This window comes from Nostoc sp. PCC 9305 (assembly GCF_963920915.1).
Taxonomy (GTDB): domain Bacteria; phylum Cyanobacteriota; class Cyanobacteriia; order Cyanobacteriales; family Nostocaceae; genus Nostoc.
In genome coordinates this window covers 115,344-169,009 of record NZ_CAWUDN010000002.1, presented here as the reverse complement: position 1 = coordinate 169,009, position 53,666 = coordinate 115,344, and the positions used below count along the sequence as shown (strand labels likewise).

47 protein-coding genes and 1 pseudogene (1 of these 48 only partly in view) are annotated in these 53,666 nt (G+C 41.1%); 33 read left to right on the top strand and 15 right to left on the bottom strand.

The genetic code is table 11. The features are described 5' to 3' along the window. The first annotated feature begins 64 nt into the window (after positions 1–64). The 3 genes from ACM0OX_RS01525 (at position 65) to ACM0OX_RS01515 (ending at position 2,812) form a co-directional block, all read left to right on the top strand. Complete coding sequence (locus ACM0OX_RS01525) at positions 65–475, top strand: endonuclease domain-containing protein (RefSeq protein WP_414512478.1); 411 nt, start codon at positions 65–67, stop codon at positions 473–475. Positions 476–618: 143 nt separating this feature from the next. Beyond that, positions 619–1,119, top strand: coding sequence for a Uma2 family endonuclease (locus tag ACM0OX_RS01520; protein WP_414512476.1), 501 nt, complete (start codon positions 619–621; stop codon positions 1,117–1,119). Positions 1,120–1,270: 151 nt separating this feature from the next. Then, the gene (locus ACM0OX_RS01515; RefSeq protein ID WP_414512475.1) at positions 1,271–2,812 is read left to right on the top strand and encodes an ArnT family glycosyltransferase; all 1,542 of its coding nucleotides are present in this window, start codon (positions 1,271–1,273) and stop codon (positions 2,810–2,812) included. Between the two features lie 80 nt (positions 2,813–2,892). On the opposite strand, the pseudogene ACM0OX_RS01510 reads toward ACM0OX_RS01515, so the two are convergent. The 4 genes and pseudogenes from ACM0OX_RS01510 to ACM0OX_RS01495 form a co-directional block, all read right to left on the bottom strand. Continuing rightward, positions 2,893–3,291: pseudogene (locus tag ACM0OX_RS01510) on the bottom strand (ISAs1 family transposase); the annotation flags it as partial. 23 nt (positions 3,292–3,314) lie between these two features. After that, positions 3,315–3,470 (bottom strand): hypothetical protein, encoded by a 156-nt coding sequence (locus ACM0OX_RS01505; protein WP_414512473.1) that lies wholly within the window; start codon positions 3,468–3,470, stop codon positions 3,315–3,317. A gap of 40 nt (positions 3,471–3,510) precedes the next feature. Then, positions 3,511–3,783, bottom strand: coding sequence for a transposase family protein (locus ACM0OX_RS01500; RefSeq protein WP_414512471.1), 273 nt, complete (start codon positions 3,781–3,783; stop codon positions 3,511–3,513). A 627-nt stretch (positions 3,784–4,410) separates the two neighbouring features. Beyond that, the gene (locus tag ACM0OX_RS01495) at positions 4,411–4,818 is read right to left on the bottom strand and encodes a VOC family protein (protein WP_414512469.1); all 408 of its coding nucleotides are present in this window, start codon (positions 4,816–4,818) and stop codon (positions 4,411–4,413) included. Between the two features lie 586 nt (positions 4,819–5,404). On the opposite strand from ACM0OX_RS01495, the gene ACM0OX_RS01490 reads away from it, so the two are divergent. Continuing rightward, on the top strand, positions 5,405–5,545 hold the full coding sequence (locus ACM0OX_RS01490; protein ID WP_414512468.1) for a hypothetical protein: 141 nt from the start codon (positions 5,405–5,407) through the stop codon (positions 5,543–5,545). A gap of 154 nt (positions 5,546–5,699) precedes the next feature. On the opposite strand, the gene ACM0OX_RS01485 is transcribed toward ACM0OX_RS01490, so the two are convergent. The 4 genes from ACM0OX_RS01485 to ACM0OX_RS01470 form a co-directional block, all read right to left on the bottom strand. Further along, positions 5,700–6,221 carry a lecithin retinol acyltransferase family protein gene (locus ACM0OX_RS01485; protein WP_414512467.1) on the bottom strand — a complete coding sequence of 174 codons (522 nt, stop codon included), beginning with the start codon at positions 6,219–6,221 and terminating at the stop codon, positions 5,700–5,702. A gap of 341 nt (positions 6,222–6,562) precedes the next feature. Then, the gene (locus ACM0OX_RS01480; RefSeq protein ID WP_414512466.1) at positions 6,563–7,450 is read right to left on the bottom strand and encodes an SIMPL domain-containing protein; all 888 of its coding nucleotides are present in this window, start codon (positions 7,448–7,450) and stop codon (positions 6,563–6,565) included. 197 nt (positions 7,451–7,647) lie between these two features. Continuing rightward, positions 7,648–8,025, bottom strand: coding sequence for a hypothetical protein (locus tag ACM0OX_RS01475; protein ID WP_414512464.1), 378 nt, complete (start codon positions 8,023–8,025; stop codon positions 7,648–7,650). A 508-nt stretch (positions 8,026–8,533) separates the two neighbouring features. Beyond that, the gene (locus ACM0OX_RS01470) at positions 8,534–9,622 is read right to left on the bottom strand and encodes an NAD(P)/FAD-dependent oxidoreductase (RefSeq protein ID WP_414512462.1); all 1,089 of its coding nucleotides are present in this window, start codon (positions 9,620–9,622) and stop codon (positions 8,534–8,536) included. Positions 9,623–9,749: 127 nt separating this feature from the next. Here ACM0OX_RS01470 and ACM0OX_RS01465 point away from each other — a divergent pair, with 127 nt between their 5' ends. The 5 genes from ACM0OX_RS01465 to ACM0OX_RS01445 all read left to right on the top strand — a co-directional run bounded on the left by ACM0OX_RS01465 (position 9,750) and on the right by ACM0OX_RS01445 (position 16,891). Further along, positions 9,750–10,592 carry a YaaW family protein gene (locus tag ACM0OX_RS01465; protein ID WP_414512460.1) on the top strand — a complete coding sequence of 281 codons (843 nt, stop codon included), beginning with the start codon at positions 9,750–9,752 and terminating at the stop codon, positions 10,590–10,592. After that, entirely contained in the window at positions 10,574–11,962 is a 1,389-nt protein-coding gene (locus tag ACM0OX_RS01460) for an O-antigen ligase family protein (RefSeq protein ID WP_414512458.1), read from the top strand. The genes ACM0OX_RS01465 and ACM0OX_RS01460 overlap by 19 nt, the downstream gene beginning before the upstream one ends. A gap of 1,295 nt (positions 11,963–13,257) precedes the next feature. Continuing rightward, positions 13,258–13,779, top strand: a complete 522-nt coding sequence (locus ACM0OX_RS01455) for a Ycf51 family protein (RefSeq protein ID WP_414512456.1) — start codon at positions 13,258–13,260, stop codon at positions 13,777–13,779. A 692-nt stretch (positions 13,780–14,471) separates the two neighbouring features. Further along, entirely contained in the window at positions 14,472–15,662 is a 1,191-nt protein-coding gene (locus ACM0OX_RS01450) for an iron-containing alcohol dehydrogenase family protein (RefSeq protein WP_414512491.1), read from the top strand. Further along, on the top strand, positions 15,659–16,891 hold the full coding sequence (locus ACM0OX_RS01445) for an aspartate aminotransferase (RefSeq protein ID WP_094350249.1): 1,233 nt from the start codon (positions 15,659–15,661) through the stop codon (positions 16,889–16,891). The genes ACM0OX_RS01450 and ACM0OX_RS01445 overlap by 4 nt, the downstream gene beginning before the upstream one ends. Positions 16,892–17,549: 658 nt before the next feature. On the opposite strand, the gene ACM0OX_RS01440 is transcribed toward ACM0OX_RS01445, so the two are convergent. Further along, on the bottom strand, positions 17,550–17,954 hold the full coding sequence (locus tag ACM0OX_RS01440; protein ID WP_414512454.1) for a hypothetical protein: 405 nt from the start codon (positions 17,952–17,954) through the stop codon (positions 17,550–17,552). A gap of 196 nt (positions 17,955–18,150) precedes the next feature. Here ACM0OX_RS01440 and ppsA point away from each other — a divergent pair, with 196 nt between their 5' ends. The 15 genes from ppsA to ACM0OX_RS01365 all read left to right on the top strand — a co-directional run bounded on the left by ppsA (position 18,151) and on the right by ACM0OX_RS01365 (position 40,681). Beyond that, entirely contained in the window at positions 18,151–20,649 is a 2,499-nt protein-coding gene (gene ppsA / locus ACM0OX_RS01435; RefSeq protein WP_414512452.1) for a phosphoenolpyruvate synthase, read from the top strand. A gap of 414 nt (positions 20,650–21,063) precedes the next feature. Continuing rightward, positions 21,064–22,632 carry a dolichyl-phosphate-mannose--protein mannosyltransferase gene (locus tag ACM0OX_RS01430; protein WP_414512450.1) on the top strand — a complete coding sequence of 523 codons (1,569 nt, stop codon included), beginning with the start codon at positions 21,064–21,066 and terminating at the stop codon, positions 22,630–22,632. Between the two features lie 467 nt (positions 22,633–23,099). Continuing rightward, positions 23,100–25,406 carry an ATP-binding protein gene (locus tag ACM0OX_RS01425; protein ID WP_414512448.1) on the top strand — a complete coding sequence of 769 codons (2,307 nt, stop codon included), beginning with the start codon at positions 23,100–23,102 and terminating at the stop codon, positions 25,404–25,406. Beyond that, complete coding sequence (locus ACM0OX_RS01420) at positions 25,351–25,797, top strand: response regulator (RefSeq protein ID WP_114080291.1); 447 nt, start codon at positions 25,351–25,353, stop codon at positions 25,795–25,797. Before ACM0OX_RS01425 ends, ACM0OX_RS01420 begins: the two co-directional genes overlap by 56 nt. Before the next feature lie 108 nt (positions 25,798–25,905). Beyond that, the gene (locus ACM0OX_RS01415) at positions 25,906–27,069 is read left to right on the top strand and encodes an ATP-binding protein (protein ID WP_414512446.1); all 1,164 of its coding nucleotides are present in this window, start codon (positions 25,906–25,908) and stop codon (positions 27,067–27,069) included. 1,249 nt (positions 27,070–28,318) lie between these two features. After that, a complete protein-coding gene (locus tag ACM0OX_RS01410) occupies positions 28,319–29,044 on the top strand; it encodes a helix-turn-helix domain-containing protein (RefSeq protein WP_414512444.1) in 726 nt (241 codons plus the stop codon). Then, complete coding sequence (locus tag ACM0OX_RS01405; RefSeq protein WP_414512442.1) at positions 28,938–31,649, top strand: peptidase domain-containing ABC transporter; 2,712 nt, start codon at positions 28,938–28,940, stop codon at positions 31,647–31,649. The genes ACM0OX_RS01410 and ACM0OX_RS01405 overlap by 107 nt, the downstream gene beginning before the upstream one ends. A 79-nt stretch (positions 31,650–31,728) precedes the next feature. After that, on the top strand, positions 31,729–33,252 hold the full coding sequence (locus ACM0OX_RS01400; protein ID WP_414512440.1) for an HlyD family efflux transporter periplasmic adaptor subunit: 1,524 nt from the start codon (positions 31,729–31,731) through the stop codon (positions 33,250–33,252). A 170-nt stretch (positions 33,253–33,422) separates the two neighbouring features. Further along, positions 33,423–34,169 carry a peptidylprolyl isomerase gene (locus ACM0OX_RS01395; RefSeq protein WP_414512438.1) on the top strand — a complete coding sequence of 249 codons (747 nt, stop codon included), beginning with the start codon at positions 33,423–33,425 and terminating at the stop codon, positions 34,167–34,169. A gap of 426 nt (positions 34,170–34,595) precedes the next feature. Continuing rightward, on the top strand, positions 34,596–34,784 hold the full coding sequence (locus tag ACM0OX_RS01390; protein ID WP_414512437.1) for a hypothetical protein: 189 nt from the start codon (positions 34,596–34,598) through the stop codon (positions 34,782–34,784). Between the two features lie 579 nt (positions 34,785–35,363). After that, positions 35,364–35,588 (top strand): hypothetical protein, encoded by a 225-nt coding sequence (locus ACM0OX_RS01385; protein WP_414512435.1) that lies wholly within the window; start codon positions 35,364–35,366, stop codon positions 35,586–35,588. A gap of 743 nt (positions 35,589–36,331) precedes the next feature. After that, positions 36,332–37,495 carry a phosphotransferase gene (locus ACM0OX_RS01380; RefSeq protein WP_414512433.1) on the top strand — a complete coding sequence of 388 codons (1,164 nt, stop codon included), beginning with the start codon at positions 36,332–36,334 and terminating at the stop codon, positions 37,493–37,495. Positions 37,496–37,731: 236 nt separating this feature from the next. After that, on the top strand, positions 37,732–38,832 hold the full coding sequence (locus ACM0OX_RS01375; protein ID WP_414512431.1) for a T3SS effector HopA1 family protein: 1,101 nt from the start codon (positions 37,732–37,734) through the stop codon (positions 38,830–38,832). After that, positions 38,829–39,869 (top strand): aldo/keto reductase, encoded by a 1,041-nt coding sequence (locus tag ACM0OX_RS01370; protein WP_414512429.1) that lies wholly within the window; start codon positions 38,829–38,831, stop codon positions 39,867–39,869. The genes ACM0OX_RS01375 and ACM0OX_RS01370 overlap by 4 nt, the downstream gene beginning before the upstream one ends. A gap of 35 nt (positions 39,870–39,904) precedes the next feature. Continuing rightward, on the top strand, positions 39,905–40,681 hold the full coding sequence (locus tag ACM0OX_RS01365) for a peptidylprolyl isomerase (RefSeq protein WP_414512428.1): 777 nt from the start codon (positions 39,905–39,907) through the stop codon (positions 40,679–40,681). A gap of 275 nt (positions 40,682–40,956) precedes the next feature. Here the strand turns inward: ACM0OX_RS01365 and ACM0OX_RS01360 are convergent, their stop codons facing one another. The 3 genes from ACM0OX_RS01360 to trmB all read right to left on the bottom strand — a co-directional run bounded on the left by ACM0OX_RS01360 (position 40,957) and on the right by trmB (position 43,019). After that, complete coding sequence (locus tag ACM0OX_RS01360; protein ID WP_414512426.1) at positions 40,957–41,394, bottom strand: nitrogen fixation protein; 438 nt, start codon at positions 41,392–41,394, stop codon at positions 40,957–40,959. A 127-nt stretch (positions 41,395–41,521) separates the two neighbouring features. After that, on the bottom strand, positions 41,522–41,809 hold the full coding sequence (locus ACM0OX_RS01355; RefSeq protein ID WP_414512425.1) for a hypothetical protein: 288 nt from the start codon (positions 41,807–41,809) through the stop codon (positions 41,522–41,524). A 562-nt stretch (positions 41,810–42,371) separates the two neighbouring features. Beyond that, complete coding sequence (trmB, locus tag ACM0OX_RS01350) at positions 42,372–43,019, bottom strand: tRNA (guanosine(46)-N7)-methyltransferase TrmB (protein ID WP_414512423.1); 648 nt, start codon at positions 43,017–43,019, stop codon at positions 42,372–42,374. Positions 43,020–43,396: 377 nt separating this feature from the next. Here trmB and ACM0OX_RS01345 point away from each other — a divergent pair, with 377 nt between their 5' ends. The 3 genes from ACM0OX_RS01345 to ACM0OX_RS01335 all read left to right on the top strand — a co-directional run bounded on the left by ACM0OX_RS01345 (position 43,397) and on the right by ACM0OX_RS01335 (position 45,603). Continuing rightward, a complete protein-coding gene (locus ACM0OX_RS01345; protein ID WP_414512421.1) occupies positions 43,397–44,125 on the top strand; it encodes a MotA/TolQ/ExbB proton channel family protein in 729 nt (242 codons plus the stop codon). Positions 44,126–44,166: 41 nt separating this feature from the next. Continuing rightward, on the top strand, positions 44,167–44,859 hold the full coding sequence (locus tag ACM0OX_RS01340; protein WP_414512420.1) for a biopolymer transporter ExbD: 693 nt from the start codon (positions 44,167–44,169) through the stop codon (positions 44,857–44,859). A gap of 381 nt (positions 44,860–45,240) precedes the next feature. Beyond that, the gene (locus ACM0OX_RS01335) at positions 45,241–45,603 is read left to right on the top strand and encodes a phage holin family protein (protein ID WP_334720518.1); all 363 of its coding nucleotides are present in this window, start codon (positions 45,241–45,243) and stop codon (positions 45,601–45,603) included. A 75-nt stretch (positions 45,604–45,678) separates the two neighbouring features. Here ACM0OX_RS01335 and psb29 read toward each other — a convergent pair whose 3' ends face one another. Further along, positions 45,679–46,386 carry a photosystem II biogenesis protein Psp29 gene (psb29, locus tag ACM0OX_RS01330; protein ID WP_414512419.1) on the bottom strand — a complete coding sequence of 236 codons (708 nt, stop codon included), beginning with the start codon at positions 46,384–46,386 and terminating at the stop codon, positions 45,679–45,681. A gap of 209 nt (positions 46,387–46,595) precedes the next feature. Between psb29 and ACM0OX_RS01325 the strand changes: the two genes are divergently transcribed. After that, entirely contained in the window at positions 46,596–47,201 is a 606-nt protein-coding gene (locus ACM0OX_RS01325; RefSeq protein ID WP_414512417.1) for a chromophore lyase CpcT/CpeT, read from the top strand. Between the two features lie 76 nt (positions 47,202–47,277). On the opposite strand, the gene ACM0OX_RS01320 is transcribed toward ACM0OX_RS01325, so the two are convergent. After that, positions 47,278–47,646, bottom strand: a complete 369-nt coding sequence (locus ACM0OX_RS01320; protein ID WP_094351701.1) for an STAS domain-containing protein — start codon at positions 47,644–47,646, stop codon at positions 47,278–47,280. A gap of 268 nt (positions 47,647–47,914) precedes the next feature. After that, entirely contained in the window at positions 47,915–48,955 is a 1,041-nt protein-coding gene (gene hemF, locus ACM0OX_RS01315; RefSeq protein ID WP_414512415.1) for an oxygen-dependent coproporphyrinogen oxidase, read from the bottom strand. A gap of 450 nt (positions 48,956–49,405) precedes the next feature. Here hemF and ACM0OX_RS01310 point away from each other — a divergent pair, with 450 nt between their 5' ends. The 5 genes from ACM0OX_RS01310 to ACM0OX_RS01290 all read left to right on the top strand — a co-directional run. Next, positions 49,406–49,930 (top strand): SRPBCC family protein, encoded by a 525-nt coding sequence (locus ACM0OX_RS01310; RefSeq protein WP_414512413.1) that lies wholly within the window; start codon positions 49,406–49,408, stop codon positions 49,928–49,930. A 346-nt stretch (positions 49,931–50,276) separates the two neighbouring features. Further along, positions 50,277–51,347 carry an Mrp/NBP35 family ATP-binding protein gene (locus tag ACM0OX_RS01305; RefSeq protein WP_414512412.1) on the top strand — a complete coding sequence of 357 codons (1,071 nt, stop codon included), beginning with the start codon at positions 50,277–50,279 and terminating at the stop codon, positions 51,345–51,347. A 160-nt stretch (positions 51,348–51,507) separates the two neighbouring features. Beyond that, positions 51,508–52,821 (top strand): rod shape-determining protein RodA, encoded by a 1,314-nt coding sequence (gene rodA / locus ACM0OX_RS01300; protein WP_414512410.1) that lies wholly within the window; start codon positions 51,508–51,510, stop codon positions 52,819–52,821. A 95-nt stretch (positions 52,822–52,916) separates the two neighbouring features. Further along, a complete protein-coding gene (locus ACM0OX_RS01295; RefSeq protein ID WP_099099801.1) occupies positions 52,917–53,114 on the top strand; it encodes an NAD(P)H dehydrogenase subunit NdhS in 198 nt (65 codons plus the stop codon). A gap of 120 nt (positions 53,115–53,234) precedes the next feature. Next, on the top strand, positions 53,235–53,666 hold the 5' portion of the coding sequence (locus ACM0OX_RS01290) for an HAS-barrel domain-containing protein (protein WP_292735362.1). 225 nt of this gene lie beyond the right edge of the window; the window shows 432 of its 657 coding nt (coding positions 1–432); its start codon is at positions 53,235–53,237; its stop codon lies off the right edge, out of view.

Here is a 53,666-nt window from a genome sequence, read left to right as displayed (position 1 = left end):
GGGACTTTGAGAGCTTTTTGCCCCCCAATTTATCGGGGGGTTGGGGGGATCAAAACTAGAAACTATGACCAAAAAGCTCAATAATAGCGATTTCCATCTACCCTACAATCCAAAGCTTGTGGAAAGAGCAAAAGAACTTTGCAAAAACATGAATCCAGCAGAAAAGAAGCTTTGGTATGGATATCTGAGAACTTTTCAATTTCGTGTTTTAAAACAACGGACGATTAATCATTTCATCGTTTATTTTTACTGTCCCATTTTAAAAGTAGTGATAGAAATTGATGGGGGTAGTCATTTTACAGATCAAGGTCAAGATTATGACATGGAGAGAACTCATATTCTGGAGGGCTATGGTTTAAAGGTTCTCAGGTTTACAAATAGCCAAGTTTTAAATCAGTTTGATAGTGTGTGTGAGCAGATACAGGGTTTGATCCCCCCTAACCCCCCGATAAATTGGGGGGAAATTGTAGTTTAGTTTTTTTACAGCAGCGATCGCCTTCTAACCCCCATTATCTAACCTCAGAACTCGAAGGTTGCACTTCAGAGGTTAAAGAATCGAGGTAGGAGTTTAGAATTTAAGTTACAAGAGATATAGATTACTGGCACAAGGGTTAGGCAATGAGTGAAACTCAGACCCAGTTACCGACAGATATGGGGATTCTAGCGACAGGTTTAGACACAACCACCTTTCGTAAAACTGGTGTTCAGGATTGTCAGCCCGATATAGCGTATTACCTTAGAGAACGCGCCCAAACTATCCCAGCAGATACAGGAATTGTCAACCTCGATCGCTATTCTGCACCAGATTTAGTGATTGAGATTGCGAAAACATCTCTGTTGGATGACTTAGGTACAAAGCGATGTCTGGCGACAAGCCGCTTCGCGTCTACGCTCTATGAAGAATTAGGTATTGCTGAATACTGGGTAGTGGATGTGACGAATGCTCAAATCATCGCTTATGCGATCGCAGATCGAGGCAGTAAACGTATTCAAGAATCACAGGTATTGCCTAGATTGATAATTGCAATTTTAGAAGAAGCCTTACGCCGAAGTCGTGAAATAAGTCAGTCTGAAGTTTGCGCTTGGTTACTAAGCCAGTTTCAGCAAAATGAGGGTTGAACTTTGGCAGTTTGGAGCATTGTTAATTACTCACAACTTTCATCAGATTTACGATTGGATTCCGAGTATTATCAGCCTGAGTATCTATTTCAGGAGAAGAAAATCTTAAATCTTCATCCAAGATACTTACAAAATTTAGCAATTTTTAGATATGCGTCTATTCCGAGAAAAAGAATGGTTATTTAGCCTACTGGTAATATCTCTATTTCTATGGCTGATATTTTTAGGAAACTCCCCTTTGCGAGATTGGGATGAAGGTACTGTGGCACAGGTTGCCCGTGAAATTTGGCGTGCCCCATTTGGTTCAATGCATTGGCTTTACCCCACTTTGGGAGGAGAACCCTATCATAATAAGCCACCCCTGATGCACTTATTAATTGCTTGGACTTACTCGATCGCAGGCGTGAATGAATGGACAACACGTCTACCGGGTGCAGTGTTAACTGCTTTGGGAGTGCCTTTGCTTTACTTGGTGGGATGTTTGCTTTTTAACCAAAGTTTACCAGCTCTGTTTAGCGCTTTAGTTTACCTGACAATGTTGCCTGTGCTACGTCATGGAAGGCTCGCAATGCTAGATGGTACAACTATTACCTTTTTCTTGCTGCTGTTATTTTGTTTGCTAAAAGCACGTCAGAATCGTCGGTATGCTTTAGGTGTGGGATTTTGTCTAGGGTTAATCACTCTCACGAAAGGGATGATAGTTTTACCGCTAGGAGCGATCGCTTTTTTATTCCTGATTGCAGATCGGCATTTTGCTTTGTTAACAAGCCCCTATTTATTAATGGGAATGTTTATAGGAAATGCACCTGCGATCGCTTGGTTTGTCGCTCAATGGCAACATTATGGCGAAACTTTCTTCCAAGTGAACTTTCAAACACAAACCTTTGATCGCCTGACACAATCTGTTGAAGGTCATAGTGGCCCACCCTGGTACTATTTAATTGAGTTAATTAAGTATAGTTTTCCCTGGCTATTATTTTTACCAGGAGGTTTTTATCTAGCTTGGAAAAAACGTCATACTTCCTGGGGTAGTGTAGTTATTATTGGCACAATTATTTACTTAGTAACTATCTCTTTAATGAGAACTAAGCTCCCGTGGTATGTTATGCCTGTATATCCATTTTTAGCTTTGGCGATTGGTGCTAAACTTAGCGACATTTGGCAGTATGGTCATTTTAAGGTGCGAAGTTTGACAATATTTTTGGCTATTATCGCCATTGCTGGTTTAGGAGGTTGTGTTTACTTTATTCTTGCCAAGAAAGAACCTAGTCTCATAGTCATGAGCCTTGTTTTGGCAATAAGTATGAGCATCGCAGTATGGTTAATTAGACAACGCGATCGCAACTTTATTCCAGTGTTATTTTCTGGGATGTACTTAGTTTTAGCACTGTTAATGAGTTCGCAATCATGGATTTGGGAATTAAAGGAAGCTTTTCCAGTTAAACCAGTAGCAGAATTAATTCGAGCAAATGTTTCAACAGGAACACAAATTTATACTTCTTTTGCTTATGGGCGTCCTAGTTTAAACTTTTACTGTGATTGCAAGGTAACTCCTGCACCTGTGCCCACTTTACAACAAGTGTTATCTAATAAATCTTATTTACTGTTAGACAATGGGACTTTACAGCAAATCAATTTAACTGGTAGTAAAATTATCGGTTCGGCTCAAGGATTTACACTGATTTCACCATAAGTTAAATATGTAATACCAATTCTTTATGAAGCTGCATATAATTCGATCCCCCCTAGCCCCCCTTAATAAGCAGGGTGGTTTCATACAAAGAAAGAAAAAACCTTTTGAATTTGATTGGCTAAAGCACGTTGAGCTTGAGGGATAGTGCGAAAACCAAGAAATCTGGCAAGAGTGATGAAAAAATTATGTAAGATTGCCCAGTTAACTGGAGCATTACCACCTCTTCGCAGTGGAAAGTCTTCTGAAAAAGTCACATCGCGAACCCAATGGAGTCGGTTTTCAATTCCCCAATGTTTCTGGGTGTCGGTTAAAGCATCTTTAGCCGACATGATCTGACTACAAATATAGAACTGACGCTCTTGAAATGATTGACCATCACGGATGCCAGAACGTTCAACTTGGACAAAAGTTTTAAGTCCAGCCCACTGACTTTGTAATTTTTCTGGAGCCGCGAATACCTTACAACAACGCAAAACTTTGCGATGCCTGCGGCGGGCTACGCCTACGCCACTTCACTAATTTTTTTGTTGGACATTGGTTGCATCTTGAGTACAATGCCCCGTTCATGACTATAAACTGATACTGTACTGATAAAGTTTTGGTAGGACTGACTGTAATCTGTGACTGTGCAACGAATGCCTTTACCATCTATTGCCAAACGTTCTCCTGGTATTGGTGGAACAAAAACCGATGCCCAATTAAAAAATCAAGTCGGTAAATGGTTGAAAATCTACTGTTTTCAGTACTCGTCGAAATGTTGAATAGGATGGAAAGTTGATTGTCACATCTAGGTTTAACAGTTCAATCAAGCTCTGCCTGTGTATACGGGTAAAATCTTCGAGTGGTCGGTAGCCCCAATATCCTGTCATTGCTCCCAGCAATATTAGTAACAATACTAACCATAATTCATGTCTTCGTCCCCGGATGTGCCTATAGTCTGGGACTTGCTGCAATTGTTCGACGAGATTCATACTTGTTAGTTATCCATTTTTATTCACCCTCTACAAACCATTATTATTTTTCTCTCGTTGTATGAAACCACCCTGCCCAACCTCCCTTAATAAGGGGGGGCAAAAAGCTCTCAAAGTCCCCCTTTTTAAGGGGGACTTAGGGGGATCTACGACGATTTTGGTTTTCTAGAAAGATGTGTGTACACCGTAGCTTGTGAAGGGGGGAAACAATAAAATCTAGTTCCCTCCCCAATACATACGGGGAGGGTTAGGGTGGGGTAAAACCCTGGTTAATCTAGCTATTTCAGACTTGTGTGTACACCGTAGCCGCTTGCGGGGAGGGGTTGGGGGTGGGGTTTTAGCGACTTTTGCAAGAGGTCTATTTATTATTAAGAGTGAAGCAAACATTATATAAAAGTCAAAAGCATTGCTAGGGCTGGCTACAACTAAGGGACAATTATAAAGAAATGTAAATATTTTCCAGAGGCAGCATAAATTACGCATTTTATCCCGATAAATCTATGGAAGAAAAGGTATATTCCTATCGATAATGTTCATACAGAATTAGTCGGTATCATGTACCCCAGTAAATCAAAAAGTTCTAGCCTGTAAAAATCCTGCCCTGTACATTAAACGTCTAGACATAACTTATTTGGTTATGTCTTTTTTGTTGTCGTTAGTCTCAAAACGTTGAATTTCAATCAAATAACCATCAAGATCGCGGAAAAAACAATGGTAAATATTGTACTTTTCATTTAGTGTCGGTGGCTTTTCAAATTCGACGCCACGTTCTTTGAGATATTCAAACCATTCATCCACCTGCTGTGTTACGAGGGTAAAAATAACACTTGAGTGTTTATCGGTTGGAGGACTTAATTTTTCGCTTGCTTGACACAATCCTAAGTATCCAGAACCACTAATAGTATAAATTCGGCAGGTTCCTTGGTCAAGCCATAACTCTAAACCTAGCTTTTGCTCGTAGAATTCTGTAGATGCATTGAGATTATGGGTAGACAAGAAGGTAATTTGCTGGTCTATTTGCGGATGAGTAGACATAAAACACATTTGAGTATATACCCTAACGACATCGGGCGATCGCAGATGTAAAAATTGATTGATGTTAGAAACCTGTTACTGCTCCAGAATGCCTTAAGTGCATCTGGAGTTTCTTTTTGGAAAAAGCCATAAAAATTTTCCCAATCATCCTGATATGGCAATACATGGCTGAATAAGGATGCATACTGAATTATCTATATTTAACACGGGCATCACTTATTGATGTACCCTTCCTACCAAACAACTCTCGCAAAACAGCTTCAGATTATCTGGGGCTGTTTTGCGTTACTTCTCACAGAGAAGGAATGTAAACAAGAATCCTCAAACACTTTTATCTACATTTGAGTGTATACCCGGATGACGTAGGATTCTCTCAGGGTGAAAATTTGGTATAGGTAAATGCGTATCTTTCCTGACTCCAGATTTGTCACAAACATTTCTGGAGTTTTTTCATTACTGGAGTTTGAAATCAGCAATTTAGTCTAAATTCAAGTGAATATTTGATTTTGATTATGAACACGCATATTATAGCTGTGCAGTAAAATAAATATAAATTAGGAATTTTTATAAAAATTACTAAGAAAGTATGGAAATCTCAAATTCTACTCCTCAGAGAGACATACCACAGGTACAAGCTTCGCAAACACTTGTACAAGCTAAGAGTATCAGCCGTCGGGAGTTTATGAAATTGTCATTAGAAGAACGGCGATGCGGAAGCACAGGCTGAGTTAATGTTATTACATTACGAGCAAGATAAAGAATGGCAGGAATTACACACAGGAGAATTGATTGATTATTTATTTTACTTATAAGCAAGGTTATCTGGCTTACTGCTTTTGAGCCGACATCGGGAGCATAAATAACAAAAGTCTGCCCTATTTTTAAAGTAATTTTAAAAAACTATTATCATCGTCATCATCGTCTTTATCTTTCCAAAAATTAAACGTATCCTCTATACTTTTATGTATAGAGTTTTTACTTGATTCTACCGATTTAATGACATTTATTAGGTTCTTAGACAAACCATCAGCGACAGCAACACCATTATCTCCTATGATTTCTTTAGCCTTATCCACTTGAGGACTAATTGGTTTACCTGTCTTACAATAATGTGCAAAATGCTCACAGTTATTATAAAAAATATTGTAGTCTTTCTCTCCTAATCTTCGTTTTGCTCTCATGAATACAACTAGTGGAGAATCAGATTTATCATATTTCTTAATATAGATTTTTCTATTTTTAGCAAACTCATTCATGGAAACCCAGAGAATTATTCCGTCCTTCCCGTGTTTATAATTATTTTGATAATGAATAACAGTGTCATTACCACAATCAATTCCATGATGATAGGGAGATTTACTATTATTATAAATACTACAGTATATGTGATCTCCTTGTGCCATTATTGATCTCCAGATATAACTATACATTTTAAAATATTTAGGCACATTTTATTAAACGTGTTATTTATTTGTCAGTAGTAAAAACCCTAAAAATTTTGTATAAAGTCAGAACCAAATCTTTAAGTAGAAATTTTTTAAACACTAGAATTTTATCTAAGTAAATACTGAGCAATTTCAAGAAATAAACATGATAATTTATATAAATAAATTTACAAAGTATGAAATAAATAAAAAGTGCGATCGCACCTATCCTTATTGATTAGACTCAGAAAAAAAATAGTTAAGCGATCGCACTTCCAATTTTGACTAAATCAAAGTGCGATCGCAGTAAATATAAATGTTTATTTCGTTGTATACGTCACAAAAATATCCTTTTTCATTTCAACTTCTGCTGGGGCATCTGGATTATAAGCTGGTGATAATAAAAAACTAGCAAATGACGGTAAAGGAACTCCAGTTTTAGAACTACATGAGGGATAAAATAATGTATAAAATGGCTCGGCGACAGAGGGTGTACCAAGTTTAACTTCCATCGCAGTTGCTAAAGCCTGAGCGCGGCTTTGAGCATCTTTCATCGCTGATTGATAAACTGAACTCTGCAAAGCCTGACAGTCATTTACTGCGTACTCAACACCCACACTCTTGACAGAAAGGTTTTCAATTTGGCTTGTGGACTTGTTCGCTGTAGCAACAATTTCCTGGACGCGATCGCGTGTTGGTTTTTCCAGTCTCACCAATATCTTGGCGTTATTTTCACTGGCATTAGGGTTAATTTGCACTTGAATTTTATCAGCCTTAATACCTTTAGCAACTAAGCTATCTACTACAGGCTGAAGAGTTGCTTTAGTTGGGGATTTTTTGTTTGGTAAAGGTTCTGCTACTGTTTTGTAATTCAAAAGTAGAGTTGGTGAGGCAGCCCGGTCTTGTTGTTCCAACAAAGAGGGACTGCCGTTCGCCCTTGGCGTGCCGGAGGCATACCCGGAGGGTGAGGATATGCGACGGGTTTCGGGTAGAGATGATGGTTGCGTTTGTAACTCATCATTGCTACTTCCACTACTTCCACTACTGAATACCAACTCAATATCCGCTGTATCTGCTGGCACTCTCACTACTCCTTGACCGATTACCATTAATGAATGGCGATCGCTTGCTGGTGGGTAAAACAATTGGGCATTAGTGACTTTAGGTGTTAATCCTCCTACCCCGACAGTTACGGAAATACTTAGCATTAGAGCAGTTATTTTTCTCATATCCTAGGAATATCTTTTGAACTTAGTGATTGTCAAAGTTTACACCTCAATAGGAATATACTTAAAAAAATCTTGAGCTAATCCCACAGCCTTTAGTCGTGGGATTAGCTCAAAAATTCAAAATTCACTGCGGGCGTTATGATATCTCAGCAGAGAGCCAAATCTAGTTAGAACTATTAGCCAAACCAGTGAGAGGGTTCACAAGCTGGCTGAGCTGTTTCACAAACACGATGGCTAATCCAATCTGACTTTTCTTGAACGATTAAACAAATGCCTTGGTGAATCAAATTCTGTAAATGTAGTTGCTGCTCTAAGGGTTTACGAGGCAATTTGTAATAAGCCAAGCTTCCTTGTTCAGCCTCCGCTAGCGGAATCTGTTCGTCAGACATGACGCTGTAAAAGGAGGGAATGCGGTTGAGGACGAAAGTAATTAGCTCTTGGCGTAAGTCAGGAATCGCAAAGGCTTGTTGATATGGATGGGATGGATATGTATTCAAAATACTTTCAATTTCTCCCACTATTGATTGTTGTGTGAAATTGACTACCGTTTTCATGGTTTTTAAACTCCTTTTTTAATCAAGTCAATGCTTGGTGGAGAGAATAACTTTTTTAGATGGCAACGTCGTGATGACAATCAGTTAAAAATAACTCAACTTACAGATGCAATCAACCCCGAAACTAGCCTCTTATCTTGGTACAATCTCAGACATTTGGCTTTGCTTATTTTAGTTAAAGTTTATACTGTCTCACAGCATGACTTATTAAAACAGCGTCCAATAAGCTGGTAATTTACCGACATTTTATATTTATAATCCTAATTATTTCAAATTTCTGCCTTTTTGGTAGAAATCTACATAAAATGCAGCATAAAGACTAGGGGATCAAGATTAACAGCAATAAAACTACTTGAATTAGGAACAAGTTTTTCATGAAGTTAAGCTTTTTGGGTAATTGGCATCACTTTTTAGGTTCGCAGCAAAATTTGCTATTTCATCTAAAAAAATTATTTGTTGCACTTTGATTTAGTCAGTCGAAAAAATAGCGACTCACGATAGTGCAGGATCAGTCTAGCGACAGATGAAATGATCGGGCAAAAACGTTTAAAAAGTTCACATTATCAAAAGATAGATGAAGTAACTGATTGTTAATTTCATCAGCCGCAGCTAATGCAGAAAGCATCGCACCTTCGACAAGATTCCCGCCACACCAATCACCACAGCAAACTAAAGGTAAGGAAGTTCCAGCAGACAAAAAAGCTTCGTGCCAAAAACGGCTAGGAAAGGCATAACGCCAACGATGTACTTGCATCCATTCGGGAGTATTCAGCCAAGGAAGGGACAGAGATTCAGCTGCTCGTTGTAACATATACTGTCCGGCAGGTTGTAAATCCTGTGATTCTAAATGACGTTGGGCAAAATCAGCGCTACTTTGCACCACAAAATGTGGTTGTTGAGTGTTAGGACGCTTGCTACTGTCCAAACCAATCCATGCTAAATCAGCATCATCCACAAAAGTTAGGGCTTTCCACTGAGGGAGGGGTTGGGATGTAGAAGGATATCCCGCGATCGCACTAATCGAAGGATAAAATTCTACAGAACGCAAGTTATCAAGAAAGGCTGCATCCAATACACTCTCACCCAAAGATTCTAATAACATCACAGCTTGGGGTGCAGGAATAGCGACGACTATAGCTTTTGCAGTTAATTCCTCGTTACTAGATTCGAGAGTCAGACGCCAGCTATCTTCGGGAGTTGGTGTAATAGCAATGACACGCTGATTCAGTAATATTTCTAAACCTGGGGCGAGGGATTTAGCGATCGCACTCATTCCCCCAGGTGCAACATAACGCGGACTGCGGTTTTTTGGTTCAGATAAAGGAGCATCTGCTGTGAGTTCGTAAACCTCCTCTGTCCAAACTTCGAGGATATGGCGATCGCGCAATATCTCCACAAAACGTCTAAATAATTCACCCTTTGGCTTCAGGTAACAAGCCCCATGATCTGCCAAAGTTCCATGCAAGCGGCGTGTAGCTAGTCTTCCTCCCAAACCGCGCGACTTTTCTACCACTACCACCGAATATCCAGCTTGACTTAACTGCTGGGCACAGACTAAACCTGCAATTCCGGCACCAATCACTGCAATATCAGTCATGAGTCAATAGTCCTTAGTTAGTTATTGGTCATTAGTTATTATCAAAGGACTAAATTACTACTAATGACTGCTGAAAGCTAATAGTAGAATAAGGTACAGAAAGCTGCACGGAAGGGAGGAAGGGAAATTGGATGAAATGAGGGCGGCGCTAGAGTTAGCGACCGAAGAAGAATTGCAAGACTTAACGGCAATTCTATTTAGTCGTAAGTTCAATCCCTTAGACTATGTACACACACCCGAACCCATCGAAGTTCAAAGCCAAGACCGCAAAGCTTGGTTAGATGCACTAGAGGGACGCTTTCGTTTTTTGGCGGCAGATGGGGTGACAGTATTACGGGGACGTACAGGGCAAGTAACTTACCGACAAGCGTTAGTTCAAGTATGTAAGTATCTAAAAATTCCCTATTCTCATCAGCTAGCAACTATTGATTTAGAAGCAGAAGTATTTTTGCATCTACTAGGACAGGTGTGGAAAAAATTACCGGAACAAGAAAAGCAAAAATTAACTGTACAGGTGCAGCGTCAGCTGCTCAAATCAGAACTAAAACAACCCTTACCACTTTTATTGCAACGTGACCCCTTGGGTTTACTTTTCAAAGGTGGTAGTGCGATCGCAGTTACTTCTCTTCTCCAGCCACTTGTACTGAAGCAAATTGCCCGTCAATTTGCCATCCACTTTGCTACTTATGAAGTAGCCAAACAAGCGGCGATTACAGGCACAGAAGCAGCTGCAACCCAATTTCAAAGCTATGTAACGATGCAAATGGCGCAACGAGGTATGACAGTAAGTGCAGCTCGTTATGGGGCAGCCCGCACGATGTTTGCCGTAATTGGCCCGATGATGTGGACTTGGTTTATTGCGGATTTAGGCTGGAGAGCGATCGCTACTAACTATGGTCGAATCATCCCCACTATCTTCGCCTTAGCTCAAATTCGCCTCACTCGTGAGGAATGTTGGGAGCCAGCTTGAACAAAGTTTTTGACTATTTCAAGTCTCGTTGGCAATCTTCTTGGAACTACTCTCTATGGGCACTGTTAATCTTCCCATTGAGTCCTTTAGTGGGGGCTGTGACTGTAGGTTTTGTCTCATTAATAACTTGGCTGAAACAATCCCGCAAAATTAATCGCCGCCCCCTTAACTGGGGATTTGCCCTGTTGAGTATTTTACTGATCGTGAGTGCTGGCTTTGCCCAAGACAAAACAGCAGCTTTCCTCGGCTTATTTAATTTATTACCATTCTTTTTACTTTTCGCTGCCCATAGCGCTCTGATTCAAACATTTGCCCAATTGCGGCAAATGGCTTGGGCTTTGGTAATTGGTTCCATGCCAGTAGCAATTATGGGCTTGGGACAATTATTTTTAGGCTGGAGTTTCAAGTTCCAGTTTGTGTGGGTTGTGTTTAGTTGGACAATCAGACCAGGCGGAAACCCACCAGGTCGTATCGCTTCACTTTTCTTGCACGCTAACACCTTCGCAGCTTATCTAGTAATAGTTTTCATCCTTAGTCTAGGGTTGTGGATCGAACAATGGCGATTAGGGATGAGGTATTGGGGATTGGGCATAAGAGGCAGAGGGGCAGAGGGGCAGAGGAGCAGAGGGGAAAGACTTACTGCGTCCCCTTCTCCAGTTCCCTTTCTCTTCCTAACCGTGGCGGTGATTACGAATTTTATTACCTTAATTTTCACCAACTCGCGTAATGGGTGGACGATCGCTATTTTTGCCTGTTTAGCTTATGCTCTCTACCAAGGTTGGCGCATTCTTGTAGGTAGCGTTGCTGCGATCGTTTCTAGTATTCTTTTAGCGGCTTTTGCTCCCTCAGCAGTCGCTCACATTTTTCGCTTCGTAGTTCCTGCCTTCTTTTGGGCAAGGTTAAATGACGATATGTATCCAGATAGACCAGTCGCTTTAATGCGAAAAACTCAGTGGGAGTTTGCCTGGTCTTTAGCTCAACAACATCCTTGGACTGGTTGGGGGTTACGTAGTTTTAGTACTCTTTACAGAGCAAAGATGCAGATTCCCTTGGGTCATCCCCATAACTTGTTTTTAATGTTATCTGCTGAAACTGGTTTTCCCAGTGCTTTTTTATTTTGTGGCTTACTAGCTTGGATTTTGATTATAAGTGTCCAACTACTGCAAAAGTCAAAATATATAAATGCAGGAGACAAGTTGATATTTTTCAGTTATCTTCTGTCCTTTGTTGGGTGGATTTTATTGAATACAGTAGATGTAACCCTCTTCGATTTCCGTTTGAATGCGCTTTCATGGCTAATTTTGGCTGCCATTTCTGGAGTAGTACATCGTTATCGCGAAAAAGACAGGGTTGCATCTCATCAAAATTAGCTATTAGTTTTTTCAGTGTATGCACTGGGGACATTGATAGTTTTAAGTTAATAATATTGTTATATTCACGTCTGTGAGTGTGACTAATACCTAATTAGTCACTGTTGCTGATTGTTGGGAAGGTGTAGGGACATCCCTTTTGGGGTTTTCCTGCATGACGGGCATCTCTTGTAGATGCCCTTTTGTATATTTATTATTTTTATTTAGTTAAACACGATTCAAAAACAGGATTTATCGGTTATATATCAATACAGTTCAGTTAAGCGTTTCTTTCTTCTCTCAGTGTTCTCTGCGCCTCTGTGGTAGCCTGCGGCAAGCCGTACCACTTCGTGGAAGCAAGCTACGCGTAGCGTCTCGTAGAGAAGCGTCTACGTTAAAAAAATTAACTATGACAAAGAGTTTTAGCCTTAACCCAAGCGTATTGGGTTATATATCAGAACTTAATTTAACAACAAAATAATTTAGATAAAAAGAGAATATTAAATTAGAAATTGTTGTTAAAGTTGATAAATTTATATTATTAAAACTGAGTGATAACGAAATTTGCTAAAAGTTTTATTTTGGCTACATCACTAGTTTAGGACTTTTTCCATACCCTAATTCTCGCTGCAATTGCTGCCAAAGAAAATGTGGTTTTTTGCCGAATTGACGACGCGGCGGCTAAAATTAGGATTCGCTCTAAATGAAACAAAGATGCTGATTGAACGGCAATTATTGATAGTGTTCAAACTAAGTTGCAAATACCTCAAAATTCCTATACAGCACTTCCAGCTATTATGCAATACAGACCGCCAGGGAATAGAATTCCCTGTCTAATGGTGTAAGTCCTCTAGAAGAGGACTAGAAAAACTTGGGTTAAAGCACTGACAGCTATTATGCAATACAGTACAGTTTTTCTTCTTGCCCTTTTCTATCACAGCTTTTAGCTTTGAGGATGTACCTCATAGCTGCCGGAAGTGCTGTATCGTCTCTGCTGAGGCAATACTGTTCTGAATAACTGAGGAATTTGGAAAAGTAATACCAGTTTTAGCTATGGTAAACCAGAGGGTTGAAGACCGAAAATCTTTAATTATGATAGGATCGCGCCCAATAGACCTCTTGCAAAAATATATTTTTGCAAGAGAGCGTAAAGGTTAAAGGGAAAGGATTTTGAGTTTCTTTACCCTTTACCCCGACTTTTGCAAGAAGTCTAATATTCTGATTGGCATTAAAGACTACGATAACCTTTATGGTGTAAGCTCTCGGTAAAATGGGTGTGTCGGTAACGAAAAAAAGACGCTTCCATAACCAACCTTATGCTCACAACAGCTAACTTTCTTCAGTACACCCAATGGTCAGGTATAGCTACCTTGGTATTTGCTGCCTTGACATTTTTGGCTTTTATTCTCAAATGGGGCATCCGCTTTCGGTTGGTGGGTACGACTGGCTTTATGCTGGTGGTGACTGCTGGTTTATTTGGACTCTCAATAGTCCCCTTGAGTCGGACTGTGATTCCTGGAGCAACCCGGTACACTCTAGTTTATGACAATGGCTCAACACAAGCGGTGATTGCTACATCACCCCAAATTACACCCACACAATTAGAAGCAACTTTACGTCAAGCAGCTAGCAATCTCTTTTCTTATGGTCGCTCAGGTTCACGGGAAGACGGAAATTTGACAGTTCGCGCCCGTACCATTATCCACCCGGAAACAGGGATTTCTGTCCCAGTTTACTTGGGTGAGGTGAAGCGATCGCTCGTTTCTCATCAAAATTCCCCGGTAACAGTCAAAATTTACACAGACAATTTCGCCAAATTGCCAAAACCTACTGCTTAAGAGGCAGGGAGCAGGGGAGCAGGGGAGAAAGTCTTTTCCTTGTGCCCCATGCCTAATGCCCCATGCCTAATGCCCCATGCCCAATGCTCAGAGAACAAAAGTAAATTACCTGTTATCAGGATGACAAAAATTATTTTGTATTTACTGATACAATAATGGTTATTTTTAGATTAAGATATTCACACTTTAGTGGTTATACTGTGGGAAAAAGTTAATCAGCGTGGGGTAATGGGTACTGACAGTTGTGATTTGTCAGTTGTTGTTCTAATTGCCCCTGTTGTTATTTTCAAAATTCTTTGAGAAGAATCAAGGGGTTGTAGGGACATATATTTGCATACCTTTACATATATATCTGTAGCTAAAAATTGCATCAAATAACACGACCGCCTACACATTATCAATTCTCGATTGCTTTTCTTGAGAATCTGACAGTGGTAATGTTAATTAATTATACGGTTATTCAAAACTTTGATAGTTCGGAATTTCAGGTCAATGGATATTTATAGATTCAAGGAATGTCGTCAAACTACTCAATCAGTCGGCAACAGGACTTGTCTATTTAATTGCTTGGCTCAAATCCAGATCGGCCGCGTGTCAGGTTGGAGCCATCCAAGAACCAGTTTGGCAACAAGTGTCCTCGATCGCTAGTCTATATTATTAAGAAATATCAAGGTTTTGGTAAACGAGATTATATGCCCAATAATTTTTCTACTCAACCTTCTTTGTCTACTCAAACCTCTAGTTCATTCTTTACGCTCACAGTTTCCCCTGCAAAAGTAATCCGTGGTTCTGGGGTGTTGCAAACAGCCGCAGCAGAGATTGCCTGTTTGGGAAGTCGTCCCTTAATTGTGACAGGTAAGTCTACTCTCGCTATCAGCCAACAAAGTTTACAACCAGTTTTAGAAGCGCAGCAGTTACATAGTGTCCAAGCTTCTTATGGTGCAGATTGCTGCGAAGCTAGCCTGAAATCTTTACAGAAAAAGGCAAAAGAACATAAAGCTGATGTCATTATCGGTGTTGGTGGTGGCAAAGCCCTAGATACAGCGAAATTAGTCGCGCAGCAGTTACATCTACCAGTGGTGACAATTCCTACTTCCGGCGCTACTTGTGCAGCTTGGAGTGCCTTATCGAATGTTTATTCAGAAGATGGGGCTTTTCTGTATGATGTGGGGCTATCTCGTTGTCCCGATTTATTGATACTCGATTATGACTTGGTTAAAACTGCACCACAACGTACCTTGGTAGCTGGAATTGGTGATGCGATCGCTAAATGGTACGAAGCCTCAGTTAGCAGTGGACACCTGCAAGACACTTTAATTATTGCTGCGGTGCAACAAGCACGAGTTTTGCGAGACATCTTGTTGCAAAAGTCAGCCGCCGCCCTCGAAGAACCAGGTAGTGAGGTTTGGCGAGAAGTGGTAGATGCTACTGTGTTACTCGCTGGGGTAGTTGGGGGACTTGGAGGGGCGCAGTGTCGCACTGTTGCCGCCCATGCCGTGCATAACGGTTTAACTCATATTTCAGGACATGGCAGTATTCATGGCGAAAAAGTTGCTTTTGGGATTTTGGTGCAACTGCGTTTAGAAGAAATGCTACAAGGCAATCAACTAGCAGCATCGGCACGGCAACAGTTGTTAAAGTTCTACACAGAAATTGGACTACCCCAGAAATTAAGTGATTTGGGATTGGGCAATATTACATTAGGTGAATTGCAAACAGCCGTCGAAATGGCTCTAGTTCCTAATTCTGATATCCATCGACTACCGTTTAAAGTCGCGCCAGAACAGTTGATGGCGGCAATGGTTTCCACCACTGCACCTATAGATAGTAGAGATACTACAAATCGAGTTTCGCCCAAGGGAATGAGTGACGAGGTTTTATGAGTTTAAATTGGATTGTCCCAGCAGAACGCATACAAAAACTACCACCTTATGTATTTGCCCGTTTAGATGAACTGAAAGCTAAAGCACGGGAACAAGGGTTAGATTTAATTGACTTGGGTATGGGAAACCCCGATGGTGCAACGCCAGCGCCAGTAGTAGAAGCGGCGATCGCAGCTTTAAAAGATCCCGCCAATCACGGTTATCCACCTTTTGAGGGCACAGCTAGTTTCCGCCGCGCCATCACTAACTGGTATCGTCGCCGTTATGATGTGGTTCTCGATCCTGATAGCGAAGCCTTGCCATTGCTGGGTTCTAAAGAAGGATTAACTCATTTAGCACTTGCCTACGTTAACCCTGGTGATTTAGTTCTGGTTCCTTCCCCAGCTTATCCGGCACATTTTCGCGGCCCGGCGATCGCTGGTGGGAAAATCCATAGTTTAATTCTTAAACCCGAAAATGACTGGTTAATTGATTTAGCTGCCATTCCTGACGAAGTTGCAAGACAAGCTAAAATGCTCTATTTCAACTATCCCAGCAATCCCACCGCCGCCACCGCCCCCCGCGAATTTTTTGAAGAAATCGTCGCTTTCGCCCGCAAATATGAAATTTTGCTGGTGCATGATTTGTGTTACGCCGAGTTAGCTTTTGATGGTTATCAACCCACTAGCTTGTTAGAAATTCCCGGCGCGAAAGATATTGGTGTGGAATTTCATACCTTATCTAAAACCTACAATATGGCTGGTTGGCGCGTCGGGTTTGTCGTGGGGAACCGCCATGTAATTCAAGGTTTGCGGACGCTGAAAACTAACTTGGATTACGGCATTTTTGCAGCATTACAAACAGCAGCCGAAACAGCTTTGCAACTGCCAGATGTGTATTTACACGAGGTACAACAACGCTACCGTACCCGCCGCGATTTCCTGATTCATGGTTTAGGAGAGTTGGGTTGGGATATCCCCAAAACCAAGGCGACAATGTATCTTTGGGTGAAGTGTCCCGTTGGTGTTGGTTCCACAGATTTTGCGCTGAACGTGTTGCAACAAACAGGCGTTGTAGTTACTCCAGGTAATGCCTTTGGGGTTGCAGGTGAGGGTTATGTCAGGATCAGTTTGATTGCAGACTGCGATCGCTTGGGTGAAGCTTTACATCGCTTCAAGCAAGCTGGCATCCGCTATCAGCCTGAAGCTGTAGTCCCTGCTTCAGAAGCGATCGCCGATCTGGTTAGTTGATTAGCGAAAAGACAACCAATATTACATGACTAAAATTTTTGCTGACGATCTTTGAGATCGTGTAAAAAATACGATTATACGAAGCGACAGCTATTGCAAGTGAACTCTCTAACGTGGACTTCCAGGTTGAGACAACCCGTAGCTATATTCAATAGACCTCTTGCAAAAATATATTTTTGCACTCTTAGGGAAAAGGGAAAAGGTTAAAGGGAAAGGATTTTGAGTTTTTTTCCCCTTTTCCCCTTCCCCTTTACCCCGACTTTTGCAAGAAGTCTAATAGACTTCTTGCAGAAGTGGGGGGAAGGGATAAAGGTATGGAATTTTCCCTTCCCCTTTAACCTTTCCCCAACATCTTGCAAAGTTATTTTTGCAGGATGTGTAATATCTGCTGTCAAAAGGTAATGTAGCATTCATTGCCCGCAAACCAGGATATTGAATGAAGATAGAGGGCTGTTAGAGTTTACGGAAGACTGCCTTCTGCTTGCTGTCTTTCTTAATAAATACCTAATCTTAAATCCAATATCTAATTTTTTTGCTATGGTGATCCCAAAGGAATTGTTAAGTGCTTACGAAATGTAAATTAAGTAATTAATTACTGTATAAGTATAATAAAGTACAGAAAGCGTAAATAATTTATCTGTAGAATACATCTTTCTTGTTACTTAGTGGGTTGGGCAATACGCGTTTCAATATCTTCTAATGTTTGTAACAATAAACGATTTGCCTGCAATTTCCAACCCCATTTCTGAACTCTATAAGCTAATACAGTCCCAACTACACACGCTAACAAGCCTATGGGTTGATTTAAAGAAATTCCTAATAACAAACCCAATCCAGCAATTCCCCAAAATGGTAAGGCTACTGCTTGTCTTTGTTCTTCTACAACTTGGGTAATTATATTAGATTTCATCGTAGCAAGTAAAGCCTCTTTTACTTGCTGCTGTTCTGTTAGCGATACTGTTAAACCTATTTTACGGCGTAGTTTTTCTATTTTGCGGGCATCAGTACTGTATTCAGTTAGTTCATCTTCTGCCATTTTCAGGAGTCGTTCTAGCTGCGCCATAATTTATTACATCCGGTATTTCGATCGAGTTATTAAACTGAATAATTGTTAATTTTTATTGCTTATAGTTTTGGATTTTATCGCCAAATATCAAACTACGCGACATAACCAAAAATCTCAAGTTGAATATGGGAAAAATAAATATAGTAGCAGTTATGCACTTACAAATTGAGTATAAACTGAAAAGGTAATATTTATGGCTACAGTATCTAAAAGCACTTTGTCTCTATCTGCCCAAGAGCGATCGCTCATTCTCTGGTTTGATGAAATTGGGATTGCTGATATCCCAGTAGTTGGTGGTAAAAATGCCTCACTAGGGGAAATGATTCAACAGCTAACGCCCAAAGGCATTAACGTTCCCACAGGATTTGCCACTACTGCTTACGCTTATCGTCATTTCATTCAATCAGCGGGGTTAGAAGCAAAGCTACGCAAACTTTTTGCTGACTTGGATGTTGAAGATGTCAAAAATTTACGAGAACGCGGCAAAAAAGCGCGATCGCTATTAATCCACACACCATTTCCTGTAGAATTGCGCGAGGCGATCGCCACAGCATACCATAGTCTCTGCGAACAGTACCATGCAGACACAGATGTGGCAGTCCGTTCCAGTGCCACTGCTGAAGACCTTCCCGATGCTAGTTTTGCTGGACAGCAGGAAACTTACCTCAACGTTGTCGGTGTCGAAGGAGTTTTAGCAGCTTGTCATAAATGCTTTGCTTCTCTATTTACCGATCGCGCTATTTCTTATCGTCACGCCAAGGGATTTGACCACTTTAGCATTGCTCTGGCTGTGGGTGTGCAAAAAATGGTGCGCTCTGACTTAGCAACCTCTGGGGTGATGTTCTCCATTGATACAGAAACAGGTTTTAAGGATGCGGCACTAATTACAGCCGCCTACGGTTTAGGTGAAAATGTTGTCCAGGGGTCTGTAAATCCCGATGAATATTATGTTTTTAAACCAACTTTAAAAGCTGGTTTCCGCCCAATTATCGATAAAAAATTGGGCAGCAAAGAACTGAAAATGATTTATGATGACGGCTCTAAATTTACGAAAAATGTTTCAGTTTCACCCAGTGAAAGAGGTAAATTCGCTCTCAGTGATGAAGAGATTTTACAATTAGCAAGTTGGGCGTGTTTAATTGAAGACCATTATTCCCAAGTCCACGGCATTTTCACTCCAATGGATATCGAGTGGGCAAAAGATGGGATTACTAACCAACTTTTTATTGTGCAAGCGCGCCCCGAAACCGTTCAGTCACAGAAGACGGGAAATGTGTTGCGGAGTTATCGTTTGTTATTAGGGAATCGGGAATGGGGAATCGGAAATGGCGAAAATTCCCACTCCTCACTCCCTGATTCCCAATCCTTAATCCCCCTGGTTACGGGAAGTGCAATTGGGGAAGCAATTAGTCAGGGAAAAGCACGCTTAATTCTAGATGTTCAAAAACTAGAACAGTTCCAAGTCGGGGAAGTCTTAGTGACAGAGAGAACCGATCCTGATTGGGAACCAATTATGAAACGCGCCAGTGCAATTGTAACCAATTCTGGAGGCCGCACGTGTCATGCAGCAATTATTGCGCGAGAATTGGGTGTACCTGCGATCGTGGGATGCGGTAATGCTACGGACATCTTGAAACCTGGCCAAGAGGTAACAATTTCTTGTGCTGAAGGGGAAGAAGGAAAAGTTTATCCAGGCTTATTACCTTTTGAAGTCAAAGAAGTTCCTTTAGAAAACTTACCCCGCACCCGCACTAAAATTTTAATGAATGTGGGTAATCCCCAAGAAGCATTAAGTTTATCGGCAATTCCCAACGATGGTGTAGGTTTAGCGCGGACAGAATTTATCATTGCTAACCAAATTCAAATTCATCCAATGGCCTTGATTCACTATGATTCGTTAAAAGATGAATTTGCCAAAGCTAAAATTGCTGATATTACCGCACTTTACGACGATAAACCCCAATATTTTGTAGATAAATTAGCTCAGGGCATTGGTAGAATTGCCGCAGCTTTTTATCCGAAATCAGTGATAGTCCGAACCTCAGATTTCAAAAGTAATGAATATGCCAATTTATTAGGTGGACGACAGTTTGAACCCCATGAAGAAAACCCAATGTTAGGTTGGCGAGGGGCGGCGCGTTACTACGATGAAGGCTACAGAGAAGCTTTTGCCTTAGAATGTCATGCCCTCAAAAGGGTACGGGAAGAAATGGGTTTGACAAATGTCATCCCAATGATTCCCTTTTGCCGCACCCCTGACGAGGGGCGTTTGGTTTTAGCAGAGATGGCAAAAAATGGTTTAAAGCAAGGTGTTAACGGCTTGCAGGTTTATGTAATGTGTGAGTTGCCCAGTAATGTGATTCTGGCTGAGGAATTTGCTGAGGTATTTGATGGCTTCTCCATTGGTTCTAACGATCTAACTCAATTGACGCTAGGGATAGACAGGGATTCGGCGTTAGTAGCGCGATTGTTTGATGAACGCAGTCCAGCTGTTAAGCGAATGGTAAAAATGGTCATAGAAACAGCCAAAAAATGCGATCGCAAAATCGGCATTTGTGGGCAAGCACCCAGCGACTATCCAGAATTTGCCCAGTTTTTGGTGGAACAGGGAATTGACTCGATTAGTCTAAATCCTGATTCGGTTTTAAAGACGATGCTAGAAGTGGCAAAAGTCGAGAGTCCTGAGTTCTGATTGCAGTGGGTTTTAGTGTATTAAATCGAGCGGTCGCACCGACACAACAATGGTAATAGATATTGGGCAATTGTCGAAAAGGCAACTACAACAATTGTGGGAACTATCCCAATACTGCTCGGGTTTTGCATTTTTAAATTGGAATTGGGTTTGGGGTAAAGGTTAAAGGGTAAAGGTTAAAGGTTTTTTCTTTCCCCTTTCCCCTTCCCCTTTTCCCCTTAACCGACAAGTATTGGGAACTATCCTTCTTAAACAATTGCCTGAAAAAGATGGTTTACCCACTCAAGATTATGAGGTAGGCTGGCACTTGTGGCAAGCTTCTCCTGTTCCAAATGTACCTGAAGAGTAGAGGGGGGTGAGGGAGACAACGGAGACAAGGAGGCCTAATAACAAATGACCAATGACAAATGACTAATGAATAAAAAGTGGTTCCGAATTGGGATGGTGAGTGTATTTATTCTCTCACTTGCTTTACGGTTTTGGGGATTGGAGCGATTCAACACTCTGGTATTTGATGAAGTTTACTTTGCCAAATTTGGTAATAATTATCTTACGCATACGCCATTTTTTAATGCTCATCCGCCGTTGAGTCAATATATGATCGGCATCGGTATTTGGATTGGCAGTCACATTCCTTTTTGGCACGATACGGTAAATGGGCTGACAGGTTCATTGCGATCGCCTTGGACTTATCGTTGGTTCAATGCCCTCACAGGCTCATTTGTTCCTGTAGTTGTGGCTGCGATCGCTTATCAGTTAAGTTATCGTCGTACCTTTGCAATACTTGCAGGATTATTTACAGCTTGTGATGGTATTTTTCTAGTTGAGTCTCGGTATGCTTTAAGTAATATTTATATCGTCATTTTTGGTTTGTTAGGGCACTGGTTTTTATTATTGGCATTAGATAACCAAAATCGGCGACGTTCTTTTTGGTTAGTTTTTGCTGGCATTGGTTTTGGTGCCTCAGTCGGTACTAAGTGGAATGGTTTATGGTTTCTATCAGGTGCTTATCTCATTTGGATAGCGGCTTGGGTAATTCATTTAATACATTCTTTTCCTAACTCCAAACTCTTTTTTAGATCCCCTTCATTAGAGGAGGCAGGAGGCAGGAGGCAGGAGGCAGGAGACAGAAGTCAGGAGGCAGGAGGCAGGAGGCAGGAGGCAGGAGTTAGTACTTATTCTCCCTCATTACCTTCATACCCCTCATCTCAGACACCACTACAAAATTTAACTCAGCTAAATATTTTTCAGATGCTGTTTTATCTAGGAATTATCCCAGCTTTTATCTATAGCATCATCTGGATTCCTCACCTTCAACTAGATAAAACTTATGGATTTATTGCAGTACATCAGCAAATTTTGAAGTTTCATTTACATCTAGGGGGTAATAGTCCTAACGTACATCCTTACTGTGCTGCTTGGTATAAATGGCCTTTGATGACTCGACCAATGGCATATTATTATCAAACGGCTGAAAGTATCAGCGAACCCTTACCTGTGATGGGGCCGCCTTTACCTGCTGGTGCTGGACAAGTTATCTATGATGTTCATGCAATGGGTAATCCATTTTTGTGGTGGTTTGGTGTCGCCGCCATGTTGTTTTTAGTAGGGATGCTGGTATCACAAGCGGTAATTCCTTGGGTGAAAGAAAAGCGTTTTTCTATGCCTGCAACTCTTAGTGTTGATACTTGGATTGCTTTGTATTTAGTTATAAATTATGCTGCTAATTTATTACCTTGGGTGAAAGTTACAAGGTGTGTTTTTATCTACCACTATATGTGTGCAGTGGTGTTTGTATTTTTAGCGATCGCTTGGTTTGTCGATCGGTGTCTTTGCAGTTATTATCAACAACTCCGAGCGCTAGGTGTCACCATTACTTTTATCATTCTGGCTGCTTTTATTTTCTGGATGCCCATTTATTTGGGTTTACCCCTTTCTCCTAACGGTTACAAGCTGCGAATGTGGTTCAACTCTTGGATTTGATTAAAGAAGAATTCAGGAGTCAGAATTCAGTAGTCAGTAGTCAAGACACTATGGTGCGATCGCTGCGCTATCCGCCAGTACTTCTCTACAAGACGCTGGCTGCGCGTAGCTTGCTTCCACATGGTTCGACTCCGCTCACCAGTTGCTCAGTAACCATAATATAGAATTAAATTCTGAGTTCTGGCTCCTGACTTCTGAATTCTATTTTTTAACATAGCTACACATATATAGAATTGTTCAATCACATGGTTTTCATATTTCTTATCGCTATGTAACTTTAGTCACTGTTAGACTTTTCAAAGCACAAGCAGATCGAACTAAGGCTGCAAAACGCAACACCAGGGCATGGGAAATTAGATACTAAGTAAAAATGATGAATGGAAAATTATAAAATTTTTACATTCATCATTCTGCATTATTATAGATACTCTAGTTTTGATGCTCCCGGACAACACAGGAGGATCGTCATGGAAATGAACTTACAATTACCAGGTATTAATTTAATTAGCTTGAAAGAGGCACCGATTCATATTTCTAGCCAAATTCAGCCTCATGGTGTCCTGTTAGTTTTGGAGGAGCCTGAGCTAAAAATATTACAAGTTAGCACTAATACATTAAAGATTTTCGGAGTTTCTCCCGAAAATATGTTACACAAAAAACTAGAAGATTTACTCGATCCCTTTCAAATAGAGAGAATTAAAACAGGGCTATCCGGGGAAAATCTTGATTTTATCAATCCCACCAAAGTTTGGGTGCGAAAAAAAGGTGATGAATATATAGTATTGGATGCAGTATTTCACCGTAATACAGAAGGGTTTTTAATTCTGGAATTAGAACCTGCTCTTACTCAAGAAAATATCCCATTTTTAAGCTTTTATCATCTAGCTAGAGCATCTATTAATCAATTAGAAAAAACAGCAAATCTTCGCGATTTTTGTCAAGTTATCGTTCAAGAAGTTCGGAAAATAACGGAATTTGACAGGGTAATGCTATATAAATTCGATGATGATGGACATGGTTCTGTTGTCGCTGAAGAAAAACTAGAAAGCCTAGAACCATATTTAGGGCTGCATTATCCAGAGTCAGATATTCCCAAACCAGCGAGAAAGTTATTTGCTGCTAATTCGATCAGAATCATCCCTGATGCTTATTCTCAGCCAGTCAAACTTTTTCCTGTCAATAATCCCATTAGCGATCGCCCGATTAATTTAACCAACTCTATTCTCAGAAGTGCTGCTTCCTGTCATACAGAATACTTGCATAATATGGGTGTTGGTGCTTCGCTGACGATCTCTTTAATTAAAGACCAAAAACTCTGGGGACTAATTGCTTGTCATCATCAATCCCCGAAACATGTTTCCTACGAATTGCGTAAAGCTTGCGAATTTTTGGGGCGAGTGATATTTGCAGAAATCTCAGCAAGAGAAGAGACAGAAGACTACTATCACCGAATAAACCTGACACACCTTCAATCAATATTGATTGAATACATGTCTCAAGAAGAAAACTTCATTGATGGTTTAGTTAAAAACCCACAGCATCTTTTAGATTTGGCCAGCGCTCAAGGTGCAGCTGTGTGTTTTGGGGGAAATTGCACAGTAGTTGGTGAAACCCCTAGAGAAGAAGACCTGAATTTTTTAGTCCAATGGCTGAAGAATAATGTTGAAGAAGAAGTCTTCTCTACAGATTCCTTGCCGCAAATTTATCCAGATGCTGAAGGTTTTAAAAATGTCGCCAGTGGTTTGTTAGCGATTCCCATCGCCAAGCGGAATTATGTTTTGTGGTTTAGACCGGAAGTAATTCAAACTGTAAATTGGGGTGGCGATCCTAATAAAGCGTTTGAAGTTAACCAGTCAGAAGGAAATGTTCGTCTGTGTCCGCGCAAATCATTTGAATTGTGGAAAGAAACGGTTCGCTTAACATCTTTACCTTGGAAAGATGTAGAAGTTAAAGCAGCACTAGAATTGCGGAAAGCAATTGTTAATATTGTGCTGCGTCAAGCCGATGAACTAGCCCAGTTAGCCCAGGATTTAGAACGTTCTAACGCCGAATTGAAAAAGTTTGCCTACGTTGCCTCCCATGACTTGCAAGAACCACTCAATCAAGTTGTGAATTACGTGCAGTTGTTAGAGATGCGCTATAGCGAAGAACTTGACGAAGATGCTCAGGAGTTTATCAGCTACGCTGTGCAGGGAGTTAGCCTGATGCAGACGTTGATTGATGACGTACTGGCATACTCGAAAGTGGATATGCAAGCGATCGCATGTCAAATGACCGAGGTAGAGAAAGCCTTAAATCGGGCGTTGGGCAATTTGCGTCAACGCATTAATGAAACTGGCGCTACTATCACCCACGACCCCTTACCAATAGTTATGGCTGACAGCACCCAACTGATGCAGCTATTCCAAAACCTCATCGGTAACGCCATTAAGTTCCACAGTGACCAGACGCCACAAATCCATGTGGGAGCAGAAAGGATAGAAGATGCATGGCTGTTCTCAGTTCGGGATAATGGTATTGGCATTGATCCGAAATTTAGCGATCGCATTTTCGTCATTTTTCAGCGCTTACACACGCGGGATGAATATACTGGTACAGGTATGGGTTTAGCCATCTGTAAGAAGATTGTCGAATGTCACCGGGGGCGGATCTGGGTAGAGTCAGAACTGGGTGAAGGCGCAACCTTCTACTTTACGATTCCAGTTGGAGGACGCGAACTTGAGCGTAGAAACGGGAGAAAAACACAAAACCATCTTTTTGGTCGAGGACAATAAAGCTGACATTCGCTTAATCCAAGAAGCGTTGAAAAACAGTTCAGTGCCCTACCAAGTGGTAACGGTCAGGGATGGTATAGATGCTATGGCTTATTTACGCCAAGAAGGTGAATATGCTGATGCACTACGCCCTGACCTCATTCTGCTGGATTTGAATTTACCTAAAAAAGATGGTCGAGAAGTGCTGGCGGAAATAAAAGCCGACCCGCTACTAAAGCGTATTCCAGTTGTTGTGCTAACAACCTCAAAAAATGAGGATGACATTTTTCACAGCTACGATTTGCATGTGAATTGCTATATCACTAAATCTCGCAACCTCAACCAATTATTTCAAATCGTCAAGAGTATTGAAGATTTTTGGCTCTCTACTGTAACGCTACCATCGGAGTAAGGTAGGGGGCAGGGGAGCAGAGGAGGTAGGAGAGGCAGGGGAAGAATAACTAATGACTAATGACTAATGACAAGATAGAGCAGCAATAGGGGGTGAAACCTGAAGATTATGGTTGTGAGCTACTCAGTAAAAATCTTGTTAATTGAGGATAACCTGGCTTCTGCTAGGTTGTTACAAGAGTTTCTGAAACAAGCCCAGTCCCAAGAGTTTACTCTGGTTCATGTGATGCGATTGGGGGAAGCACTTCAGGAACTAAATCAATGCAATTATGACGTTATTTTATTAGATTTAACTCTACCTGACAGTCAAGGATTGTCATCTCTACCTCCTCTGATCGATCGAGCGCCAAGTGTACCGATTGTTGTCCTAACCAATACAAATGACGAAGAACTGGCAATTGAAGCAGTGCGTCAGGGGGCACAAGATTATCTAGTTAAGCGCCAGGTAAATGTAGATGTGTTGGTTCGCTCTTTGCGTTATGCGATCGAGCGCAAGCAAGTTTTAGAATCATTACGCACAGTCAATGAAACGTTACAAACTAGGGTTGAAGAACGAACTGCGGAACTCGTAAAAGCCAATGAACTCAACCAGTTCAAATCTGAATTTGTCTCAATGCTCTCCCATGACATCCGCAATCCGCTAAATACTATTCTCTTGGCTGCTGGATTGCTACAAAATCAGGATGAAAGATTAACCCAAGAGAAAAAACAGAATCATTTGAAAATGATTCGCTCGGCAATTAAAAACATGGCAAAGCTATTGGATGAAGTTACATTCATCGGTAAAGCTGATTCTGGTAGACTCGGTTTTGAAGTCATCTGCTTAGATTTAGAAGCTTTTTGCCGCCAAATGGTCGATGAAGTTCGATTGATTGCAAATGATAAGCAACTGACTTTGGTGTTCGCCAGTTTTGGGCAATTAGATGACGCTTTATGGGATGAAAGCTTACTGCGGCACATTTTGGGCAATTTACTTAGCAATGCTATTAAGTATTCACTACCGGGCGGCATGGTGCGCTTTGAACTAATTGGTCAGGAAAAAGCGGTAATTTTCCGAGTTCAAGATTGGGGAATTGGCATTCCTCAAGAAAACCAAAAACGACTGTTTCAGCCTTTCCGACGTGCGGACAACGTGGGAAATATACCTGGTACTGGCTTGGGGCTAGCGATCGCCAAAAAGTGTGTCGATGCACACGGGGGAGAAATTGTAGTTAATAGTCAAGTTGGAGTCGGTACTACATTTACTGTCACTCTCCCTTTGATCGAAATTTAATTTGCCATTTGAGAACAAAAAAATAAGTTCGTTTAAGACGGAAGTTAAAAAATCTTGATTGCATATCAGCAGAACTGAGCGCTTCTATCTGTGGGTAGAATTATATTATTTCTGGTTTATGAAGTTGAACTTCATAAACTATTGCTATCAACACTTCTCACTTCCTAATAACCTTTTTATACCATTCATAGTAATTTCAGTAAATTTTATAATTTCGGCTGCTTTTCTTGCCTCAAACATACTCCAGCAATGAGTTTCCGATTAATTTCCTCATTATTCTCTCATGAAAGTTATTGAAGATATATAAAATAATGATTTTACATAACTTTATATAAAATATAAGTAGGTAGGTGTGAATATTGATTATTGGAATCGGCAGAAGCCAGCTAAGCTGGAGGCAGAAGGAAAAAGAGTTTAAGGTATTTCATTTTTCTTTACATAGTTTGGTTTTTTGAAGTCGTTCTACTTAGTTTTTGAGAAAGCATTGTAACGCGGATTTATCACTCTTATTTTCAAAGCCTTACAAAACCTAAATTTAGGCGTTTCATGGTGGTTCAAAACTTTTACGCATCAAAACCGAAATGTAGTCTGGGCAGAGGTTGTGGTAAATGCGATACGTGCGATGGGCGTAGCCACCACAGTACTTATGACAAATGCAGTTTTAAAAAAAATTAATCGATCGTTCTTCAGAATTTACAAAGTTGATTTGTAATTTTTAAGTAAAAACTAATACTTATCAAATCTAGTGCCATTACGCCTTGTATATTCACTTGAAAACTGCTCTTAAAGTAATTTTCATCCTTAATGACAGGGATTTTGTTATGGCTATTTTTTCTCTGGTTAAAAGAAATTATCTTTACAAAAATTTTATTAAAATTTAGCGAGTATTTTCGTAATTTATAAATTAGGAATTGTAATCTAATCTATATCTACAAAAGCAATACACGAAACCTGGCTGTAAAAAAAATATCACTTGTTAACATTCAAGTCCTTGTATTGAATGAAAAACAAAACATGATAATTATTACAGCTATAACGTTTCCTAATCAGATGAGATACACCATAGTCCCCTCCTCGCTTGCGGGGAGGGGTGGAGTTCTTGTACCTCACTCAACCGAGAACCGCTATGTAAGGAAAAATTAGCTTTTGCATATTTCTACTTATTTCTACGTAGAGTAGAAATAAGTGCTAGATCATGCATTAAACATCAGGCATTCGTGTATCTAAAAAACTAGTGAATTGTATGTGTATGTACGACTACCAAATGAGAATTGGAAGCAAGGATACAATTTTAACGAACAGTAAATATTTAACATCATTTCAGCGAAAATTACTGTTAGAAAGTTTGGAAAAAATTTTACCTGAATCTTACCGGCAGCGCATTGAAATCATGTTGTTGGCAGATGAGGGAAAAACTCAAACGGAAATTTGTCAAATTTTGGGGTGTTGTCCAGCAACAGCAAGGTATTGGATACACATAGCCCGGACTGGAATGGCGCACCTATGGCAAGATTGTCCCATCGGTCGCCCTAAAGCAATAAATGACCAGTATGTAGAACGTTTAAAAGAACTGGTTAGTAGTAGTCCTCGCGATCATGGGTATGTTTTTCGACGGTGGACAACAAACTGGCTAGGGAAACATCTAGCAAAAGAATTTGGTATTGAGGTAAGCGATCGCCATATTAACCGACTGCTCAAACAGATGGGGTTATCCACGCTACCAAAACCCAGCAATTCTGAACAAAGCAGCACTGAACAGATCCAAGGTTCCAAAATTTTGATTAGTGACCTGAAATCGGCAGTTCTTCCTGATAATTCCGAATTTTTACCTATTAACTTTGCAAAATTAGGAAAAGATGTAAATATTCATGGCGCAAGATATATCTGCTCAATTAGTAACTCTGCAAGATTTCAACAATACTCTGGGTTATTCTCTTTCGACAGAGGAATATCAACATTGTCTTCAACAAGGTAAATTTATCAACCCAAAAGTCGGCAAATTCTGGCAAGGAACTGATGCTCAACCAGGAATTTATATTGCGATCGCTGGTAAAGTCAGGTTGCTAGATAGCGCCGATGAGTTAATCGCCACTTTAGAGGCAGGTGACTCATTTGGAGAATTTACCTTGTTTAAGGAGGGTGACTTTAAACCTTACGCTGCCAGGGCTTCAGTAAACTTGCAACTGTGCTTTGTTTCGGGTGAAGTGTTGTGGCCGTTGATGGCTAAATATCCCCAAATTCGAGAACATTTGTGGGCTAAGGCGCTATCTCGTAATCCCCAACAGATGGACGCAAATAACCCCCCAATAGAGCCACACGAAACAAAGATTTTGTTAACGCCAGCAGTAAAGCCACGCGAGAAAAAGATCAGCAAAGCCTATTTTCCCAACTCCACGCAGCGAGTAGGACATTTATTACAGCGTGTGATTCGGCGCTATCCGTTTTTTGCCCAACAGAGTGGATCGGATTGCGGTGCAGCTTGTTTGGTGATGGTGTCTCGCTATTGGGGGAAAAATTTTAGTGTAAATCGCCTGCGGGATATGGCCAATGTCGATCGCAATGGTTCGTCGCTGCGGGGGTTATCGGCGGCGGCGGAAAATATTGGGTTTTCCACGCGACCTGTGAAGGCGAGTCTTGACCAATTAGCGAAGCAAAAATTGCCTGCGATCGCCCATTGGGAAGGCAAGCATTACATTGTTGTCTACCAAATTACCCCCAAACACGTTATTGTAGGCGACCCCGCCATTGGGCAACGCACCCTCAGCCACGCCGAATTTAAAGCTAACTGGACTGGTTACACATTGCTGCTGCAACCGACAGCCATGCTCAAGGACACCAAAGAGACTTCTACCCCCTTTTGGCAATTCTTTGAATTGATGAAGCCTCACTCTTTGGTAATTCTGGAAGTGTTTGTCGCTTCTTTATTTATTCAGATATTTGGACTTGTTACCCCCCTATTTACCCAGTTAATTTTAGACCGAGTGGTGGTGCAGCGTTCTGAACTCACCTTAACAGCGGTGGGTTTAGGGTTACTAATTTTTAGTTTATTCCGTGTGGCGATGACAGGGTTGCGGCAATATCTGTTAGACCACACGGCGAATAAGCTCGATTTAGCATTAATTGTGGGATTTATTCGCCATACCCTGCGGCTACCCTTAAGTTACTTTGAGTCCCGTTATGTGGGGGATATTATCTCTCGTGTACAGGAAAACCGCAAAATTCAACGTTTCCTCTCCGGTGAGGCGTTGTCCATCCTACTAGATTTACTCACTGTCGTTATCTATTTAGGATTGATGTTTTGGTACAGCTGGAAAATGGCGTTGCTGGTGTTGGCGATTGTACCGCCTTTTGTCCTGCTGGCATTGATTGCCACACCTTTTTTACAAAAGATTTCTAGAGAAATATTTAATGCTGTTGCCCAGGAAAGTAGCTATCTGATTGAAGCCCTTTCTGGTATACGAACAGTTAAATCCACAGCGGTGGAACAGACTGTGCGTTGGCATTGGGAAGAGTTATTAAGTAAAGAAGTAAAAACTAACTTTTCTGGGCAAATTATCAGCAATCGCTTGCAAATATTCAGTAACACAATTGAAGCAGTAGTAACTACCATCTTGCTGTGGTTTGGCGCGTACCAAGTGATTCACAACCAGCTAACCATTGGGCAATTGGTAGCATTTAATATGTTACTGGTAAATATTATTACGCCCTTCCAACGATTAATAGTTTTGTGGAATCAATTACAAGAAGTGGTGATTGCGGTGGAACGCATTAATGATGTCTTAGATGCGGAACCAGAGGAGGATTTACAGCATCAAATGCGGCAATCTTTACCACCGATTCAAGGTAACATTCGCTTTGACAACGTGACGTTTCGCTATCACCCTGAAAGCGATATCAATGTTTTGGAAAATCTCAGTTTTGAAGTCCACAGTGGGCAAATGGTTGCCCTGGTGGGACGGAGTGGTTCGGGGAAAACCACGATTTCCAAGCTGGTTTTGGGGTTATATCCCCCCACAGATGGCAAAGTGTTGATTGATGGTCACGATATTACCAGTCTTTCGTTGCGTTCTCTACGCGAGCAGGTTGGGGTTGTTGACCAAGATACCTTTTTGTTTGGCGGAACAATTCGGGAAAATATTAGCTTGGCGCATCCTGGAACTACTTTAGAACAGATTATTGAGGCGGCGCGGTTGGCGGGCGCCGATGAGTTTATTAAAAAGTTACCTATGGGTTATGAAAGCCAGATTGGTGAAGGAGGTGGGTTGTTATCTGGAGGACAGCGACAAAGAATTGCGATCGCTAAGGCGTTATTAGGCAATCCCAAGCTGTTGATTTTGGATGAAGCGACTTCCCATCTGGATGCAGAGTCAGAAAGGATTATTCAAACTAATTTAAACACAATTCTTCAGGGGAGAACCACTTTAATAATCGCCCATCGCCTTTCAACTGTGCGAAATGCAGATTTGATTTTAGTGCTGGATCGCGGCGTATTGATTGAGAGTGGAACTCACCAAGAGTTGATGGCGAAGCGGGGACATTATTTTTATCTCAATCATCAGCAATTGGATGTTGCGGGGTGAAAAAAGATAACAAGAAGGAAGCTTTGCTTGTCTCCCCACTCCCAAAATCCCAAATCCCAAATTGATATCAGGAAAAATCATGCCAAACACATTGAATGGAAAGGTTGAAACCCAAATCTATGAGGTAGAACAGGGTGAGAAAATTCTAAGAGAGCAAACACCAGCTAGATCGGCTGATGATTGGGCTGATGTTACTAAGGATTTACTTGATAGCTTACCCGAAGTTTGGACAAGAGGATTGCTATATTTTTTAGTGGTCTTTGTATCGGTTATTTTACCTTGGGCGATGCTATCTAAGGTCGATGAAACTGGTACGGCAACAGGGCGGCTTGAGCCAAGTGGAAAGACGGTTAAGCTTGATGCTGCTGTGGCAGGTACTGTTGATGAAATTCGGGTAAAGGAAGGTGATTCAGTTAAAGTTGGGCAAACTTTATTGGTGTTAGAATCGGAATTAATTAAAGCGGAATTGCGACAGGCACAGGAGAAGTTAGAGGGACAATTAAATCGATTTTCTCAGTTAAATTTATCTAAAAGTCAGTTAGTTGTATCTTTGACAACTCAACAGCAACAGAATCAATCTCAACAGTTAGAAAAGCAGACTCAAATCGATCAAGCGCGACAGAATCTGAATGCTCTTAAGAATTCCTATGATTTACAAAAAGACGAAAAATTGGCTCAAGTCAATCAGGCACGGCAAACTCTTGACCATAGTCAAACTGCTAAGAAGTTAATAAACAGTAGTTTGGCCAGTAGCGAGCGAGAAGTTGAACGCTATCGCAATCTTTGGCAGTCAGGGATTATTGCAGAAACTTATGTTGTGGATAAGCAAGATATAGCGAAGGATAAGCAAATGTTATCCGAACAAAATAAGTCAGATATTCAGCAGGCTAAACTACGTTTACTAGAACAACAGAGTAGTTATGAGCGGACTATTCGGCAAGCAAATGCAGATATTGAACAGGCACAGTTGCGAATTAAAGAACAGGAAAGAAGTTATCAGACTTTAACTCGCTCTGGTCAGATGGCTCTGCTAAAAATTGAAGAACAACAGAAGAATTTAGAGACAGAAATTACTACGCTTCAGGCAGAAATTGCTCAAAATAAAAGTCAGATTGTCTCGTTACAATTTCAGTTAGGACAACGACAATTAAGAGCCACCGTAAATGGTAAACTGTTTCAGTTACCCATACAACGGCCTGGAGCTGTAGTGCAGCCAGGAACAATGATAGCGGAGATTGCACCGCAAGATTCACCTTTAATAATTCGGGCACAAATGGCAACAACTGAAAGTGGTTCTTTGCAAAGAGGATTGCCAGTCAAGCTAAAGTTTGATGCTTATCCATTTCAGGATTATGGCGTTCTGGAAGGAAGATTATTAGAGATTTCTCCTACTACCATAGATGTGGAGACACCTAATGGAAAGGTAGCAGCTTATGACTTGGAAATTTCCCTAAAACAAAATTGTATTCCCTCGGCTAATAAGTGTATTGCCTTGCATCCTGGAGATACGGCAACGGCTGAGGTAATTGTGCGCCAGCGTCGGATTATAGATTTTCTGCTCGATCCGTTTAAGCAGTTGCAGAAGGGCGGTTTAAAATTATAGAGCGTTGTGGCTACTGTAATAGTAGGATATTTACTTTTTTTTAATATGATTAAATCTCTGGGATTAATCCCCGTAACTCCTTCACTCATTGATATGTATTGTGTTTGAGTTCGCGATCGCCCCGTGGTCAATTATCATTTAATGTCGTCTATTTACTTAGAAATAGCATCATGTTAGAAACTATCACTATTACCAGCGAAGATATTCTTTCTCAAGTCAAACTATCTTGCAAAATTCCTGAGTTTATTGAGACGATTGTTGCCCGCAAGGTTGTAGAAAACGCCGCATTTGAGGCGAGTCTCAAAGTAGAGACAGAGGAACTTCAGAAAGTAGCAGACCAAATTCGGTTAATGAACAAACTCAATAGTGCTGATGATACCTGGGCGTGGTTGGAAACATATAGTCTTTCTATAGATGATTATGAAGAAATTGTCTATAGCACCGTCATTTCGCGGAAGTTAGCTGCTCATTTGTTTGCAGATAAAGTTGAACCGTATTTCTTGGAACACCAGCTAGATTATGCCGGTGTGGTCATATATGAGGTTTTTCTGGATGATGAAGACTTGGCGATAGAACTCTTTTATGCAATCAAAGAAGGTGAGATAAGTTTTTATGATGTTGCTCACAAATACATCCAGGATAGGGAATTACGTCGTAAAGGTGGATACCGGGGGATAGTGTATCGTCAGGATTTGAAGCCGGAAATCTCCGCTGCTGTCTTTGCTGCCAAGCCCCCCCAACTTCTCAAACCTATAGTGACATCTTCGGGAGTACATCTGATTTTGGTGGAGGAGATTATTCAACCGGAATTAGATAATGAGCTATACCAAAAAATTGCTTCAAATTTGTTTTCTGAATGGCTAAAGAAAGAAATGGCTAAAGTTGATATTGTTAAACAGTTAGACTCTAATTGTTGAAGTTTTCATCCCGAAGCCTAACCTTTGAACATCTTGATGCCGTCATGTTTGTTTTTAGACGTTATATTTGGGATGATATACAGAAAATAATTCATATTGATGATTGTCTGTTAGATATTAGTTCTGGATCTCACCAAGAGTCAGAATAACCACAAGATTGAATCTCCAGATTATTCGCGAGTTTCCATCGCGAATAATCTGGATTCTTTTATTTTTGTCAAATTGGGATGCTCCCAATTACTTTAACTTCTCATGAATAACTACGCAGCAGGTGGACACGACCTCTGTGGAAAATCATACTATCCGAATTATCCTATTTTAATCTGTTATGGTGTAGGCAGTTCATGATGGCTACTTACAGCAGATTGCAACTAGCCAACCACTTTTCAAACATCCTCTCAGAGGATGTTTGAAAAGTCATGATTGATGTATCAAATATTTTTTTACCCCTCCCTAACCCTCCCCTTAGAAAGCTACGGTGTACACACAAGTCGTGAAATTCCACCTGAGACTTGGTTTCGTCCTCTAGCAATAGGATTGTGCGATCGCTCTGAAAGCCTGTCCGCAGCGAGGAGGAACGACGAAACAATCGCTTTAACTCACGGGATTATGTAATTACTTCGCTCCGTTGTCACTGCGCTCGTAATGACAATTGAAGGGGTCTATAACGCCTGAAACCCTTTCAGATAGTACTTGTGTGTACACCGTAGCCCTTTCTAAGGGGGGATTAAGGGGGGTAAGAATGCAATTAAAATCACAGCCAACCACTTTTCAAACAATCTTCAGAGATGTAATCCCTCAGAAACGACATTAAAAGACAAAACTCCTACACTAATGTCTGTAAAATTAGACATAAAATCATTTACTTTTTGAATGTAAGGGACTTCCAAAGAATAAATTATTCCAAAAAAAACAAGAAAGAGTAGAGCAGATAAATATTTAATAATGATAATCTTCTCAAGAGGAGAAAAGGGATGAGGCGTAGTAAAGCTATATCCCTATCCCAATAGAGTTTACTGCCAAAGCAATATTTTAATTTAGAGACATAAAAGCTTTAGTTGTGTCTCTAAAAGCGACTTAAAAAGCTTGATTTTCAAGCTTTATTCAATAACAATGAAATCAAGGATTAAACAAAACAAACGTTTAATTCTCTCACAAAATTTCCTCAACCCATTTTATTTAAGGAAAAACATCATGGCTTCCATTAAAATTTCTGAATTACGTCCTGCTGGTTCTGAATTGTTCCAAGATTCTGAAAGCTTCCTCAGCGAACTCTCTGAAAGTCGTGAAGTAGCTCAAGTTTTGGGTGGTTGGAGTTATTACAACAACCAACAAAGCAACAGCATTGTCAGCAATGCTGGTAATACCGTCAACGCTAACACATGGGGCAATGCCAACACCGTCGTTGGTAATGGTTAATGGTCATTAATTTATGTCCCTGAGAAGATTTGATGCATTGGGACATATAGCCATATAGGAATGCCAAAACTGCCATTCCTAATGTTGGTGAATGGGATTTAATTTCAATAAATCCTATTTACAATGCTAATAAAAGATAGGACTTGTTGAGAAATCACGGACTATCTTTTATTAACATAAATCGCTACATCTAAATAATCGTCTATGTTAAGCTATCCCAAATAAATGAAATCAAAAAAAATAGATTTCTCCAATAGAAATATAATTATAAAAACAGCCACGAATTTAATAGTACTTACGCAATAACTCTCTGAAACTCTTAGAGGTTGTTTGAAAAGCCTTGGCGACTATAAGTCACGGCTACACGAGACTTTACCCACCTCCGTGGGTTAAAAATCCTTGATTTTCTATTAGTCTACCTCCGTGGACTTCTCTGCGAGACGCTACGCGAACGCTTGTGTAGTAGCGAATTCATTAGCCCAATATCTTTTCAAACATCCTTTTATTCATTTGCGTACTTGGCGGTAGCCTGCGGTAAGCCGCTTCGCGTCTAAGTTTTCTAATGATTTTGCGTAAGTCCTGTTTAAAATATAGGAATCAGGTTTGATTTTTGAAACGATCTACGTAGTCAGGGAACAGGGAATAGGGAACAGGAAAGAAGGCTTTTTAAGGTGTACTGAGTTTTTTCAGAAATCAAATATGAGTCCTATAGAAATAGATTTTTCTAGAAAATGACCTGATATATGGCTATGATATTAAGTTCAGAAAATGTTGTAGAATATCTAAAATTATGTGGTTTTTGTGGATTAGACAACGAAGCTAATACCAAAATTGAGCCGAAATCAGCTAAAAACTTTAACTTATTACTGACTTTTCCAGACGGTCGTAAAGTCCTGATCAAGCAAGAACCTCTCAACCTAGATGGGAAAGCATCTGGTGAGTTTTTGCGAGAATGGCAAATTCAGGAATTTGCCCAGAAATTTCCAGAATTAAGTCAAATGCGCGACTGGATATCAGAGGGACTTAACTTTAATCCCGATGATTCAATTATTATTTTTAATTACCTAGATAAATATCGTGATGTGATGGCTTTCTATGGTAAGGAAAATATTTATCCCTTAGAAATAGCCTCTGCTATAGGAACAATTTTAGCCCGCATCCATAGCTTAACTTTCAATCATAAAGATTATCAAGATTTTTTCTCTTTATCCTTGAAAAATCAAGCTAGCGATCCGGTTAAGCATTTAGTTAAAAATGTGGGACGAATTAGCCCAGAAATTTTTGGTTCTGTTCCTGCTGATGGTCTAAAATTCTTTTCTCTGTATCAACGATATGACAGTTTAGGCCAAGCCATAGCCGAACTGGGAAATTCTTTAAAACCCAGTTGTCTAACACACAATGATCTGAAATTGAATAATATTCTTGTGGCTGATGATTGGGAAGAAGGTATTGACAACAGCACGATAAGATTAATTGATTGGGAAAGATGTAGTTGGGGAGATCCAGCTTTTGATTTAGGTACACTCATTGGTAGCTATTTACATATCTGGTTGGGTAGCATGATTACCAGCAAAACCATGAGTATCGATGAATCCTTGCGGATGGCGACGACACCCTTGGAGATAATCCAACCTTCTATTGCTGCTTTAGCGATCGCATATTTAAATCACTTTCCAGAAATCTTAGAGCATCATCCTGATTTTTTACAACGAGTCGTACAGTTTGCTGGTTGGAATTTGATTATCGCTATTCAATCAACACTGCAATACCAAAAATCTTTTGGTAATACAGGTATCTGTATGCTGCAAGTGGCTAAGTCTTTATTGTGTCGTCCAGAAGCATCAATCCCTACAGTTTTTGGAGTGCAAGCATCAGAACTTACAATGTTGAGAGTTTCGCTTCAATAGATATCACAATGGCTAGTGATTAATGAAGGTAAAAAAGATCGATTGTCTCAAAGTCGATTCTGAATAAGTCTTCGACTACATAAAGATAGCTAACTCTCTTAATACATCCGTCTGATTTATACCAGTCTAGTCGTAATATTCCTTAAGGAATTGTGTCTTCTATATGTGGTATCTTAATTAGCTGTGGGAGCATCAAATCCACAAGCTTATCTCCCCTTAATTAAAGGCAAGCACCTATGCAACTACTAGATCCGTTGCCAATACAACTAGCAGCTATTCCAGAGTCATTGCAGCATTCATTGGAAGATATTGTTAATAAAATTCAGATAAAATCCAAATTTTCTATTAACCATCCCGACTATAAACCCCTAGAAATAACAGATGAGACACTCTCACGCTTTCAGCAATTGCCCTCAGATGTACAAGATAAATATTTAAACGCCCAACTATCTAATTTTCTCTACGGCATTTATTACAACGGTTCCTTAAAACGTGCTTTAGCACTTGAAGGAGAAACAACAAATTTAGCCGTTAACCAAAATTTAGAAAATAACACCTTTCTAGGTGTGGATGTAGTGTTTTACAATCGCCTTCATGAAAGCAACAAGGGCGAAGGCTATTTTAGCCCTGATTGGCTGGCAGTAAAAGAAGAATCAGATGGTGCTTTAGCTGTACACAAGGGTGGTTTAACTCTGCACATTGACCGCACTAAACATTTGCGATCGCAAGACGAAGCTGTGACTGTAGGTAATACAGTTGCCATCAAACTGCCCAAAAATTTAGTGCAAAACGGTTTTTACATGGCAGTTAGCAATGCAGGCTCTTACAGTGGTGAAGATATAGTACGAGTCTATTTCAACTTAACTACTGATGGTGCAGTTGCAGTCATGGAAAGCTTGACTACCCAACTTAATGCCATCACCCTTCCTTTCAATTTTAAAGCGTTGTACAACCCTTCAGATTATGGGCGTCACGACTCAGCGGTGCTTTACTTTGACAAAAACAACTATGAAGTTGTCCACCCAGTACTAGAAAAGGTGTATACAGAACACCAATCTCATTTTCTGTCAGAAGTGCCTTTATTTACTAAACTTATCGCACCAGGGTTAGCGATCGCTGAAGAACCAGATCAGAAATTTGGCGAAAAAGAAAGCTTTGGGATGAATCGCTGTCAAATTATAACCAATGGTTTGATAAAAGCTTGGGAGCAAGAGGATAATTCGCCAGAAGGTCGGATGGCATCAATTTTGGCACAATTCTCCGCACTGGAAATTGATCTGCAACGTCCTTACCTCAATGCCAAATCTGATGATATTTATCCAGCTTTAAAGTCATGAAAATTACTAATCTTGCTCCTGATATTCAGACTCCCGATTTTCAGCCACAGTTAACAGCTGCTGAAGAACTTGCCATTGCTAATAGTAGATTTGCTCAATCAGATTTACCTTTTTACCGCAAACTTGGACGGACTGACTTAACTGTTAGTTGTTTAGGACTAGGAGGTGGAGGCCACATCTCCAGTGAAGATAGCCTTTACGCCTTCGACCAAGGCATCAACTACTTTTTCTACTCCAGCGATTTACATCAATATCTTTATAGTTCCATGCGTCCTGCACTCCGTCAATTATGCGGACGCGGTTCCTCAATGCGTGAGAAGGTAGTTCTGGCAACTGTCAGTTACATGATTAGAACCCCAGACACAGCATTCACCTATTTATACGATCAATTTATCGATCTGGGTATTGACTATATTGATGTGTTTTTCTGGGGCTGGATTGATGAGCATAATCATCCTGCTTTTGAGAAGTGCATTAGCGCCTCAGACGATATCCGTGGTCCGGGGTCAGTAACTCAGCGTCAAATAGAAAGAGTATTTGGTGTTTCCGAAAAGATGAAAGAAATGGGTGTGGTGCGCTATATTGGTGCTTCTTTTCACGACCACGATTTAGCAAAACAGTGGCTAAATAGCCCTTTTTTGGATGTTGCGATGGTGAGGCACAACGTGGCACATCGTACAGCCCAAAGAAAGGTTTTCCCCCATTTGGATGCCAACGATCCTCATCGACCTGGTATTGTTACTTTTAAGTCATCAGGTATGTTTAATGCCCTTTGGGAACCACCTGTTGGTCTACCAGATGGATGCTGGCAACCTTCAGTCCCAGATTTATATCGCTATTCTTTAAGTCAAAACTCTGTTGATGTTGCCTTAACAGGATTGTTAAACCGCGAACACGTAGATGCAGCGATTCAGGGTGTGCAAAAGGGCAAACTTACCCCTGAAGAAATCGACTACCTCAACCTTTATGGTGACTTACATCGCAACCGCATCAAACCTCACGAAATCCCTACAGAACGTTTGCTTGTTGGCAGGTAGAAAGAAAAACAATATTACTTAAACATCATCAAGCCATGACAGAACAATTAGAACAAACTTTACCGCTCAAGGTTTTAACCAACGAACCCGTGCAAGCCCATCTAGCAACCGATGCAGAAATTTTGACATATCTGCGTCATTCTGCTAGGTTTGCAGAAATTGCGATCGCTGCTGAACGTGAGGCATTAGTTTTAGCTAACTGCAACCAGTTAGGAATTGAAATATCTGATGATGAATGGCAAGCCGCTGGCGATGCTTTTCGCTTGGAACGCAAGTTATGGGGAAATGCAGAAACTAGTGCATGGCTGGAGGAGCAGCGCATTAGTGTAGATGAGTGGTCGCAAGGAATTAAAGTAGTACTGTTGGAGAAGAAGCTTAAAGAACATCTATTCGGTGCAACAGTCGATGGCGCTTATGTTTCCAACCGCGACAACTATAGACGGGTAGCGCTATCGCAAATTCTGGTTACCGATCTGGCAACTGCTTGGAAAATCGTGCAAATTCTACGCGAAGGACAAGCTTCTTTCTGTGCTTTGGCTTTGGAACATTCTAAGGGTCAGCAGTCACAAGAAAATGGCGGTTTTGTAGGAGTTCGCTATTTAGTAGAACTGATACCGGAAATTGCCAAACCTCTTACTGAAGCTAAGGAAGGTGAAATTATTGGCCCTGTGCAAACAAAAGTGGGGTATCACGTTATGAGAGTGGAAAAGTGGTTCCCGATAGAATTGAATCAAGCAGTGAGAGAACAAATTATGGACTCGTTGTTTCAAGCGTGGTTGCAAAATTTGAAAAATTCTAACCATCAAACTTAATATATTTGTGGGGCGATAAAAAGGGCTAGGATGCAGAAAGGAATGGCATCCTTTCAGGGTATTTTGTCTCCCCACAACAATACAGCAGTTTGCAACTAAATGAGGTACAGAACCAAGAATTCACAAACCAAATTATTCTTCTGCTTCCTGCCTCCTGCCTCCTGCCTTCTGCCTCCTGCCTCCTGCCTCAAAACCAGTGACTTTGTACCTCATGCAAAAGAAAACTGCTGTATGTAGACCGAAGACAGGAAATAGAAAAAACTTTGTAGCTTTGTTTAATCAACAGTTGGTGTCGCCACTTTAACTAATAATTCAGTGGGATTGTAGTTATCTGTAATAACTTGTGGACAACGCATACAAGCTGCCTTACCTTCCTGCTCCCACCATCGGCAATTTCGGCGTATAGAACAAGGTGGTAGATCCTCTACTACCGTTGGCAAATTTTCTACAACTCGCATTGCCAGACGACAATCTTTACCATCAAAATGTTGACAACCCTTAGTTGCACAGGGTGCAGCCGTCCGAAAAATTTCAGTGGGTGTTACCGGACTAGCTTTTGCTATTAGTTCATCTGTGACAGCTTGTGGCTGCTTAAGATAAGCAATGCGGGGTTCTGTGACTGTGCCACCAACGACGCCGAAAACAACACTATCCTGCCATTCTGGTCTTGCACTAGGGCAAAGTATAGTCTTTTCAGTAGCGATGTCTTCCATAAATTGAACCTATAGTGAATTGTATTTTTAAGCTGATGGAGATTTACAGATAGTTTCAGGTCAGACTGCTCTCCATCAACCTAAATAAGCAAATTAAATGTCCAAGAGTTTAATAGTTACTAGCAACTTAAAAGGCTTGTGCGCCCAAGTTGGGATCTTGTGCAATTAGTCCACAAGTAATCGGTTCTCTCAAAATAATGCCACCTGCAATGGTCGGCAATGTCTTCACAAGAGAAGTACTTGCAACGATTGCAAAACCACCTGTAACGTTTGCCATTTCCTCATCAGGCAGAGTTAGTAAAGCATCTTCTGAATCCTGATTTAGGTTCCGTCGTGCTACTGCATTGTTAACAGCATTATCAATTAGATTGTTAATTTCAAATTGAATATTTGAATTCTTGTTCTTGCCTTCCATTTTGCTTTTCCTCAGAATATATAACTAGATAGGGCTTGCTGAATAACTAAGTACTTTAATTGCCTAATACCAATTTGAAAAATGAGTGCGACAGATGGAAAACTGAAACACTTATCCAATGGATGTTTCACAATCCAAAATCGAAAATCGTTCGACTGAGCGTAGCCGAAGTCTAAAATCCAAAATGGTATAATCTTGTCTATATTCTAGGTATAAGCAAAATGATTTAATTATGTTTTGAAAATTTTGAATAGACATAAATAAAACTTTTATGTCACCCATTAAGAAATCGACACTTTTAGCCAACACTATTTATTTATCAAGGTTTGTGTATCTATCAATTACTCTACACTAAGCTTCTGCACCAATTATCAAATAATATTTCACTATTTTTTTAACCTTTAATAGAACATTTATGTCCCAAAGACTTTTCCAAATAATGGGTAATATTTAACGGCAATATAAAAAGTAAGACTTAAGTCTATATGAGTAAATCGTTTCAAGGCCGATCGAGAAAACTTCAAATTCCAAATGGGAGGCAGAGTTGGTATTACTAACATCTCTAGTCATTACTCTTCACCCTTTCAAACAAAGCTCGATAGACAGGCTCACCCTTTTTTTGCGTGCCTATTTCCCGTTCTGTAGGAACTGGTAGCGGATTTTTCGCTAGCCATTCTTCTGCACCAACTTTCTGAAAAGCTGAATTAGCAGCAAAGCGATCGCGCATTTCCACAGCCACAAATTCCATATCTGATTGCATAAATACCAACCCCCCAACCGCAAGATACTTAGCTAAGTCTGCCACTAGTTCTGGTTGCACTACACGACGTTTAGCGTGGCGGGTTTTAAACCAAGGATCGGGAAATTGAATAGTAACGCGTTTTAAACTTCCTAGAGGTAGGGAAGATAAAAGTGAATGCAGTGAGTTATTCACATTGCAAAATAAATAGTGCAGGTTTGTTAAGCCTAATTCAGAACGTAACTTATTCGCCTCTACCACCAGCGGTTCCCGAATTTCCAAGCCGAGAAAATTCCAGTTGGGTTCTATCTGGGCCATATTCAACAAAAACAGCCCCTTAGCGCAGCCAATATCTAAATGTAGTGGTTGATTTGGCTTTGCATAAATTTTTTCCCAGTCTTGGGGACTTGCTGGTGTTTGATACTTTTTACCAAGTGGATTAACATGCTGACGGACTCGGACTGCTGCCAAAATTTGTTCTCCTTTACGTGAAAATATCCTATGGTGAAACTTCAGGTTATATCAATTCAAAAAATGTTTGCGACCAGACACCCACCCTCACTGATGCACACCCTACCCGAAGCCTTGGAGAGGGTTGGGTAGGGTCTTATCTATGTATTGCATTCTTTTTTCAAATTGGTATTACAAGGAAGTCTAGCAAAAGTATGCCAAAAATTATCGGTCTATCATTCAATTGCCTACCCAGCAGCAAGTTTGTACCATCTTTGCACTGTTTTTTTTGGTTTTCGAGAAATTTATATTTTGGAAGTCCCTCATTTTGCATTAATCTCTAGAATTAAAATGCCTTAACACATTTGCTTTAGTCGTGGAGGGAGGAAATTTAAACAGTGGATATTTTAGATTTGTTTTACAAGGGTGGGCCAGCGATGTGGCCATTGCTAGTTCTCTCGATTCTGGCTTTGAGTGTCATTTTCGAGCGTATATGGTTCTGGTTGCGAATTTTGACTCAGGAAAAGCAAATAGTCGATCGTATCCTAGATGCTGCCCAGGATAATTGGGAAGTAGCTGCGGACATCGCAAGACTTGCAAGCCATCAGCCTGTCGGGCGTTTTCTCTACGCCCCTCTACGTTTTGCGAAAACTGATGCGGAAACCTTTCGACTAGCACTGGAGGCTACAGCAGAAGACGAATTAGCTGGGATGCGCAGGGGCGAAAAACTTTTAGAAGCCGTGATTGCCCTTGCGCCACTGTTGGGATTGTTGGGCACAGTTTTGGGTTTAATTCAGTCTCTGCGCTCAATTCGGATTGGCGATTTGGGAACTGAATCTACTGCTGGGGTGACTACTGGTATTGGTGAATCCTTAATTAGTACGGCAAGTGGGCTAATAGTTGCCATCATTAGTTTGGTATTTTACCGCCTATTTCAAAGTTTTGTAGTCAACCAAGTCAAAGTTTTTCGGAAGGCAGGGAATGAGATGGAATTGCTCTATCGCCAGTCTCCTCCTGACTTTAGCAATAGGACATCAGCAATTGTGCCAGAAAATTTCACTCCACCCCGCAAGCCAGGAAAGACTAGAATTCCTGAACCTCCTGAACCCCCAAATACACCTAATTAATAGTCAATAATTCAACCCCTGAACAGGCTTGAGAGTGAGACATGAAAGTTAATCTACATACTCCAATTGAAGAAGTCCAAATTCAAATCATCCCTTTAATTGATGTCGTTTTTTGTATCCTGACATTTTTTTTATTAGCGGCTTTACAATTTACACGGCAACAGGCAATAAATGTTGATTTGCCTAAAGCCAGCCCCAGTACAGTCTCTGGAATAACATCACAGAGTGGAAGTGTGATTGTTACCATCGATGCTGTGGGCAATACTTACATAGAAAAACAGCCTGTAAAACAGGAAGATTTGAGGCAGAGTTTAAAACAGTATCTCCAAGCAAACCCTAATGCCATTGTCGTGCTGAATGCTTCGCGCACAGCAACTTACAATGATGTGATTGAGACATTGGATTTGCTACGACAAGTAGGGGGCGATCGCGTTTCTTTGGGAATTATTCCTGGCCCATCTCAACCATCCATAAACTCGCCTAACCAGCCTGCTGTCCCTTCTTTCCCAATCAATCCTGGTGCTGCGCCACTTCCAGGAATCAATCCCGAAGGGAATATTACCCCAAAATTCCCCTTAGCACCTAATTCTGTACCCTTTCCTAGCATTACTCAGCCTCCAACTGGGCAAGGCATCAGTCCTATCAATCCTAGTATTTCTCCAGTGGTTCCTAACTCAACAACACCTCAAGCGCCTGTAGCACCTAAACAAACCCAACCTCCTCTTAAAAGATGAGATAGGGGAATGGGGAATTGGGGATGGGGCATAGGTTATTCTCTTTGTCTCTTTGTCTCCTTGTCCCCCACTCATCATTCCCAATTCCCCCTTCAAGCCTTTTAGCAAACCTAAAGATATCTAGAATAAATCTCGGCTAAAGAAAAAAAAGCTGCTAATTTACAAATAATTGGTTGAGCTTTAAAGATTTTTCCACCTATAGATTGAGGAACATAATCACCAATTACCATCCACATTTCATACCAAATTGGGGAAGGATGTTCAAATAGGTTAACAGATTGAAAAGCGCTTGTATCAAGCGTGCTTCAGTGTGTCCTAATTACGAACTACGAACTACGAACTACGAATTACGAATTACTAATTAGTATCAGGGGTTGTGGCATGAATATCGTGACGCTTTTAATTGTTTGGGTAGTAACAGCTATCAGCTTGTTGATAATTAGTAAGTTGCCTTTGGGAGTTGAAATTGATACTCCTGGTAAAGCGTTTCTTTCTGCCGCAGTGCTTGGTATCGTGACGGCAATAGTCAGACCGATTTTAAGTCTCGTTTTTGCAGTACCAAACCTACTCACTTTGGACTTATTATCCGGCATTTTCACATTTATGATTGCCGTGGTTTGTTTTAGTATTGCTGCTTGGTTAGTAGAGGGCTTTCGCTTGCGCTACGGGATTTGGAGTGCTGTTATTGGGGCATTTACGCTGACTATAATTAACAGCTTAATCTACAAAATATTGGGCGTCTAAAGCTAAGAGTTAGGAGTTAGGAGTTATTAACAATTCCTCACTCATAACTCCTAACTCATCACTGCCAAATTCTAACTATTCGTTGGAACTTGGGGGAGCAACTGGGGTAGTTGATTGTTGTTTACGTTGCTCGCGTTTTTTGCGATCGGCTGAGAGTATATCTGCCATCACCACTAGCGCTTGCGCCATTTTGTCTAGGTTAGAACGGTATAACTCCAAATCCTTGTTGAGTTTGTCATCAGAAAGATGCAAGCCAGCAGCGATCGCTTTTAGCGCCTCAGTGAGTTGCTTTTCATCTTTGACTAATTCGGGATCTGACTGTTCTAATAACGAAAATACACCAATTGCGAACAAACGGTTGTATTTAAAGTTAGGATTATTGGCGATCGCTTGTAGGGTTGCTTGCAAGTCAGCATCTCTATCTAGGTAAGTAGTTTGGCCCAACCACCCAATTAAATCTTTAATTGGCAAACCTTTAGCTACAGCTTGCAATCTTTGGGCATCCTGTCGATATTGTTGCGGATCTGTTTCTATAGCCTGACATAAGGCGTTAAAAATTGATTCTCGATCCCGTTCTGGTTGATAGCCTTCCATGAAGCGATCAAAAGTAGTGACGACACCCAAGGCATAAATTGGATTGTAGCTAAAATCGATATTTACTGACAGCAGATGCATTTCCACCATCAATTCTTCTACTACCCGACGATAAATAGTGTTGATCGGACGGGTGTGAAGATTGTAGAAAGTTCGCTTTGTATCAGAGACTGTACGGACGTTATTCACAAAGAAAAAAGAAATGTTAAGGGCGACGTATCTTTATTTTCTCGCTTAAAGGCTACTTTGCCAAGTTGAGCTTTTAGCGGGTGACGGTTTCATTTACAATATATACACATCAAAAGTATTTTATAAGCTGGTAACTAGACGAAATAAGACCCTTTCTCCTGAAAAACTAGCTAAAAATTATTATCCTTAATGATCTATTTATTGTACTTATGAACTTCTCGCCACAGTTAATTGCTTTAGGTGAGTACCTAGCTGGTGAATTTGATAATCGGGAACAAGCCATAGCAGAACCAGTTTGGTATGTCCACCTGTGCCTGTGGCAAAGACCAGTTAATCTGTTTACAGAAGATAGCATCACCTTATTTGCCGAACAGGCTAACGTTATTACCTTAGATCAACCTTATCGCCAGCGAATTATCCGGTTGCGTCAAAGCAGCGACTCTGACGCAACTGTGGAAGTTCAATATTATATGCCTCAAGATCCAGGTGCATTAAAAGGCGCAGGTGATAACCCTGCTCTATTAAACACACTGACATCCGAACAATTAGATTTACTACCAGGTTGTATCCTAACAGTTACTCAGGAGAAACTAACTGGCGATCGCTATAAGTTTACCGCTACCCCACTACCAGAGACTAGTTGTAGCTTTACTTATCTTGGCAATAGCATCCATGTTTCTTTAGGTTTTGCAGCTACAGCGACAGAATTTCACAGCTACGACAAAGGAATTGATCCCGCAACTGGAAAAGCAACCTGGGGGGCAATTATGGGGCCCTATCGCTACACCAAGCGAAATCAGTATTCAATAAGATAAAGTTATGAGTTATGAGTTATGAGTTATGAATTTTGAATCAACTCCTCACTCCTCACTCTTAACTTCTAACTCTTTTTTAGCTGGCAATGCTACGAGGTACGCCTTCTAAAGCTTCCTCTTCTGTTTCAAAGATTTCAAAAACAGTATCCATCATCGTCACTTCAAACACGAGTTTGGCTTCTGGATGTACATTGCAGATGCGGAAACTGCCTTTGACTTTATCAGCATCACGCATTCCAGCTACCAAAGATGTAAGACCAGAACTATCAATAAAATTTACCTGAGCCAAATTTACAACTACATGGCGACTGAGTTTGGAAATACACTCTTGTAACTTCAGGCGAAATTGCCAAGCCGTGGTGATATCCAGACGGCCTGATGGTGTCAAGACGATAACGGTGTTTCCGTCTTGGGTTGTATAAGTTTTTTGGTCTATATGAATCACTAAAGCCCTCCCCGTGGCATTCCTTTTAAGATTAACTAGTGACAGAATTTTCTAATGCTGTCACTTGAGATTAACAAGCTATAGCTAAATTTGTCACCTTTTTCGGCTAAGTGCTTAACTTTAGTAGTTATAACTCACCAAAATAGTGGGGAGTGGGGAGATGAGGGAAATGAGACAGCCGGGGAAGATCACTTTCTTATAACTCCTAACTCCTAACTCCTAACTCAGCACGGGCTAAACGCCCCGCTACCGCTAACAGCACTCAGAACTACTTGGGTGTCCAGTTGATCCAATCTTGAGGTTTAAGGAAAGTTTCATACAACTCGGCTTCAGGGGAATTGGGTTCTGGTTGATAGCCGTATTCCCAGCGCACTAGGGGAGGTAGGGACATGAGAATTGATTCGGTGCGTCCGTTGGTTTGCAGACCAAAAATAGTGCCTCGGTCATAAACCAAGTTAAATTCTACATAACGTCCCCGGCGGTAGAGTTGAAAATTCCGTTGGCGATCGCCATACTCTATCCCATTGCGCCGTTCTACAATTGGTACGTAAGCTGGTAAAAATGCTCTGCCACAGTCTTGCACAAAGCCAAACAAATCTTCCCAATTGCGGGTTGCTGGTGTTCCCACTTGGTTGCTATAAATAGCCGCTTCCCCATTGGGATTTGGCCCGCGATATAAAGCACCCTGCCCATCTTGGTAATCAAAAAACAGACCACCTACACCCCTTGTCTCATCACGATGCTTGAGGTAGAAATATTCATCACACCACTTCTTAAACACTGGGTAATACTCTGGGTGGTGTTGGTCGCAAGCTTGCTTTAATGTTTTGTGTAAATGTGCCGCATCTTCAGCAAAGGGGTAATAAGGTGTCAAGTCAAGACCGCCACCAAACCACCACACTGGCCCCGCTTCAAAGTAGCGATAATTGAGATGAACTGTAGGCACATAAGGATTGCGAGGATGTAATACCATTGAAGTTCCTGTGGCATAAAAGCCATGCCCTGCGGCTTCAGGGCGTTGGGTTAAAATTGAGGGTGGCAAATGGGAACCCTGAACTTCAGAAAAATTTACACCTGCTTGTTCAAATATTGCACCATCTCGCAGTACGCGCGATCGCCCTCCTCCTCCTTCTGGGCGTTCCCAACTATCTTCATTAAACTTAGCCACGCCATCTAGTTTTGCCAATGATTCGGTAATTTCGTCTTGCAGTTGTTTCATAAACTGACTGACCCTAGCCTGAGAGTCAGGTGCTGGCAAAGACTTTGATGATTCTGCTTCTACAGTTGGTGTTTGCGAGTTGGTCAACATAGATTCCCGAACCTAAATTACAATTTCCAGAAAGCCACAAATTTTTCATTTTAAAATTTGGGGGAAACACGCACCAACAATCTAGCTCTATTTGCCCAACCCGCTTTTTTCTTCCTGGGTTAAGCATTTATCCGATTGATGGGCATCACTAGAGTTATTTTCCCTCAAATGCGTATAGGCTTGTATATTGAATTAGTTTTTTTTGAAATTCTTAATTGGAATATTCTGGTATAAAGACTAAATTTTAGTCTTAAGCTTGAAGTATCAAGGATTTGACTGGTCTACTCAAAACTTTTTTGTCATATTGCTGATGTTGGCTGTTTGGGTCTGTATCGAATCGAGGCTTGCTATGTTTAGGGCATTTTTGAGAAAGTTTTAATTTAGCAGTAAAGCGTAGTTGCACACCATACCAGATTTCCCAGAAAGTATCTAGGGAGGAGGATTAGGAAAATGCAAGGTTGGTTATCCAAATTCATCCACCGCAAACGTCGTCGATTTTGCGCTTCTCTGGTGTGGACGTATCGAGAGATTAGTTCTGCTTCTGTAGATGAACTGTGGCAAAAAGTGGTTGACTTAACAGATGTTTCCTGGCATCCACAACTTAAGAGTACTAATGTCCCGCGTGGATTAGTACCCAAGCCAGGATTAATTTTTCAAGCTGTAACACGCTTTTCGCCGATACCCATCAGAATTTTTGTGGAGCGCGTCAATCCCAGAGAGATGCTGAGTATCCGCGTGATGGCGATTCCTGGAATAGAGGAACGGGTAACTTACCAAGTAGAGTCAACAGTTTGTGGTACTTGTTTGTCTTATTCTGTAACGCTACGGGGTTGGTTATCGCCCTTGATTTGGTCTTTATCCCGTCCTTATGCAGACCGCGTTGCACGCTCTTTAGTCGAGGCAGTAGAAAAGACGGCATTACCAGCGGTATCTGGTAAGAAAAAATCTCTTAATGACAGTTGTTTTGATTTTTAGGTACTGGGGAAGAAGCAGGGGAGCAGGGGAGCAGGGGAGCAGAGGAGCAGAGGAGAAGTAGCAGTAAGTGCTTTCCCCTCTGCCCTTCGGTAACAGAGCGTGCCGTACCCCTCCGGCGAAGCAAGCTACGCGCAGCGTCTCGTAGAGAAGTGCTGCCCCTCTGCCTCTTTTCCATGCTCAATGCCCAAAGGAAGTTAAGATTCAATTAGGTAATAATGCTATTTGCTAAGTTTTATTACAGCAGTAACAGTGATAAAAATTAGCTGACCTTACTTAAGAAAGCATCCAGTTAATAGTTAAGATGTTCTCCACAAGTGTATTTATTCATTTTGAATTTTGAATTTTTATGTACGATGTCCTCGATTCCCACTCTGTATTAGAAATTTTGCGACCAGTGGAAGACCCAGAACTCCGCAAAAGTCTGGTAGAACTGAATATGATTCGCAACGTAAAAATTGACGGTGGTAAGGTTAGTTTCACTTTAGTATTAACCACTCCTGCCTGTCCTTTACGTGAATTTATTGTCGAAGACTGTCAGAAAGCTGTCAAAAAACTCCCAGGCGTTACAGATGTCAGCATAGAAGTGACGGCAGAAACACCGCAACAAAAAAGTTTACCCGATCGCACTGGCATTTCTGGAGTCAAAAATATCATTGCTGTTTCCAGCGGTAAAGGTGGCGTTGGTAAAAGTACGGTTGCAGTGAATGTAGCAGTGGCTCTAGCCCAAACTGGGGCGAAAGTCGGCTTGCTAGATGCTGATATTTACGGGCCCAATGACCCCACCATGCTGGGTTTGTCTGATGCTCAAATTACTGTGCGTTCTACTGAAACAGGTGACATCCTGGAACCTGCTTTTAATCACGGCGTCAAATTAGTTTCAATGGGCTTTTTGATTGACCGAGATCAACCAGTAATTTGGCGGGGGCCTATGCTCAATGGTGTAATTCGCCAGTTTCTCTATCAAGTTGAATGGGGTGAACTGGACTATCTGATTGTAGATATGCCACCGGGAACGGGAGATGCTCAGTTAACTTTAACGCAAGCAGTGCCGATGGCAGGGGCAGTAATTGTCACCACGCCGCAAAACGTAGCTCTGTTAGATTCTCGCAAGGGATTGCGGATGTTCCAGCAAATGAATGTTCCGGTATTGGGGATCGTGGAAAATATGAGCTATTTTATCCCCCCCGATCGACCAGATAAGCAATATGACATCTTTGGTTCCGGTGGTGGCTCCAAAACAGCTGCTGAATTGGGAGTGCCACTGTTGGGGTGCGTGCCGCTAGAGATTTCCACGCGAGTTGGTGGTGATAGCGGTGTACCGATAGTTGTTGGCGATCCAGATTCAGCTTCAGCAAAAGCATTAACAGCGATCGCTCTTACTATTGCTGGTAAAGTATCAGTTGCTGCCCTGACATAATTATAAATTTTGATTTCTATCTACTTCCTGGGCTATAGCTTGGGAATACTAGAAATTGGGTGTTAGGGATTAGAGAAGTTGGGGAAGAATAAATATTGATTATTGACTAATTCTCAAACCCCAATCCCCAACAATTAAAGCTAAAGTCTAAACTGGCACAATGTTGTTAAAACGATCGCTCCCCAAAATTCGCTGGAAGTCTTGGGTTAAGCCCTGGCAGCATGTAGATTGGCTACTTTTTTGTTTGCCAATTGCTGTCAGTATTTTTGGCGGCCTGATGATTCTCAGTACAGAACTGAAGCAGCCAGTAACTGACTGGTGGTGGCACTGGATGGTAGCGGGTATCGGCGTGCTTATAGCCCTATTTTTATCTCGCATCCGTTATGAACTCTTGATGCAGTGGCACTGGGTAACATACACACTGACGAACTTCAGTTTAATTGCCGTGATGATTGCTGGTACTAGCGCCAAAGGGGCACAACGGTGGATTAGTGTCGCCGGCTTTAACGTTCAACCCTCAGAATTTGCCAAAGTCGGTATGATTATCACATTAGCAGCCTTGCTACACAGGCGGACTGCTTCTAGCCTCGAAGGCGTTTTCCGCGTTCTGGCAATCACCGCTATACCTTGGGGATTAGTATTTTTGCAGCCAGATTTAGCAACATCACTAGTATTTGGTGCGATCGTCTTAGGAATGCTTTACTGGGCAAATGCTAACCCAGGCTGGTTAATTCTGATGATTTCTCCGGTGGTTGCCGCCATTTTGTTTAGTATATCTTGGCCTTTAACAGAGCCGATAGTTTTATTCAAAGAACTATCTTTTGGGCCATTAGGATTAATTTGGTCAGTTGCAATGGCTATTGTGGGCTGGCAAACTCTTCCCTGGCGTCGATTTGGTTTAGGTGCTATCGGTGCGTGGACTCTCAATATACTGGGTGGCGAATTAGGAGTCTTCGCCTGGAACCATGTTTTGAAAGAGTATCAAAAAGACCGACTAACTGTATTCATGAATCCCGATCACGATCCACTCGGTGCTGGATATCACTTAATCCAATCTCGCATTGCTATTGGTGCTGGTGAAATCTGGGGATGGGGTCTGTTCAAGGGGCCCATGACACAACTGAATTTTGTACCAGAACAGCATACAGACTTTATTTTTTCCGCAGTGGGGGAAGAATTTGGTTTTATTGGTTGTTTGGTAGTGCTGTTTGTCTTCTGCTTAATTTGCTTGCGTCTACTGCATGTTGCCCAAACCGCCAAAGATAACTTTGGTTCCTTGTTGGCTATTGGCGTTTTGTCCATGATTGTGTTTCAGCTGATTGTCAACATTGGCATGACTGTTGGTTTAGCACCTGTGGCAGGAATTCCCCTACCTTGGATGAGTTATGGGCGTTCTGCGATGCTGACTAACTTCATTTCCTTGGGAATAGTAGAATCGGTAGCAAATTTTCGACAAAGGCAGAAGTATTATTGATTCGTCATTAGTCATTTGTCCTTTGCTAATAACTAATGACAAATGACTATTAACAAGTATTAAGCTATTAAAAGGAAACAAGCGAGGCTAAAAAAATGATTCTGCCTGGAGCAACTGTTCGCGTCAAGAATCCCGCAGATACCTATTATCGCTACGAAGGACTCGTGCAACGGCTGAGTGACGGCAAAGTAGCCGTATTATTTGAAGGTGGTAACTGGGATAAATTAGTTACCTTCCGCCTGAGCGAATTGGAACTCGTAGAAACCACCGCCGGACGTAAAAAAGCCAAATAAGACTTAGTTAGGAGTGAGAAGTTAGGAGTTAGGAGTTATGATTCCTCAACTCATAACTCATAACTCCTAACTCTTAACTCAGCACGGGCTAAACGCCCCGCTATCGCTAACAGCACTCCCATGCGTCTCCCATTACCACAGTTTGCCACTGGCGATCGCCATCCGAACCACATTGCGGAGGTGATTGAAACTACTAGTACCGAATTTTTAGCTCAGTGTTTAGAGCCAGAAGATTTAAGCTTTCCCTCGATGCCACCCTTTGGTAGTTGGGTCTGTTCTGTAGATGAAGAATCTGGCAATCAAATTTATGCGGTAGTGTATTATGCCACAACTATGCCCATAGATTCCGTACACAGGGCGAGAGCATTAGGGTTGTCATTGCAAGACTTACGGGAGGAACAACCCCAAATATTTGCCATGCTCCGCACAGAATTCCGGGCTGCGATCGTGGGATTTGAACTATCTTCGCAAAATCAAAGTTATAACCAAAGAGTATATCAGTATCTTCCACCTCGTCCCCCGCAAATTCATCAAGCTGTTTATCGATGTGAA

Coding starts and splice junctions, on each gene's coding strand:
- ACM0OX_RS01525 (WP_414512478.1), top strand. CDS start 65: ATGACCAAAAAGCTCAATAATAGCGATTTCCATCTACCCTACAATCCA.
- ACM0OX_RS01520 (WP_414512476.1), top strand. CDS start 619: ATGAGTGAAACTCAGACCCAGTTACCGACAGATATGGGGATTCTAGCG.
- ACM0OX_RS01515 (WP_414512475.1), top strand. CDS start 1,271: ATGCGTCTATTCCGAGAAAAAGAATGGTTATTTAGCCTACTGGTAATA.
- ACM0OX_RS01500 (WP_414512471.1), bottom strand. CDS start 3,783: ATGAATCTCGTCGAACAATTGCAGCAAGTCCCAGACTATAGGCACATC.
- ACM0OX_RS01495 (WP_414512469.1), bottom strand. CDS start 4,818: ATGTCTACTCATCCGCAAATAGACCAGCAAATTACCTTCTTGTCTACC.
- ACM0OX_RS01490 (WP_414512468.1), top strand. CDS start 5,405: ATGGAAATCTCAAATTCTACTCCTCAGAGAGACATACCACAGGTACAA.
- ACM0OX_RS01485 (WP_414512467.1), bottom strand. CDS start 6,221: ATGGCACAAGGAGATCACATATACTGTAGTATTTATAATAATAGTAAA.
- ACM0OX_RS01480 (WP_414512466.1), bottom strand. CDS start 7,450: ATGCTAAGTATTTCCGTAACTGTCGGGGTAGGAGGATTAACACCTAAA.
- ACM0OX_RS01475 (WP_414512464.1), bottom strand. CDS start 8,025: ATGAAAACGGTAGTCAATTTCACACAACAATCAATAGTGGGAGAAATT.
- ACM0OX_RS01470 (WP_414512462.1), bottom strand. CDS start 9,622: ATGACTGATATTGCAGTGATTGGTGCCGGAATTGCAGGTTTAGTCTGT.
- ACM0OX_RS01460 (WP_414512458.1), top strand. CDS start 10,574: ATGTTGGGAGCCAGCTTGAACAAAGTTTTTGACTATTTCAAGTCTCGT.
- ACM0OX_RS01455 (WP_414512456.1), top strand. CDS start 13,258: ATGCTCACAACAGCTAACTTTCTTCAGTACACCCAATGGTCAGGTATA.
- ACM0OX_RS01450 (WP_414512491.1), top strand. CDS start 14,472: ATGCCCAATAATTTTTCTACTCAACCTTCTTTGTCTACTCAAACCTCT.
- ACM0OX_RS01445 (WP_094350249.1), top strand. CDS start 15,659: ATGAGTTTAAATTGGATTGTCCCAGCAGAACGCATACAAAAACTACCA.
- ACM0OX_RS01440 (WP_414512454.1), bottom strand. CDS start 17,954: ATGGCGCAGCTAGAACGACTCCTGAAAATGGCAGAAGATGAACTAACT.
- ppsA (WP_414512452.1), top strand. CDS start 18,151: ATGGCTACAGTATCTAAAAGCACTTTGTCTCTATCTGCCCAAGAGCGA.
- ACM0OX_RS01430 (WP_414512450.1), top strand. CDS start 21,064: ATGAATAAAAAGTGGTTCCGAATTGGGATGGTGAGTGTATTTATTCTC.
- ACM0OX_RS01425 (WP_414512448.1), top strand. CDS start 23,100: ATGGAAATGAACTTACAATTACCAGGTATTAATTTAATTAGCTTGAAA.
- ACM0OX_RS01415 (WP_414512446.1), top strand. CDS start 25,906: ATGGTTGTGAGCTACTCAGTAAAAATCTTGTTAATTGAGGATAACCTG.
- ACM0OX_RS01410 (WP_414512444.1), top strand. CDS start 28,319: ATGTACGACTACCAAATGAGAATTGGAAGCAAGGATACAATTTTAACG.
- ACM0OX_RS01405 (WP_414512442.1), top strand. CDS start 28,938: ATGGCGCAAGATATATCTGCTCAATTAGTAACTCTGCAAGATTTCAAC.
- ACM0OX_RS01400 (WP_414512440.1), top strand. CDS start 31,729: ATGCCAAACACATTGAATGGAAAGGTTGAAACCCAAATCTATGAGGTA.
- ACM0OX_RS01395 (WP_414512438.1), top strand. CDS start 33,423: ATGTTAGAAACTATCACTATTACCAGCGAAGATATTCTTTCTCAAGTC.
- ACM0OX_RS01390 (WP_414512437.1), top strand. CDS start 34,596: ATGTATCAAATATTTTTTTACCCCTCCCTAACCCTCCCCTTAGAAAGC.
- ACM0OX_RS01385 (WP_414512435.1), top strand. CDS start 35,364: ATGGCTTCCATTAAAATTTCTGAATTACGTCCTGCTGGTTCTGAATTG.
- ACM0OX_RS01380 (WP_414512433.1), top strand. CDS start 36,332: ATGGCTATGATATTAAGTTCAGAAAATGTTGTAGAATATCTAAAATTA.
- ACM0OX_RS01375 (WP_414512431.1), top strand. CDS start 37,732: ATGCAACTACTAGATCCGTTGCCAATACAACTAGCAGCTATTCCAGAG.
- ACM0OX_RS01370 (WP_414512429.1), top strand. CDS start 38,829: ATGAAAATTACTAATCTTGCTCCTGATATTCAGACTCCCGATTTTCAG.
- ACM0OX_RS01365 (WP_414512428.1), top strand. CDS start 39,905: ATGACAGAACAATTAGAACAAACTTTACCGCTCAAGGTTTTAACCAAC.
- ACM0OX_RS01360 (WP_414512426.1), bottom strand. CDS start 41,394: ATGGAAGACATCGCTACTGAAAAGACTATACTTTGCCCTAGTGCAAGA.
- ACM0OX_RS01355 (WP_414512425.1), bottom strand. CDS start 41,809: ATGGAAGGCAAGAACAAGAATTCAAATATTCAATTTGAAATTAACAAT.
- ACM0OX_RS01340 (WP_414512420.1), top strand. CDS start 44,167: ATGAAAGTTAATCTACATACTCCAATTGAAGAAGTCCAAATTCAAATC.
- ACM0OX_RS01335 (WP_334720518.1), top strand. CDS start 45,241: ATGAATATCGTGACGCTTTTAATTGTTTGGGTAGTAACAGCTATCAGC.
- ACM0OX_RS01325 (WP_414512417.1), top strand. CDS start 46,596: ATGAACTTCTCGCCACAGTTAATTGCTTTAGGTGAGTACCTAGCTGGT.
- hemF (WP_414512415.1), bottom strand. CDS start 48,955: ATGTTGACCAACTCGCAAACACCAACTGTAGAAGCAGAATCATCAAAG.
- ACM0OX_RS01310 (WP_414512413.1), top strand. CDS start 49,406: ATGCAAGGTTGGTTATCCAAATTCATCCACCGCAAACGTCGTCGATTT.
- ACM0OX_RS01305 (WP_414512412.1), top strand. CDS start 50,277: ATGTACGATGTCCTCGATTCCCACTCTGTATTAGAAATTTTGCGACCA.
- rodA (WP_414512410.1), top strand. CDS start 51,508: ATGTTGTTAAAACGATCGCTCCCCAAAATTCGCTGGAAGTCTTGGGTT.
- ACM0OX_RS01295 (WP_099099801.1), top strand. CDS start 52,917: ATGATTCTGCCTGGAGCAACTGTTCGCGTCAAGAATCCCGCAGATACC.